General features: G+C 45.8%; 54 protein-coding genes (2 of these 54 running past the window's edge). 12 read left to right on the forward strand and 42 right to left on the reverse strand.

Annotation, left to right across the window (positions count from 1 at the left end):
• The 11 genes from TOI97_RS01080 to TOI97_RS01130 all read right to left on the reverse strand — a co-directional run.
• Nucleotides 1-485: the 5' end (the start) of a DNA polymerase III subunit delta' gene (locus tag TOI97_RS01080; protein WP_321552274.1), read on the reverse strand. The gene continues 502 nt to the left of window position 1, outside the view; the window shows 485 of its 987 coding nt (coding positions 1-485); the start codon lies at nt 483-485; its stop codon lies beyond the left edge, outside the window.
• Nucleotides 475-1,110 carry a dTMP kinase gene (tmk, locus tag TOI97_RS01085; protein ID WP_321552275.1) on the reverse strand — a complete coding sequence of 212 codons (636 nt, stop codon included), beginning with the start codon at nt 1,108-1,110 and terminating at the stop codon, nt 475-477. Before tmk ends, TOI97_RS01080 begins: the two co-directional genes overlap by 11 nt.
• Before the next feature lie 2 nt (nt 1,111-1,112).
• Complete coding sequence (gene mltG, locus TOI97_RS01090) at nt 1,113-2,156, reverse strand: endolytic transglycosylase MltG (RefSeq protein WP_321552424.1); 1,044 nt, start codon at nt 2,154-2,156, stop codon at nt 1,113-1,115.
• A gap of 5 nt (nt 2,157-2,161) precedes the next feature.
• Nucleotides 2,162-2,977 carry an aminodeoxychorismate lyase gene (gene pabC / locus TOI97_RS01095; protein WP_321552276.1) on the reverse strand — a complete coding sequence of 272 codons (816 nt, stop codon included), beginning with the start codon at nt 2,975-2,977 and terminating at the stop codon, nt 2,162-2,164.
• A 2-nt stretch (nt 2,978-2,979) separates the two neighbouring features.
• Nucleotides 2,980-4,221, reverse strand: a complete 1,242-nt coding sequence (gene fabF / locus TOI97_RS01100; protein WP_321552277.1) for a beta-ketoacyl-ACP synthase II — start codon at nt 4,219-4,221, stop codon at nt 2,980-2,982.
• 100 nt (nt 4,222-4,321) lie between these two features.
• On the reverse strand, nt 4,322-4,558 hold the full coding sequence (acpP, locus tag TOI97_RS01105; protein WP_151183787.1) for an acyl carrier protein: 237 nt from the start codon (nt 4,556-4,558) through the stop codon (nt 4,322-4,324).
• Between the two features lie 200 nt (nt 4,559-4,758).
• Nucleotides 4,759-5,502 (reverse strand): 3-oxoacyl-ACP reductase FabG, encoded by a 744-nt coding sequence (gene fabG / locus TOI97_RS01110; protein WP_321552278.1) that lies wholly within the window; start codon nt 5,500-5,502, stop codon nt 4,759-4,761.
• Nucleotides 5,503-5,515: 13 nt separating this feature from the next.
• Nucleotides 5,516-6,454, reverse strand: a complete 939-nt coding sequence (fabD, locus tag TOI97_RS01115; RefSeq protein WP_321552279.1) for an ACP S-malonyltransferase — start codon at nt 6,452-6,454, stop codon at nt 5,516-5,518.
• Between the two features lie 120 nt (nt 6,455-6,574).
• Entirely contained in the window at nt 6,575-7,588 is a 1,014-nt protein-coding gene (gene plsX / locus TOI97_RS01120) for a phosphate acyltransferase PlsX (protein WP_321552280.1), read from the reverse strand.
• A gap of 3 nt (nt 7,589-7,591) precedes the next feature.
• A complete protein-coding gene (gene rpmF, locus TOI97_RS01125) occupies nt 7,592-7,774 on the reverse strand; it encodes a 50S ribosomal protein L32 (RefSeq protein WP_321552281.1) in 183 nt (60 codons plus the stop codon).
• A gap of 12 nt (nt 7,775-7,786) precedes the next feature.
• Nucleotides 7,787-8,314 carry a YceD family protein gene (locus tag TOI97_RS01130; protein ID WP_321552282.1) on the reverse strand — a complete coding sequence of 176 codons (528 nt, stop codon included), beginning with the start codon at nt 8,312-8,314 and terminating at the stop codon, nt 7,787-7,789.
• Between the two features lie 188 nt (nt 8,315-8,502).
• Here TOI97_RS01130 and TOI97_RS01135 point away from each other — a divergent pair, with 188 nt between their 5' ends.
• Both TOI97_RS01135 and TOI97_RS01140 read left to right on the forward strand, forming a co-directional pair.
• On the forward strand, nt 8,503-9,303 hold the full coding sequence (locus tag TOI97_RS01135) for a cytochrome C assembly family protein (RefSeq protein WP_321552283.1): 801 nt from the start codon (nt 8,503-8,505) through the stop codon (nt 9,301-9,303).
• A gap of 12 nt (nt 9,304-9,315) precedes the next feature.
• Nucleotides 9,316-10,572 (forward strand): HlyC/CorC family transporter, encoded by a 1,257-nt coding sequence (locus TOI97_RS01140; RefSeq protein WP_321552284.1) that lies wholly within the window; start codon nt 9,316-9,318, stop codon nt 10,570-10,572.
• A 17-nt stretch (nt 10,573-10,589) separates the two neighbouring features.
• Here TOI97_RS01140 and purT read toward each other — a convergent pair whose 3' ends face one another.
• From purT to TOI97_RS01160, 4 genes are read right to left on the reverse strand one after another with little or no spacing between them, the layout of a single operon-like run.
• Nucleotides 10,590-11,771: a formate-dependent phosphoribosylglycinamide formyltransferase gene (gene purT / locus TOI97_RS01145; RefSeq protein WP_321552285.1), complete on the reverse strand. Its 1,182-nt coding sequence runs from the start codon at nt 11,769-11,771 to the stop codon at nt 10,590-10,592.
• Nucleotides 11,772-11,784: 13 nt separating this feature from the next.
• The gene (locus TOI97_RS01150; RefSeq protein ID WP_321552286.1) at nt 11,785-12,000 is read right to left on the reverse strand and encodes a DUF1289 domain-containing protein; all 216 of its coding nucleotides are present in this window, start codon (nt 11,998-12,000) and stop codon (nt 11,785-11,787) included.
• Nucleotides 11,984-12,517, reverse strand: a complete 534-nt coding sequence (locus TOI97_RS01155; RefSeq protein ID WP_321552287.1) for a gamma carbonic anhydrase family protein — start codon at nt 12,515-12,517, stop codon at nt 11,984-11,986. The genes TOI97_RS01150 and TOI97_RS01155 overlap by 17 nt, the downstream gene beginning before the upstream one ends.
• A gap of 23 nt (nt 12,518-12,540) precedes the next feature.
• Complete coding sequence (locus TOI97_RS01160; protein ID WP_321552425.1) at nt 12,541-13,143, reverse strand: CoA pyrophosphatase; 603 nt, start codon at nt 13,141-13,143, stop codon at nt 12,541-12,543.
• A 186-nt stretch (nt 13,144-13,329) separates the two neighbouring features.
• On the opposite strand from TOI97_RS01160, the gene TOI97_RS01165 reads away from it, so the two are divergent.
• The gene (locus TOI97_RS01165) at nt 13,330-13,830 is read left to right on the forward strand and encodes a L,D-transpeptidase family protein (RefSeq protein WP_321552288.1); all 501 of its coding nucleotides are present in this window, start codon (nt 13,330-13,332) and stop codon (nt 13,828-13,830) included.
• A gap of 77 nt (nt 13,831-13,907) precedes the next feature.
• On the opposite strand, the gene purL is transcribed toward TOI97_RS01165, so the two are convergent.
• Complete coding sequence (purL, locus tag TOI97_RS01170) at nt 13,908-17,804, reverse strand: phosphoribosylformylglycinamidine synthase (protein ID WP_321552426.1); 3,897 nt, start codon at nt 17,802-17,804, stop codon at nt 13,908-13,910.
• A 186-nt stretch (nt 17,805-17,990) separates the two neighbouring features.
• Between purL and mltF the strand changes: the two genes are divergently transcribed.
• Complete coding sequence (gene mltF, locus TOI97_RS01175; RefSeq protein ID WP_321552289.1) at nt 17,991-19,454, forward strand: membrane-bound lytic murein transglycosylase MltF; 1,464 nt, start codon at nt 17,991-17,993, stop codon at nt 19,452-19,454.
• Nucleotides 19,455-19,460: 6 nt separating this feature from the next.
• Here the strand turns inward: mltF and tadA are convergent, their stop codons facing one another.
• From tadA to cysK, 7 genes are all read right to left on the reverse strand, one after another.
• Nucleotides 19,461-19,931, reverse strand: a complete 471-nt coding sequence (gene tadA, locus TOI97_RS01180; protein WP_321552290.1) for a tRNA adenosine(34) deaminase TadA — start codon at nt 19,929-19,931, stop codon at nt 19,461-19,463.
• Between the two features lie 159 nt (nt 19,932-20,090).
• Nucleotides 20,091-20,426, reverse strand: a complete 336-nt coding sequence (locus TOI97_RS01185) for a YegP family protein (RefSeq protein WP_321552291.1) — start codon at nt 20,424-20,426, stop codon at nt 20,091-20,093.
• A 214-nt stretch (nt 20,427-20,640) separates the two neighbouring features.
• Nucleotides 20,641-22,242 (reverse strand): GMC family oxidoreductase, encoded by a 1,602-nt coding sequence (locus TOI97_RS01190; protein WP_321552292.1) that lies wholly within the window; start codon nt 22,240-22,242, stop codon nt 20,641-20,643.
• A gap of 344 nt (nt 22,243-22,586) precedes the next feature.
• The gene (guaA, locus tag TOI97_RS01195; protein ID WP_321552293.1) at nt 22,587-24,167 is read right to left on the reverse strand and encodes a glutamine-hydrolyzing GMP synthase; all 1,581 of its coding nucleotides are present in this window, start codon (nt 24,165-24,167) and stop codon (nt 22,587-22,589) included.
• 86 nt (nt 24,168-24,253) lie between these two features.
• Nucleotides 24,254-25,726, reverse strand: a complete 1,473-nt coding sequence (guaB, locus tag TOI97_RS01200) for an IMP dehydrogenase (protein WP_321552294.1) — start codon at nt 25,724-25,726, stop codon at nt 24,254-24,256.
• Between the two features lie 112 nt (nt 25,727-25,838).
• The gene (gene aceK / locus TOI97_RS01205) at nt 25,839-27,557 is read right to left on the reverse strand and encodes a bifunctional isocitrate dehydrogenase kinase/phosphatase (RefSeq protein WP_321552295.1); all 1,719 of its coding nucleotides are present in this window, start codon (nt 27,555-27,557) and stop codon (nt 25,839-25,841) included.
• A 74-nt stretch (nt 27,558-27,631) separates the two neighbouring features.
• On the reverse strand, nt 27,632-28,606 hold the full coding sequence (gene cysK / locus TOI97_RS01210) for a cysteine synthase A (RefSeq protein WP_321552296.1): 975 nt from the start codon (nt 28,604-28,606) through the stop codon (nt 27,632-27,634).
• A 213-nt stretch (nt 28,607-28,819) separates the two neighbouring features.
• Between cysK and TOI97_RS01215 the strand changes: the two genes are divergently transcribed.
• On the forward strand, nt 28,820-29,662 hold the full coding sequence (locus TOI97_RS01215; protein ID WP_321552297.1) for an AAA family ATPase: 843 nt from the start codon (nt 28,820-28,822) through the stop codon (nt 29,660-29,662).
• Nucleotides 29,663-29,727: 65 nt separating this feature from the next.
• A complete protein-coding gene (locus TOI97_RS01220) occupies nt 29,728-30,906 on the forward strand; it encodes a vWA domain-containing protein (RefSeq protein WP_321552298.1) in 1,179 nt (392 codons plus the stop codon).
• Between the two features lie 255 nt (nt 30,907-31,161).
• On the opposite strand, the gene TOI97_RS01225 is transcribed toward TOI97_RS01220, so the two are convergent.
• From TOI97_RS01225 to queG, 3 genes are all read right to left on the reverse strand, one after another.
• The gene (locus TOI97_RS01225) at nt 31,162-31,938 is read right to left on the reverse strand and encodes a class II glutamine amidotransferase (RefSeq protein WP_321552299.1); all 777 of its coding nucleotides are present in this window, start codon (nt 31,936-31,938) and stop codon (nt 31,162-31,164) included.
• A gap of 11 nt (nt 31,939-31,949) precedes the next feature.
• Nucleotides 31,950-32,381 (reverse strand): MFS transporter, encoded by a 432-nt coding sequence (locus tag TOI97_RS01230; RefSeq protein WP_321552300.1) that lies wholly within the window; start codon nt 32,379-32,381, stop codon nt 31,950-31,952.
• A gap of 84 nt (nt 32,382-32,465) precedes the next feature.
• Complete coding sequence (gene queG, locus TOI97_RS01235; RefSeq protein ID WP_321552301.1) at nt 32,466-33,563, reverse strand: tRNA epoxyqueuosine(34) reductase QueG; 1,098 nt, start codon at nt 33,561-33,563, stop codon at nt 32,466-32,468.
• A 60-nt stretch (nt 33,564-33,623) separates the two neighbouring features.
• Here queG and TOI97_RS01240 point away from each other — a divergent pair, with 60 nt between their 5' ends.
• The 4 genes from TOI97_RS01240 to mutL are packed head-to-tail and all read left to right on the forward strand — an operon-like array spanning nt 33,624 to nt 38,245.
• On the forward strand, nt 33,624-34,466 hold the full coding sequence (locus TOI97_RS01240; RefSeq protein WP_407651288.1) for an NAD(P)H-hydrate dehydratase: 843 nt from the start codon (nt 33,624-33,626) through the stop codon (nt 34,464-34,466).
• On the forward strand, nt 34,454-34,921 hold the full coding sequence (tsaE, locus tag TOI97_RS01245) for a tRNA (adenosine(37)-N6)-threonylcarbamoyltransferase complex ATPase subunit type 1 TsaE (protein ID WP_321552302.1): 468 nt from the start codon (nt 34,454-34,456) through the stop codon (nt 34,919-34,921). Before TOI97_RS01240 ends, tsaE begins: the two co-directional genes overlap by 13 nt.
• A 58-nt stretch (nt 34,922-34,979) precedes the next feature.
• Complete coding sequence (locus tag TOI97_RS01250; protein ID WP_407651293.1) at nt 34,980-36,341, forward strand: N-acetylmuramoyl-L-alanine amidase; 1,362 nt, start codon at nt 34,980-34,982, stop codon at nt 36,339-36,341.
• Complete coding sequence (gene mutL / locus TOI97_RS01255; RefSeq protein ID WP_321552304.1) at nt 36,341-38,245, forward strand: DNA mismatch repair endonuclease MutL; 1,905 nt, start codon at nt 36,341-36,343, stop codon at nt 38,243-38,245. Before TOI97_RS01250 ends, mutL begins: the two co-directional genes overlap by 1 nt.
• Before the next feature lie 104 nt (nt 38,246-38,349).
• On the opposite strand, the gene accC is transcribed toward mutL, so the two are convergent.
• From accC to murJ, 12 genes are all read right to left on the reverse strand, one after another.
• Nucleotides 38,350-39,699, reverse strand: coding sequence for an acetyl-CoA carboxylase biotin carboxylase subunit (gene accC, locus TOI97_RS01260; RefSeq protein ID WP_321552305.1), 1,350 nt, complete (start codon nt 39,697-39,699; stop codon nt 38,350-38,352).
• 18 nt (nt 39,700-39,717) lie between these two features.
• Entirely contained in the window at nt 39,718-40,182 is a 465-nt protein-coding gene (gene accB, locus TOI97_RS01265) for an acetyl-CoA carboxylase biotin carboxyl carrier protein (protein WP_321552306.1), read from the reverse strand.
• Nucleotides 40,183-40,205: 23 nt separating this feature from the next.
• Nucleotides 40,206-40,646 carry a type II 3-dehydroquinate dehydratase gene (aroQ, locus tag TOI97_RS01270; protein ID WP_321552307.1) on the reverse strand — a complete coding sequence of 147 codons (441 nt, stop codon included), beginning with the start codon at nt 40,644-40,646 and terminating at the stop codon, nt 40,206-40,208.
• A 160-nt stretch (nt 40,647-40,806) separates the two neighbouring features.
• Complete coding sequence (locus tag TOI97_RS01275) at nt 40,807-42,090, reverse strand: OprO/OprP family phosphate-selective porin (protein WP_321552308.1); 1,284 nt, start codon at nt 42,088-42,090, stop codon at nt 40,807-40,809.
• A 121-nt stretch (nt 42,091-42,211) separates the two neighbouring features.
• Nucleotides 42,212-42,523, reverse strand: coding sequence for an NGG1p interacting factor NIF3 (locus tag TOI97_RS01280; protein WP_321552309.1), 312 nt, complete (start codon nt 42,521-42,523; stop codon nt 42,212-42,214).
• A gap of 96 nt (nt 42,524-42,619) precedes the next feature.
• Complete coding sequence (locus TOI97_RS01285; protein WP_321552310.1) at nt 42,620-43,741, reverse strand: beta-ketoacyl-ACP synthase III; 1,122 nt, start codon at nt 43,739-43,741, stop codon at nt 42,620-42,622.
• 186 nt (nt 43,742-43,927) lie between these two features.
• The gene (gene ispH / locus TOI97_RS01290; protein ID WP_321552311.1) at nt 43,928-44,878 is read right to left on the reverse strand and encodes a 4-hydroxy-3-methylbut-2-enyl diphosphate reductase; all 951 of its coding nucleotides are present in this window, start codon (nt 44,876-44,878) and stop codon (nt 43,928-43,930) included.
• A 19-nt stretch (nt 44,879-44,897) separates the two neighbouring features.
• Nucleotides 44,898-45,341 carry an FKBP-type peptidyl-prolyl cis-trans isomerase gene (gene fkpB, locus TOI97_RS01295; protein ID WP_407651289.1) on the reverse strand — a complete coding sequence of 148 codons (444 nt, stop codon included), beginning with the start codon at nt 45,339-45,341 and terminating at the stop codon, nt 44,898-44,900.
• Nucleotides 45,334-45,855 carry a signal peptidase II gene (gene lspA, locus TOI97_RS01300; protein ID WP_321552429.1) on the reverse strand — a complete coding sequence of 174 codons (522 nt, stop codon included), beginning with the start codon at nt 45,853-45,855 and terminating at the stop codon, nt 45,334-45,336. The genes fkpB and lspA overlap by 8 nt, the downstream gene beginning before the upstream one ends.
• Before the next feature lie 158 nt (nt 45,856-46,013).
• On the reverse strand, nt 46,014-48,845 hold the full coding sequence (gene ileS, locus TOI97_RS01305; protein ID WP_321552312.1) for an isoleucine--tRNA ligase: 2,832 nt from the start codon (nt 48,843-48,845) through the stop codon (nt 46,014-46,016).
• Between the two features lie 19 nt (nt 48,846-48,864).
• Entirely contained in the window at nt 48,865-49,806 is a 942-nt protein-coding gene (ribF, locus tag TOI97_RS01310) for a bifunctional riboflavin kinase/FAD synthetase (RefSeq protein WP_321552313.1), read from the reverse strand.
• Between the two features lie 69 nt (nt 49,807-49,875).
• Entirely contained in the window at nt 49,876-51,441 is a 1,566-nt protein-coding gene (gene murJ, locus TOI97_RS01315; RefSeq protein WP_321552314.1) for a murein biosynthesis integral membrane protein MurJ, read from the reverse strand.
• 258 nt (nt 51,442-51,699) lie between these two features.
• Here murJ and rpsT point away from each other — a divergent pair, with 258 nt between their 5' ends.
• Complete coding sequence (rpsT, locus tag TOI97_RS01320; protein WP_321552315.1) at nt 51,700-51,975, forward strand: 30S ribosomal protein S20; 276 nt, start codon at nt 51,700-51,702, stop codon at nt 51,973-51,975.
• A 312-nt stretch (nt 51,976-52,287) separates the two neighbouring features.
• Here rpsT and thrC read toward each other — a convergent pair whose 3' ends face one another.
• Together thrC and TOI97_RS01330 are read right to left on the reverse strand one after the other, a co-directional pair.
• Complete coding sequence (gene thrC, locus TOI97_RS01325) at nt 52,288-53,697, reverse strand: threonine synthase (protein ID WP_321552316.1); 1,410 nt, start codon at nt 53,695-53,697, stop codon at nt 52,288-52,290.
• 36 nt (nt 53,698-53,733) lie between these two features.
• Entirely contained in the window at nt 53,734-55,038 is a 1,305-nt protein-coding gene (locus TOI97_RS01330; RefSeq protein WP_321552317.1) for a homoserine dehydrogenase, read from the reverse strand.
• Nucleotides 55,039-55,313: 275 nt separating this feature from the next.
• Here TOI97_RS01330 and TOI97_RS01335 point away from each other — a divergent pair, with 275 nt between their 5' ends.
• Entirely contained in the window at nt 55,314-55,967 is a 654-nt protein-coding gene (locus TOI97_RS01335) for a pseudouridine synthase (protein WP_321552318.1), read from the forward strand.
• A 588-nt stretch (nt 55,968-56,555) separates the two neighbouring features.
• Here the strand turns inward: TOI97_RS01335 and TOI97_RS01340 are convergent.
• Together TOI97_RS01340 and fabG (TOI97_RS01345) are read right to left on the reverse strand one after the other, a co-directional pair.
• A complete protein-coding gene (locus TOI97_RS01340; protein ID WP_321552319.1) occupies nt 56,556-57,131 on the reverse strand; it encodes a hypothetical protein in 576 nt (191 codons plus the stop codon).
• Nucleotides 57,132-57,401: 270 nt separating this feature from the next.
• A protein-coding gene (gene fabG, locus TOI97_RS01345) for a 3-oxoacyl-ACP reductase FabG (protein ID WP_321552320.1) crosses the window boundary here: on the reverse strand, nt 57,402-57,671 show its 3' portion. Its footprint extends 486 nt past the window's final position; only the last 270 of its 756 coding nucleotides appear in the window; its start codon lies beyond the right edge, outside the window; it ends in the stop codon at nt 57,402-57,404.

Consider the following 57,671-nt stretch of genomic DNA (forward strand, 5'->3'; position numbering starts at 1 on the left):
GCCTGCAACACACAACGACTTTTAATCGTCGGCAACAAAAAACTAAGCTGATGACTGATCAAAACAAAAATAGTAGAACCTGCTGGTTCTTCTAAACTTTTTAACAAAGCATTTGCGGATCCAGTGGTCATCGCCTCTGCCGGCTCAACAATCACTACTTTGCGACCACCTTGCTGCGAAGTTTGCAAAATCCGCTCAACCAGATCACGTACACTAGCAATTAAAATAGCTTTACCGGCTTCCTCTGGTTCTAAGCGTATCAAGTCTGGGTGTGTATCGGCTGCATACAATTTACATGCCGTACACCGCCTACAAGGCTGTTGCGCAACCGGTGCACGGCAAAGTAAAAATGCAGCGAAACATTCTGCCAATTCACGCTTACCGCTACCAGCCGGCCCATGTAACAAGTAAGCATGCGCTTGCTGATTACGTCCCGCTAACGACTGCCAAAGCTTTGCTTGCCAAGGCAGCAATTTACTGTTCATTAGCGCGTTCAATAATTTCGAGCACATAAGGCTCTAGGTTTTGCTGCACTTCAGCTAATGATTGCTGGGCATTCACCAAGCGGAAACGGTCAGGATCATCTTTAGCACGTTGTAAATAGCTTTGACGCACAGCCTCAAAGAAAGCATGTTGCTCTTGCTCAAATCGATCTAACTTACCGCGTGCCTCAGCACGCGCCATACCATCAACAACCGGTAAGTCAAATAACAATGTCATGTCAGGACGCAAATCACCTTGAACAAACTGCTCCAATAAAGCAATGCGAGAACAGTCCAGTCCTCGTCCCCCCCCCTGATAAGCATAAGTAGCATCAGTGAAACGATCACAAATAACAATCTTACCTGCCTCTAGGGCGGGTAAAATCACTTGTGCTAAATGTTGTGCTCGTGCGGCAAACATCAATAGCAGTTCGGTATCAACTGCCATAGGTTCATCATGTTGATCCAGCAAGATACCTCGGATTTTTTCGGCTAAAGCAGTACCGCCAGGTTCTCGCGTTAATGCAACCGAAAAACCCTGCGCTATTAAGCGCTCAGCTAAATAAGCACGGTTGGTAGTTTTACCTGCACCCTCAGGCCCTTCTAAAGTAATAAATAATCCACGCATGTTTAATCCTTACTCACTGGGGCTGGACTAGAACGGTAATCAGATCGTCGTTTAAGCTGATATTCACGTACAGCTTGATTATGCTCTCTTAAAGTATTTGAGAACACGTGACTGCCATCGCCCCGAGCAACAAAATATAAACTTTTACCAGGTTTTGGATGCAGTGCTGCATGAATGGCTTCACGCCCTACCATAGCAATGGGTGTTGGCGGTAAACCTGAAATCACGTAAGTATTGTATGGCGTCGGTCGACGTAAGTCCGCACGTGTAATTTTACCGGAATAACGCTCACCCATCCCATAAATGACTGTTGGATCAGTTTGCAATAACATACCAATATTCAAACGACGTACGAACACACCAGCAATTTCCTCTCGCTCATGTGCTACACCTGTTTCTTTTTCAATGATCGAGGCCATGATTAAGGCTTCATCAGGACTTTTGTACGGCAAGCCTTCTGCTCGGCCCGCCCATTCTTCAGCAAGAACCTTTTGCAAGCGCTCACTGGCCTGATGCAAAATATCTAAATCACTTTGCCCACGCACATACTGATAAGTATCTGGGAAAAAACGGCCTTCTGGATGCACATTGGCTAGCCCTAAAGTACGCATCAATTCACTATTACTAAGCTCACCAATACTTTGCTCAAGCTTTTCTTGTTGCGCCAAAGCTTGCCGTACTTGACGAAAACTCCAGCCTTCAACCAAGGTAATCCGATGCTGCACAACATCACCGATGCGCCACTTTTCTAAAAGTTGGGCCACAGTCATATTGGGCGCTAGCTCATACTCACCAGTACGTAATGGTTGCACTTGACCTTGCAAACGCCAACCTAAACGCAACCATAGGGCACCTTTCATCACCCCTCGCTGTTCTAATTGTGCTAATAAGGCATTTGGCGTACTGCCAGCGGGCACATTTAATAGCTGTTCTCCTTCTAGCTGGAGTGACTGCTCAAGCACTTGAGTATGCTTCCACAACGCTGCCGCAACTACTGCTACAGCCAGTAAGCTCACACCTAAAAAAATTATCAATAGCTTACGCAGCACGCTTATTCACCTGTTAGATCCTTGATCATTTGTTGCAATCTACGCGTCATCTTTCCTACCGCCCAACACCGTCCTGCGTAATTACGCACTGGCCAAATACCATACAAACTGTTTGCGGTAAAAATCTCATCAGCTTGTAACATTTCAGACCTTGGAATATCTTTAACTTGCACTTCAATACCTGCAGCTTGCGCACGTGCCAACAACTCTGCACGCATCACACCTGCCACGCCACAGCGACGTAAATCTGGAGTCAGCAAGCGTTGATTCTGCACTATAAATAGATTGCTAAAAACACCGTCTACCACCCGCTCTTGCTCATCTAGCAATGCACCTTCGGCGTAAGTGGAGTCTGACCACTCTGCGCGCGCAAGCACTTGCTCTAAGCGGTTAAGATGTTTTAAGCCCGCTAGCTTAGGCTGCTGTGATAAACGTAATTGACAAGAAAAAAGTGCAATACCTTGCTCAGCATAGGCTGCTGGCCATTGCGGGAAACTTGAGGCTTGTAAAATACGTTGCACTACCGATTGCTGCGGCAAAGCATACCCACGCTGCCCCATACCACGAGTGACTATCAGCTTACAAACGCCATTACCTATGAGTTGCATATAGTCATCTAACTCACGACGCAGTAACTGCATCTCACAAGGTATCATTAAACGCTGACACCCCTCTTGCAAGCGCTCCAAGTGTCGCCCCAATAAAGCTGCGCGCCCTTGGCTCACCTTTATTGTCTCAAACAGACCATCCCCATACGCTAGGCCACGGTCAGCCACATCAATCGATGTTGCTGGCTGACCGTTAATCCAAGCCTGCACCTTTAATGATACCGACGCAGCAATAACGAACCATTAGTACCACCAAAACCAAAGGAATTGGACAGTACGGCATCAATCTTCATAGGCTGCGCTTGATGTGGTACAAAGTTTAGATCACAACCTTCGCCAGGCTCATCTAAATTAATCGTCGGCGGAGCAACTTGATCACGAATAGCTAAAATACTAAAAATAGCTTCAACAGCGCCCGCTGCACCCAATAAGTGCCCAGTCATAGATTTGGTTGAGCTGACTGCAAGCTGCTGCGCGTGATCTTTAAACACACTCTTAATTGCATTCACCTCAGCCAAATCCCCTGCCAAAGTCGAAGTGCCGTGTGCGTTTACATACTGCACCTCCTCTGGGTTCATCCTAGCATCACGCAGTGCACTGGCCATGCAACGTGCGGCACCATCACCCTGCTCAGGCGGTGAAGTCATATGAAAAGCATCAGCGCCCATACCAAAACCAGCAACTTCAGCGTAAATTGTTGCACCACGGGCTTTTGCATGCTCCAACTCTTCCAAAATTACAGTTCCGGCGCCATCCGATAAAACAAAACCATCACGACCTGCATCCCACGGTCGGCTTGCACCTTGCGGGTCATCATTGCGTGTCGATAACGCACGTGATGCAGCAAATCCACCAAGCCCTAACCCACAAGCAGCCATTTCCGCACCGCCTGCTAGCATGACATCAGCTTCTCCGTAAGCAATATTACGAGCAGCCATACCAATGCAGTGTGTCCCCGTAGTACAAGCCGTAGCGATGGAGTAGTTCGGCCCTTGCAAACCCATTTGGATCGACAACACACCAGAAATCATATTAATAATAGAGCCTGGCACAAAGAAAGGTGAAATACGACGTGGGCCTTGCTCCAATAAAGTTTGGCAAGTGTTTTCAATATTTGTTAAACCACCGATCCCTGACCCCATCACCACACCAATGCGCTCGCGGTTCGCATCAGTTACTTCTAGACCGGCATCTCGAATAGCCTGATACCCTGCAGCTAAACCATACTGAATAAACAGGTCGAGACGACGTGCATCTTTGGCTGGCATATACTGTTCAACATCAAAATTTTTAACTGAACCACCGAAACGCGTTGAAAACGCCTCAACATTAAAGTGCTCAATCAAATTGATACCACTTTTGCCAGCTAGGATGCCTGACCAACTTTGCGCGACATCAACACCTAACGGGGACAGCATGCCTATCCCGGTAACTACGACACGTCTACGCGACATGGCGACAACCTCTTGTTTAATGCAAAATATGCTGTACAAAAAAAGCCGCACACTCGTAACAAGTCGCGCGGCTTTCGCTGTTCCAAAACAACCGGTTACATTACTGCGCGTGAGCGTTGATGTAGTCGATTGCTTCTTGAACAGTAGTGATTTTCTCGGCTTTCTCATCTGGAATTTCAGTTTCGAACTCTTCTTCAAGAGCCATTACCAACTCAACTGTATCCAGTGAATCCGCGCCTAAATCATCAACAAAAGATGCGCTGTTAGTTACGTCTTCTGCCTTAGCACCCAACTGCTCAGCAACGATTTTTTTAACGCGTTCTTCAATAGTGCTCATACCGTGTATAACTCCTAAATGGAAACTGGACAGCTCAAGCTGTCACTGATGTGTAAAAGGGTTTGCGCATTTTAAGCGAACTGCTTACCCTTTGCTAACCTCTTATTAGATTTGTTTGTATAAACACATAAACAAATCTGAATATTGCAAACCGTAATTATGACTGAAAGCATGACACTTCGGTCACAATTACAGTTATTTTAACTCATATACATGCCACCATTCACCGGAATCGTTGCTCCAGTGACATAAGCTGCTTGTTCTGATGCTAAGAAAGTGACCACATTAGCAATCTCTTCAGCTTGACCTAAACGCCCAGCTGGAATCTGAGTCAAAAGTGCTTCGCGCTGTGCCTCTGGTAGCTCACGAGTCATATCTGTATCAATAAAACCTGGTGCAACAGCGTTCACTGTAATTGAGCGAGATCCTACTTCACGCGCCAAAGCTCGACCAAAACCTTCCAACCCAGCTTTCGCTGCTGCATAGTTTACTTGACCTGCGTTCCCCATTGCACCTACCACAGAGCCGATGCTTATAATACGACCCCAGCGCGCCTTGGTCATGCCTCGCAAAACGGCTTTTGTCATGCGATATAAACTATTCAAGTTAGTATCAACTACATCAAACCACTCTTCATCCTTCATCCGCATCATCAGATTATCGCGTGTGATGCCAGCATTATTGACCAATATCAATGGCGCACCAAACTCATCTTGAATACGTTTCATTGTCTCATTCACAGATTCAGCATCACAGACATTGAGTACCATACCAGCACCCTTAATACCTTTGTCTTGCAAAGCTTGAGCAATATTTTGTGCCCCTTTTTCAGAGGTTGCAGTACCAATCACAGTGGCACCTTGCTCACCCAGCTGCAAAGCAATTGCTCGACCAATTCCGCGACTAGCGCCAGTAACAAGGGCTACTTTCCCTTCTAAGCTCATTTTAATCTCCATCTTAAAGCTGTGCAGCTACAGCTGCTGCAAATGCTTCTGGATTATCCAAGTTATAGGTGTTAACACCCTTAATGCAGCGCTTATTCAAACCAGATAGGACTTTACCTGGCCCGCACTCAACAACATCAGTGACACCTTGTGCAGCCAAGCACACCATCGACTCAACCCAACGCACAGGGCTATACAACTGAGCTAAAAGATTTTGCTCTAAAGCAGTCAAATCAGTGACCACTTCAGCATTCACATTTTGCACCAAAGCAATGCTCGGCTGCTGCCACTGAATAGCGGCTAAAGACTCAGCAAATTGCTCTGCCGCAGGTTGCATTAATGCACAATGTGACGGCACGCTTACTGGCAACGCCATCGCTCGCTTAGCGCCTCGCGCTTTGCACGCGTTAATCGCACGCTCAACGGCAGCTGCCGCACCAGCAATCACAACTTGCCCTGGCGCATTAAAATTTACCGCACTCACAACCTCACCTTCAGCTGCCTCAGCACAGGCAGACTGCACATCTGCATCATCCAAGCCTAAAATAGCAGCCATACCCCCCACGCCAGCAGGTACTGCTTCTTGCATCAACTGACCACGACGTTCAACCAAACGCACGGCATCTGCTAAAGAGATGCTATCGGCAGCAACTAGAGCTGAATACTCACCCAAACTGTGCCCTGCAACATACGCTGGACGTGCAGCCGAGTGCGCGCTCCATAAACGCCATAACGCCACAGATGCAGTCAAAATTGCTGGTTGGGTTTTATCTGTTTGATTTAATACTTCTGCAGGGCCCTGCTGAGTCAGCGCCCATAAGTCATAGCCCAAAGCTTCGGAAGCCTCAGCAAAGGTATCAACTACAACTGACTCCGCAGCACCAATGTCTGCCAACATACCAACAGCTTGAGAGCCTTGACCTGGGAATACAAACGCAAGAGAAGCCTTCATAAAAATAATTACCTGTCATTCAATAAGAGAAGTTTGCCACGCCTAAGACATGAATAACAAACCGACCATTGGATGATAAGCCTCATCCATCCGTCACACTTTTATTACACTATGCAGCTTTCAGACTTGGCTAAATGCTTGTAAGCGCTCTTGTAGACGCTGAGCCAACCCCTCTTTTGCTGCCGTATAAGCTACGCTAATCGCGGCCTGAAAGGCTTCTTCAGAAGCATTACCATGACTTTTCACTACAATGCCATCAACACCTAACAAACAAGCCCCATTGTAACGTTCTGGCGCGATTTCTGAACGCAAAACCTTAAGCAAAGGCGCTGCAAGCCAAGCTAATAACCAAGCACGCACGCCTCGCCCAAGACATTGTTTGGTGCGAGCAGTGATCAGTTGCGCCAAGCCTTCGCTAGACTTAAGTAGCACATTACCAACAAAACCATCACATACCACTACATCAGCATCACCACGAAAGACACCATCACCTTCAACATAACCAACGTAGTTAATCTGCGGCATTGCTTCTAATTCAGCTGCAGCCAACTTCACCTGCTGATTTCCTTTAATCGCCTCACGCCCGACATTAAGCAGTGCAACACGCGGCCGAATAAGCCCTCGCGATTGCACAGCTGCCGACCCCATGACAGCAAATTGCACCAACTGTTGCGCACTGACATCAACGTTAGCTCCCAAATCCAATAAATGGGTTTCACCCGTCAAAGTCGGCAGTGCAGTCATAATTGCCGGACGATCGATATAAGGCAAGGTATTCAAAACATGCTTAGCCAAAGCCATCAACGCACCTGTATTACCAGCGCTGACACAAGCATGCACTTGCTGATCACGAACCATCTGCAAAGCAATGCGCATTGAGGAGTCTAACTTATGTCGTAAAGCGTAGGCAGGATTTTCGGCCATCGATATGCTTTCACTAGCATGCTTGATGCTGATTCGCGCATGGTTGGCCTGAGGGGTTTGAGCCAAAATAGACTCAATGTTGGGTGCATCACCAACAAGCACTAAATGCAGTTCTGGATACTGTACTAAACTTTTCACACATGCAGATACAACAAGACGGGGACCATAGTCCCCGCCCATTGCATCAACTGCTATAACTAAACCGGTCAAGGTTTACTCAGCAGAATCCTTCGCGATCACTTGACGACCACGGTATACACCATCAGCGGAAACATGGTGGCGTAAACGTACGTCACCAGTGCTCTGCTCTACGGTTAACGCGCTTGATGTCAGTGCATCGTGTGAACGGCGCATACCACGCGCTGAACGGGATTTCTTGCTCTTCTGAACAGCCATAATTATAAACTCCTAAACGTTTGGGTCTCGCTTTAACTGCGCCAATACACTGAATGGGTTGGACCTTTTAACCGCATCCTCGTTCGACTCGGACTCTAGGAGTCCAGCCGGTTGCTGGCATTCTTCAGGTGGGTGCATGGGTATAATTGGTAAAGATAATAACAACTCATCTTCAATCAATGTATATAAATCCAGAGGCTCATCACCTACTTCAAGTACGTCATACCCTTGGGGGAAGTGTAACTCATCTGTACCAGGGTTAACGATGGCATATAGATACTCACCGCCAACAGGTATAACCGCTTCATCCAGGCAACGCTGGCAGATCATCCTAACCTCCGACTCAAGCTTTAATCGCATTACTGCAACTTTCTGTTGGTCGCGGCTAAACTCAAACGCTGCCTGAACATGTCCGGCAGTGTCTGTCAGCAGTTCGCAGACCCTAGAAAATTGCTGCAAAGGTAGCTCTCCACTTAAGGAGATACTACGATCTGCAAATTTTCGCGGATCAACGTGAGGAGGAATCGGTACATTTGTCATAGGCGCGGTATTTTATGGATAGACTCACCAACTGTCAAAGGATATCGTCCTATTTACTGATTAGCCCATTGCTTAGCGTGAAAAAGACTGGGAATATTGCCTAACTCAGATCAGTGGCGTAAATATTGTTTCTACGCTGCTGTATTATATGCCAAACTCAATCTATATCATTTATTGTACAAGGTATTATGTCCTCTCTGCTTTTTAGTCTGTTTGCTGCAGTTTTTTATGGTGCCACCTGCTTTTACTTGGTGAGCTGTCTTGGGCAACGGGTATCTTTTAATAGAGCCTTAGTGACGGGGCTGACTCTACTCGGGTTTATCGGTCATGGTGGCCATTTGTTTGCTACGCTACTACTTGAACAAGGCTTAGTGCTTAGCTTATTTAATTCAGCTAGCTTAATTGCCTTTTCAATCATTGGTTTTGTTTTACTGTGTTTAACACGCATTTCTGCCCACATACTGCTCTTACCTCTACTCAGTCTTGGTGCAGTCACAGCGCTCAGCGCGCAATTTTTGCCGCACGGTCATACCCAACCAATCAATGAAGCTCCAGGCATCTTAGCGCATATACTATTTTCTATTCTGGCTTACGGTATGATCACAATAGCCCTTTTTCAGTCTATTATTTTATTGGTACAAGAACGTCAATTACGCAAACGTCCCGTATCCACACTTATCAAAAACTTTCCACCACTGCAAAGCATGGAAAGCTTATTATTTGGTTTTTTATGGGCGGGATGGTTACTACTTTCTTTGTCTTTACTGAGCGGTTGGCTATTCCTCGACAACCTATTAGCTCAACACTTAGTGCATAAAACCCTACTGTCCTGCATCGCCTGGTTCGTCTTTGGCATTCTCCTCTGGGGACGCCACCAACTTGGTTGGCGCGGACATAAAGCTATTCGCTGGACTATTATGGGTTTTTTACTTTTAATGCTGGCCTACTTCGGTAGTAAATTAGTCCGTGAATTTATTTTAGTAATCTGAGGCCTTTTGCTTGTGGACGATATGCATCTCAGCTATCTCTTAGCCCTGCTAATTTTCTTAATTCTTTGTTCGGCTTTTTTCTCCAGTTCAGAAACGGGGTTGCTGAGCTTAAACCGCTATAGATTGCGCCATATGAGCCGCGAAGGAAATCGCAATGCACAGCGCGCACAGCGCCTACTCAATAAGCCTGACCGCCTCTTAGGCACAATTCTAGTGGGCAATAATGTAGTGAATATCTTAGCTGCATCCATCGCCACCGTTATCGCTGTGGATCTTTGGGGGGATGCTGGCGTTGCCATTGCTACCATCGCGCTCACGATCGTAGTCCTCATTTTTGGTGAAATCACCCCTAAAACACTGGCAGCTTTACGTCCTGAACTCATCGCCTTCCCCGCCAGCCGTGTTATTTTACTACTGATGACACCACTGAGCCCTGTTGTTTGGCTCACTGGCGCTATCAGCAACGGTCTATTGCGCCTCATGGGTATCGACACTCGCCACCATTCATCAGATAGCCTATCTACAGAGGAACTGCGTAGCGTGGTTCGCGAGGCTGGACAAGAGCTTCCTGGTAACCGCCAAGATATGCTACTAGGCATCCTAGACCTAGAAAATGTCACCGTAAATGACATTATGATTCCACGTAATGAGGTCTTTGGTATCGATTTAGATAGCAACCTTGATCAGATCATTTGGCAATTGCGCACCACCACACATACTCGCTTACCGCTTTATCGTGAAAATATTAACCAGATCATCGGCATCATTCATATGCGTCAAATTGCGCGCCTATTGACACTCAACAAGCTGACGCATGATGACCTCCAAGAAGCCTGCAGCGACCCTTACTTCATCCCTGAAAGCACCCCTCTTTCCACGCAATTGTTAAATTTTCAAAAGCATAAACGCCGCATTGGGATTGTTGTAGATGAATACGGTGATGTAGAAGGTGTTGTGACCTTAGAAGATATTCTCGAAGAAATTGTTGGTGAGTTTAGCGATCACGATCGCCGCGCAACTCCAGAAGTTCGTCAGCTCAGTGATGGCAGCTATACCATTGATGGTGCAGCTTATATTCGTGATATCAACAAAGCCCTTGAATGGGAACTGCCAAGTGATGGCCCTAAAACTCTTAATGGTTTAATCACCGAGATATTGGAATTTATTCCTGAAGGTGCAGTATGTATTGAAATTGGCCCTTACTATTTAGAAACATTAGAAATTCGAGACAACCGAGTCAGTCGAGCACGCCTCTGGCACGATGACTGACTCAAGTCTTAGCAGTATCAGAGCTCAACTCTGATACTGCTAATCACCTGCTGCGCCTTATGACGAGCCTCTTCTACTGTGCCTGCTTGTGCCAAAGCCACTCCCATACGGCGCTCACCTTCAACTACGGGCTTACCAAACAAACGTAACGCCGTGTCTGGCTGCAGTAAAGCACCTGCTAAACCAGCAAAAGCCGTCTGCACTGATTGACCCTGCACTAATAAAACAGCAGAAGCTGTAGGACCTTGCTGACGAATAACCGGAATGGGTAATCCAAGAATAGCACGAGCATGTAGGGCAAACTCAGACAGGTCTTGCGACATCAAAGTCACCAAACCAGTATCGTGCGGACGTGGTGAAACCTCACTGAACCACACTTGATCACCTTTAACAAAAAGCTCAACACCAAACACTCCGCGCCCACCTAAAGCCTCAGTAATTTTTTGCGCTATCTGTTGTGCAGCCTTAAGTGCCGCAGCACTCATCACTTGCGGTTGCCATGATTGCACATAATCACCGCGCTCCTGTAAGTGGCCAATAGGCTCACAAAAACTTGTACCATTAATATGTCGGACAGTCAGTAGCGTGATCTCATAATCAAAATCAATAAACCCTTCAACAATAACCCGTCCAGCCCCAGTACGACCACCTTCTTGAGCTGTTTGCCAAGATGACTCTAAATCTGCCTCACTACACAATACACTCTGCCCCTTCCCTGATGAACTCATAAGCGGCTTAACCACGCAAGGATAACCCACTTGCTGCACTGCACTGCGATACTCAGCATAATTATCAGCAAAGCAATAAGGGGATGTTGGTAGCTGTAACTCTTCAGCAGCCAAACGACGAATACCTTCACGATCCATAGTTAACTGTGCTGCACGCGCTGTAGGTATTACCGTATAACCTTCCGCCTCCAACTCAACCAAAGTTGCTGTGGCAATAGCTTCAATTTCCGGCACAATATAATGTGGCTGCTCTTGCTCAATTAACGCCCGCAATGCAGCACCATCTAGCATATTGATGACATGACTGCGCTGCGCAACTTGCATAGCTGGAGCATTGGCATAACGGTCAACAGCAATCACTTCTACCCCAAAACGCTGCAACTCGATAGCAACTTCTTTTCCTAACTCACCCGAACCGCAAAGCAATACACGCACAGCACTTGTTGATAATGGCGTTCCTATACGGGGCATTACATATCCTCACTTATTTACTCAGCAAACCTTGTTTGCGCGCTCTCTCATTAATTTTGGCTAATACTTCACGGCGCTCATCATTAGTCATTTTCCCCCAAGCGCTAATCTCCTCTCCGGTACGCTGACAACCCATACACACATCATTAATATCTAAAGCACATAAACTGACACAAGGTGATCGCACCGGCTTTTCCCGCGGCGCTGGTGGTTTAGAAACTATAGTCATCTTCTTCCTGTAGGTCTGCGGCATAACGTTGCGCATTATGCACATAATGTACAGCGTTAGCTTCTAGCATACTTTTTTGCTGCTCAGTCAATTGACGAATAACCTTCCCTGGCGAACCCACAACTAAACTGCCGTCTGGAATCTCTTTCCCCTCAGGAATTAAGCTGTTTGCCCCAATAATGCAATGTCTACCAATTTTTGCACCATTAAGAATCACCGCGCCAATACCAATCAAACTGTGATCCCCTACAGTACACCCATGCAGCATTGCATTATGTCCAACCGTAACACCCTGCCCTAAAGTCAAAGGCCACCCCATGTCCGTATGCATCACAGTACCATCTTGTACATTACTATTTGCACCAATATGAATAAGCTCATTATCACCACGCAGCACAGCATTAAACCACACACTAGCGCCGGCATCTAAGCGCACCTTACCAATCACTGCTGCAGTGGGAGCAATCCAGCTTTCTGGATGTGCATCAACTCGACTCTCGGCTAAGCGATACTTCATTGATGATTCCTTTTAATTATTATTTAAAGTTCTTTCTTACTGAGCTGGGGCGGCTCACTCAAAACAATTGAACGGTCATAAACCAAATTAACCAACTCCACCACCATAATGGCAGTCAGCCCCCAGATTTTATAACCCGAAAACTGATAACTTGGCACAAACCAAGTATGACCCAAATAATCAATTCGATGGGTGGTTTGACGCGGATCTTCAGCAAAAAACTCAAGCGGAACAGAAAAAATCGAAGCAATTTCCCCTGCATTCGCTCGGTATTCAACAGCATCTGGAATAAAGCCAACATAAGGCGTTACTTTAACTCCATGACGTGAAACCACCTCACTGAGCGAACCAACAACCTGCACCAACTCTGGCTCCAAGCCAACTTCTTCATGCGTTTCACGCAAAGCCGTATAAACCAAGTCCCGATCCTCAGGGTCTCGCCGCCCACCTGGGAAGGCCACCTCTCCCCCATGAGTGGATAAATTTTTCGCACGCAGCGTTAACAGTAACTCTGGGTTCTCTGTTCGCGTCAAAGGCATCAGCACTGCCGCTTCACGTGTATGTGGCGGTAATGCTAAAGCACGTGGAGAATAACACTGTATACGTTGTGCAAGCTTATCTAACATCGGCATACTCTATACCTCAAGATATAAGTATCATGCCAGAAGCCTGTACATCCCCCAAGTGACTTATTGCAGTACCAGTTAACTCACTATTCTTAATCACTTGATTTAGACGCTGTTATTAGGATACCGGCTCAACCGAATGGCTAAATCCAATTTTATGATGCCAGCTACATCCAGGGAGCTTTCATGCGCGCTATTTTTATTTTCATCACTTTACTCCTGCCACTGTTCTCTTATGCCAGCTCACCCCAGCTTCCAGCCCGTCATTTTATTGATAAAGTCCTAGTAGTGAAGTCTGAACGCTCTTTGCACTTAATGCATCGCGGCGACATTATAAAAACATACCGTGTTTCTCTCGGTAAAAAACCCGGAAAAAAGGAGTACGAAGGTGACCAGCGCACCCCTGAAGGCACCTATTGGATTAATTGGCGACGCCCTAGTAAGAATTACAATTTATCCATGCATATCTCTTACCCAAATGCTTCTGACCTTAAACGTGCACAAGAACTTGGACGCTCAGCAGGCAGCATGATTATGCTTCACGGCACCCCTATTGACGGCGAGTACCCTGAATGGTTTTTTCACAGCCTCAACTGGACAGATGGCTGCATCGCATTGAAAAATGATGATATGAAAGAAGTCTGGAATTTAGTCAAAGACGGCACTTTAATTGAAATTACACCCTAAGCACACAATCTAACCCTTCCAGAAAAATGCAAAACGCCGCTGATAAAACAGCGGCGTTCACAACAACTCAGATGGACTCAGTCTACCCAAACACGAGCATTTCGGAACATGCGTAACCATGCACCATCATCTTGCCAGTTATCAGGATACCAAGAGTTCTGTACTGCTCGGAATAAACGCTCAGGGTGCGGCATCATGATAGTCACGCGACCATCATGATTCGTTAAACCCGTGATACCGTTAGCAGAGCCGTTAGGGTTTGCTGGGTAACCTTCTGTAACCTTACCATAGTTATCCACATAACGAAGGCTGACACCGCCTGAAGTATTAGCAGCTAGCATAGCCTCGTGACTTGCAAACTCGGCACGTCCCTCCCCGTGCGCCACAGCAACCGGCATGCGTGAGCCAGCCATGCCCTGCAAGAAGATCGATGCTGACTCCTGCACTTCAACCATAGCAACACGAGCATCAAACTGCTCAGACTGGTTACGTACAAAACGCGGCCAGAATTCTGTCCCTGGAATCAGCTCTGTCAGATTCGATAGCATCTGACAACCATTACACACACCTAAGGTGAAATTATCGTTACGGTCAAAGTACTGAGCAAAGGCTTCACGTGCACGACTATTGAACAGGATCGACTTTGCCCAGCCCTCACCAGCACCTAAAACGTCACCATAAGAGAAACCACCACACGCCACAAGACCTTTGAAAGTCTCTAAATCAATACGGCCTTCGAGCACATCGCTCATATGTACATCCACGGCAGTAAACCCAGCACGATCAAAAGCTGCGGCCATTTCCACATGGCCGTTTACCCCCTGCTCTCGTAATACAGCAACGCGCGGACGCGCTCCAACATTAATATAAGGCGCCGTGATATCTTCATTAATATCAAAGGTTAAACTCGCAGATAAACCTGGATTGTTAGTATCTAACAGTGCTGCAAACTCCTGATCAGCACACTCCGCATTATCTCGTAAACGCTGAATCTGGTAACTGGTCTCGGTCCATGCACGTTGCAGCAAATGACGTTCAGCAGTGAAAATATTCGTATCAGCCAAACTAATCTGTATAGCCTCACCTGCAATAGGACGACCAATCACACTCACGCAATCAGCCAAACCTGCATCAGCAAAGGCTGCCAACACAACATCAAGATCGCTACTTAACACCTGCACTACCGCACCCAACTCTTCGTTGAGTAACGCAGCATTGACCTGTTCAGCACTCACCTGCAAAGCATCTAATTTAAGCTCTAAACCACAATGTCCAGCAAAAGCCATTTCTAGAACAGTGGTCAATAACCCACCATCTGAACGATCATGGTAAGCCAATAATTTCTGTTGTGCATTTAGATCTTGCACTGTACCAAAGAACGCTTTGAGATCTGCTGCGCTATCCACATCTGGTGTCGTTTGCCCTACCTGACTGTAAACCTGTGCAAAGATAGAGGCACCTAAACGGTTTTGCCCACGACCTAAGTCAATCAAAACAAGTTGAGTCTCACCTTTGTCTAAGCGCAGCTGTGGCGTTAAGGTCTGACGAATATCAATAACAGGTGCAAACCCCGTAATGACCAACGACAGTGGTGAAGTGACAGACTTTTCAATGCCCTCATCTTCCCAACTGGTTTTCATCGACATGGAGTCTTTACCCACAGGAATTGTAATGCCTAGTTCAGGGCACAACTCCATGCCCACCGCTTTTACCGTGTCATATAAACGTGCATCCTCACCTGGGTGCCCTGTTGCTGCCATCCAGTTTGCTGACAATCGAATATCAGAAATCTTATTGATGCGCGCAGAAGCCAAATTAGTTACAGCCTCTCCTACAGCCATACGACCCGATGCTGGTGCATCAAGGACAGCCAAAGGGGTACGCTCTCCCATCGCCATAGCTTCACCGTAGTAAGAGTCGAAACTGCTTGCAGTTACACCACAATCAGCCACAGGCACCTGCCACGGACCTACAAACTGGTCGCGAGCGACTAACCCAGTTACACTGCGGTCACCAATAGTGATCAAAAAACTCTTACTGCCAACAGCTGGGTGACGCAAAACACGATCAGCAACTTCTGTTAAGTCATAGCAGTCCGCTGCAAAATCATCAACATGCTCCGCTTCACGCTCAACACTGCGATGCATGCGTGGTGGTTTACCAAGCAATACATCCAATGGCATATCAACCGGTTTATTATCAAAATAACTATCGGCCACAGTCAGATGACGCTCTTCTGTAGCTTCACCAACCACAGCAAACGGGCAACGCTCACGCTCACAAATTGCAGCAAAACGCTCCAAGTTCTCAGGCTTAACCGCCATTACATAACGTTCTTGCGACTCATTACACCAAATCTCTAGCGGACTCATGCCTGGCTCATCGTTTGGAATATCACGCAAATTAAAGACACCACCACGACCGGCGTCATTAACTAACTCAGGAAAAGCATTGGATAAACCACCAGCACCCACGTCATGAATAAAGCTAATAGGGTTGTCTTCGCCTAGCTGCCAACAACGGTCGATCACTTCCTGACAGCGACGCTCCATCTCTGGGTTTTCACGCTGCACTGAAGCAAAATCTAAATCAGCAGAAGAAGCACCTGTCGCCATAGAAGATGCAGCGCCACCACCTAGGCCAATCAACATAGCTGGCCCACCCAAAACGATTAACTTACTGCCGACAGCAATCTCATCTTTTTGTACGTGCTCAGCGCGGATATTTCCTAGCCCACCAGCTAACATAATAGGCTTATGATAACCACGCACTTCCGTTCCACGAGGACTATCTACAGCCTGCTCAAACGAACGGAAGTAACCTGTGATTGCCGGACGACCAAACTCGTTATTAAAAGCAGCACCGCCTAATGGCCCCTCGATCATAATGTCCAACGCATCAACAATACGCTCGGGCTTACCATAAGGCACTTCCCACGGCTGAATGTAGCCAGGAATATTCAAGTTAGATACAGTAAAGCCGGTTAAGCCTGCTTTAGGTTTAGAACCACGACCAGTCGCACCTTCATCGCGAATCTCACCGCCCGAACCTGTAGAAGCCCCTGGAAAAGGTGCAATAGCTGTTGGGTGGTTGTGGGTTTCAACCTTCATCAAAATGTGGATTGGCTCCTGATGAGCTGCGTACTCACCCGTTTCAGGATCTGGAAAGAAACGTCCGGCAGTGAAGCCTTCAATCACTGAAGCATTATCTTTATAGGCTGACAAAACACCTTCACTGTTCATTTGGTAGGTGTTTTTGATCATGGCAAACAAAGATTTTTCTTGAGCCTCTCCATCTACATCCCAGCTTGCATTAAAAATCTTATGACGGCAGTGCTCAGAATTCGCCTGAGCAAACATCATCAACTCAACATCGTGCGGGTTACGACCGAGTTTTTTAAAGTTTTCCACCAAATATTCGATTTCATCCTCAGCCAAGGCTAAACCAAGCTCAAGATTCGCTTTTTCTAGGCTTTTAAATCCGCCCTCTAAGACATCCACCACCGCTAATGGGCGTGGTTGAGCATGACTAAAGAGTGCCGAGGCCTCTTCCATCGCACCTAATACAAGCTCAGTCATGCGATCATGCAACACAGCAGCAATCAGCTGTGCTTCAGTTTCACTGTATTCCCCAGCAATGTAATACGCCATACCGCGTTCAATACGCTGTACTTTATCAAGGCCACAGTTCTTAGCAATATCCGTTGCTTTACTGGACCAAGGTGAAATAGTGCCAAAACGGGGCACTACTAAAAATAAGCGTCCGCTTGGCTCTTGGCTCGGCACACTTGGGCCATATTTAAGCAAACGGCTTAGGACTTGGCCCTCATCACTGCTTAACGCAGATGAAACCTCAACAAAATGAGCAAACTCTGCGTAAACATTCGCAACAGAAGGAACCTTCTGGCGCAATTGTTCAAATAGTTTCTCGTGGCGAAAAGCAGAAAGGGCAGGAGCGCCGCGCAAGATCAGCATCGTCGTGACAGCCTCAGAAAAGTTGTAAGAAATAAGCGGATATTCTAGTGCCCACAGCAGTAAATGACCATCCATATCTGTCATTTAAGCGTTTGTTTGCTTAAGTCCACCTAAAAAAACATATATTCTCCCAACTTAAACTGCTTTTCTTTGCTGTGACAAGTCGCTTTTGCGTATACTGCAAACATGTATCTCCAGACGTTTACCCCAATTCGCAGCCTCCTAATAGGCTATGCGACCAGCTTACTCTTAATGCTCAACGGTTGTGGTAAGCCACCGACAACCCTTGAACGCATTCAGGAGCAGGGGGTTTTGCATGTCATTACACGCAACAGTCCTTCAACCTACTTCCAAGACCGCAACGGCGAAACAGGCTTTGAGTATGAATTGGTTAAACGCTTCGCTGAACAGTTGGGTGTCGAATTAAAAATTGAAACCGCAGACAATATTGAACAGCTCTTTGCTCGGCTTGATAACGCAAACGGCCCGCAACTAGCAGCTGCTGGACTGATTAGCAGCACTGCTCGCCTCGATAAGGCACGCTTTTCTGATCCTTATTTAAGCGTCTCATCTCAGTTTATTTACCACAGAAAAGATTCACGCCCGCGTAATATCCGACAACTAGCTGGCAAACATATACTGGCACTCCAGGGCAGCATTCACGAGGACAACCTTAAACGCATCAAACAAGACCTGCCTAAGCTCAACTATGACGTGTCCGATCAAGTTGAAACCATTGATTTACTGCGCATGGTTGATGAAAAGCAAATAGATTTAACCTTAGTGAATTCCAATGAAGTGGCCATGAATCAAGTGTATTTTCCAAATATACAAGTGGCTTTTACTTTAGAAGATAACCTGCAACAAAGCTGGGCAATCCCCACTACTAGCGACGTCACTCTCCTCAACGAGATCAATCGTTTCTTAGCCAACGCCAAACAATCAGGGCTGTTAAAACAATTGACCGAACGCTATTACGGCCACGTTGACACCTTAGGTTATGTCGGTGCTAATGCCTTTGCCCACCATTTACAACAACGCTTGCCCAATTATGAGGCAGCGTTTCGTAATGCTGCGAAAAAATACAATGTTGATTGGCGTCTACTGGCAGCGATGGGCTATCAAGAATCACACTGGCTACCAACCGCTACATCTAAGACGGGTGTCCGTGGATTAATGATGCTCACTAACCGCACAGCTAAGGCCATGGGTGTAACCAACCGTCTAGATCCAACTCAAAGTATCAACGGTGGAGCACGCTATATTGCGCAATTAATCAAACAGCTACCTGACAGCATTTACGAGTCCGACCGCATTTGGTTTGCGCTTGCCTCTTACAACGTTGGTATGGGTCACCTTGAAGATGCTCGCAAACTCACCGAAGCTGAAGGCCTAGACCCAAACAAGTGGCTAGACGTGAAAAGCATTCTGCCACGACTGGCGCAAAAACAATGGTATAGCAAAACTCGCTATGGCTATGCTCGCGGAGGTGAGCCTGTACACTTTGTCAATAATATTCGCCGTTATTACGATATTTTAACCTGGGTCACTCAACCACAAACTGAAGGCACTGGAGTTAGTGGCAGTCATACACCTGGTATCAAACCTAGCAGCAATCAGAATCAAGCCCCTGCACTTAATAGTCAATAATGCCACCTAGCGCCGAGCTCGAAAAAAAGCTCGTAGCATTTGTGCAGATTCTCGCGCTAAAACCCCGCCTTCAACAACAACACGATGATTTAAGAAAGACTGAGAAAAGAAACAGCCCCTACTTTCTACTGCACCTGCACGGGGTTCGCTTGCCGCAAATACCACCTTGGCAATACGTGCATGCACTATCAAGCCTGCACACATATGGCAAGGCTCGAGCGTGACATAAAGTGTTGTCTGCGGTAAACGATAATTTTTCAGTTGTGTCGCAGCATCACGAATAGCCTGTACTTCTGCATGAGCACTAGGGTCATTTAAGCTAATCGGACAATTAAAACCACGTCCAATGATCTCACCTTCTTGCACCAATACGGCACCAACCGGCACCTCACCTAGAGCAGCCCCCTGTTCGGCAAGCTGCAAAGCTTCCTGCATAAACAATATATCTTGTTCTGTAGCATTATTTTGATCAGGCATCTACTGTCTTCACTGCATAATAAATACAGTAGCCATTTTAAACAGTAATGCACACAAACACACTGCCCGAGCTAATTTTTACCTGCTCTCATATCCAAATGTTGGACATCCTCCCACCCTTTAGGGCGAGAAAGATGTCAATATAAAAGGAAGTTTAAATTATACAGTAAAGTCTTTAATGACGTCGGTAGAACCGTTGGCTTTGACACTTTTGATGCCATTATCACGTGCTGCTTCTGATGCATACATTTGACTATTTCCGATCACCTGATGATTTGTAGCTTTTAGATTGAAGTACGGCTTGCCGTTTTTTGCCTCTTTACGCTCATAACGTTCATCTAAATTGCTATTTTTTTGTACAGAAGCAATACCGTTCAAGGCAGACGCTTTTTGCTTGTATAACTCACTTGTCAAAATTATTTCAGCGTTACCGGCTTTTAAAACAAAACGAAACTGACCATCGCTGCTGTTGCTTAATTCAAACCAACCTGCCATATGCAACTCCTAGTTTTGACCACCTGAAAAGCGCGCGAACACTCACGCCAAACTCAATTTTTAAGTTACCTGATCGCCTCAAACTGCACAATGATTTTCTCATGCTTATAACTGCACAGTCTAATTGCTTTCAAGCAAGCCCTTCCAACCCACATACAAGCAATTAAAGAAACAACTATTACCCACGACGCCAACCTCATTCTGCGCACTTACACTATTGCACTGCCTCCAAAATCAAATCAGCAGCTTTTTCTGCAATCATAATAATTGACGCACTAGGATCTCCGGTAGTGATTCGTGGCATAACTGCCCCATCTACGACTCTCAATCCTTCAACACCATGAACCTGCAGCTTGTCATTAACCACAGCCATTGCATCATGGCCCATTTTACAGGTACCTACTGCCTCATAATTAACACTACAAGTGTTACGGAAGAATTCATCCAATGCTTCATCACTGGTACAGTCCGCACCAGGTAAATATTCTCGACCACGATAAGGGGTGTAGGCAGGCTGGGAAAATATCTCCCGTGCAATTCTCACCCCACGACGTAATACCTCACGGTCACGCTCATCCGCTAGGTAATTGGCATCGATGATCGGCTTATCCATAGGGTCCGCTGACTTCAAACGTAACTGCCCTCGACTCTCTGGCCGTGTTAAAATAATAAGATTGGTAACCCCATGTTCCTTCACCAACTCTCCATCCCCAGTCAGTACAGGAACAAGATAATACTTCAAATCCAGCTCATCATGCCCATACGCTCCGGAACGCAAATAGGCAATGGCTTCAATACTGTTACTCGCTAAAGGGCCGCGCCGCGTTAAAAGATAACGCAACCCAGCAGAAACCTTCGCTGCAGCACTACTGATTAACTTATAGTCTGTCACTGGCAAGGGGCATGTCATTTGCACAGCAGTCCCAATATGGTCATGCAGGTTCTGCCCTACACCTTTCAAGTCAACCACTGGTTTAATCCCGAACTCATTCAAATGCTCTGCATCACCAATGCCAGACAGCATCAGCAGCTGCGGAGACTGAAAAGTACCACAACTGGAAATAACTTCTCGTTGAGCAAAAACCTGCTTTGTATCAGTACCTTGCACATATTCAACACCCGTCACGCGCAAGCCTGTAAAGAGCAATCGAGTCACATACGCATGAGTTTCAATATGAAGATTCTGGCGATTTTTAACGGGGTTCAAATAAGCCACTGCCGTACTGATTCGTCGCCCATTTTTAATGGTGCTATCACAAGGGCCGAAGCCTTCAGGCTTTGCGCCATTATGGTCATTGCTATAAGGAAAACCCGCCTCCTGAGCCGCCTCCAACCAAGCTTTCTGTGTAGGATTCATATGTTTAGCTTGCGTGACTGCTAATGGACCATCGCCACCATGAAACTCAGATGCTCCATGCTCATAGTTTTCCGCTCGCTTAAAGTAAGGCAACACTTCAGCGTATGACCATCCTTTATTGCCCTGCTCAGCCCATAAGTCAAAAATTTCCGGTGCGCCACGGCTATAACACATGCCGTTAATGGAGCTGCTGCCACCTAACACCTTGCCACGCGCATCATGCAAGATACGATTATTCAGATGTTTTTGCGGTGCGGTTTGATAGCGCCAACTGAACTTGCCACTTTTGAGCATTAAAAAGAAACCAGCCGGCATATGAATTAGCGGACTTTTATCCGACCCACCTGCCTCTAACAGCAAAACTTTGTACGCAGGATTTGCTGATAAGCGATTAGCCAGTACACAACCAGCCGAACCAGCGCCTATAACGATAAAATCATATTCTTCATGGGTTGCCATTATTATTCTTATATGCCTCATTCAATTTGCTATCACCGCTAAAAAAGCAATGACTAACCTACAGCGCTTATAATAAGCAGCTGCCACTCAACTTTCTTTACTAAGCCCTAACAGCAGCTCTGAGCGCTCTATCAACACAAGATCACCTAAAGCTAATCAAGCCTCTACTGATACAATAGGCCCACGCTTACTCTTCTCACTATGCGACTTTGCTCTAGCTATTCCATCACCCATTTAAACTATATACAAGTTAATAATATTTTTTAAATCATAAAAAAAGGCCCATGAATAAATCATGAGCCTTTTTAAATTACTGGGCAGCACCATCAGCGCTTAGATTAAAATCATTCCCACTCAATGGTCGCCGGCGGCTTACTCGAAACATCGTAAACAACGCGAGAAATGCCTTCGATCTCATTGATAATACGGCCAGAAACGGTTTCTAACAGTTCGTAAGGCAAATGTGCCCAACGCGCTGTCATAAAATCGATCGTCTCCACTGCACGCAACGAAACAACCCATGCATAGCGACGTGCATCGCCTACAACACCAACAGACTTCACTGGCAAAAATACCGCAAACGCCTGACTGGTTTTATCGTACCAACCAGCCTTGCGCAACTCTTCAATAAAAATATGGTCCGCTTGGCGTAGAATGTCTGCGTACTCTTTAGTGACTTCACCCAGGATACGTACACCTAAACCTGGCCCAGGGAATGGGTGGCGATATACCATATCATGCGGTAAGCCTAGCTCTACACCTAACTTACGCACTTCATCTTTAAACAGTTCTCGGAGCGGCTCAACTAGCTCCATTTTCATATCTTCCGGCAAGCCCCCCACATTGTGGTGTGACTTAATCACGCTCGCTTTACCACCTTTAACCGCCGCTGACTCGATCACATCAGGATAAATCGTACCTTGAGCTAAAAAATCAATGCCTTCTAGTTTAGCCGACTCTTCATCAAAGACCTCAATGAACGTACGACCAATGATTTTACGCTTCGCCTCTGGGTCAGACTCGCCTTTGAGCAAATCTAAGAAACGCTGCTCGGCATCCACACGAATCACTTTTACGCCCATGTTCTCTGCAAACATACGCATCACTTGATCACCTTCGTGCAAACGCAACAAACCATGATCTACAAACACGCAAGTTAACTGATCACCAATGGCTTTATGCAATAAAGCTGCAACCACTGACGAATCTACACCGCCAGACAGACCTAGCAGCACCTTACGCTCACCAACCTGAGCACGCACTTTGGCAATCGCATCTTCAACGATATTCGCCGGAGTCCATAAGGCTTCACAACCACAGATCTCTAATACGAAACGCTGTAAAATTTCTAAACCTTGCGCAGTATGCGTCACTTCAGGATGAAACTGCACGCCATAGTAATTACGTGATGCATCTTCCATGGCTGCAATTGGACAACTTGCAGTGCTGGCCGTGATGGTAAAGCCTTCTGGCAATACAGTCACTTTATCACCATGGCTCATCCAAACGTCCAAACCTTCAGTTGAAGTAGCTGTTGGAGCATCACGCAAACCATTAAGTAGTAAGCTGTCTGCAATAACATCAACACGGGCAGCACCAAATTCACGAATACTTGAACCTTCAACTTGACCACCGAGCTGTTGCGCCAAAGTCTGCATACCATAGCAGACGCCTAGCACTGGAACACCCAAATCAAAGATCAACTGCGGCGCACGTGGGCTATTATCCGTATGTACTGACTCAGGACCACCGGATAAGATGACACCGCGCGGGTTAAACTCACGAATAGTTTCTTCGCTCACATCAAAAGGGTGGATTTCACAGAACACACCAATGCCACGAATGCGACGAGCAATCAATTGGGTGTACTGCGAACCGAAATCTAAAACTAAAATACGGTGGGCATGAATATCTTGGGCAGCCATGGGGTAGGTCTCAATAACGGTTTATAAACTTATAAAAGGACAAACCGCCTCAATACGGCGGTTTGTCTAACACATATGAGTGCAGCTTAGCTGACTCGATAGTTTGGTGCTTCTTTGGTGATCTGTACATCATGGACATGAGACTCAGCCATTCCCGCACCAGTAATACGTACAAACTGAGGCTTAGTACGCATCTCTTCAATGGTTGCGCAGCCGGTATACCCCATTGAGGCACGTAAGCCACCCATCAACTGATGGACAATTGCCGACATTGCGCCCTTATAAGGTACACGCCCCTCAATCCCTTCAGGTACTAACTTCTCAGCACCCGCACTAGTATCTTGGAAGTAACGATCAGAGGATCCCTGAGCTTGCGCCATCGCCCCCATCGAACCCATGCCACGGTATGACTTGTATGAACGTCCTTGGAAGAGTTCAATTTCACCCGGTGATTCTTCCGTACCTGCAAACATAGATCCCATCATGACAGCATTAGCGCCAGCAACGATGGCTTTGGATAAGTCACCAGAGAAACGAATACCACCATCAGCGATCATAGGTACGCCTGTACCCTCTAAAGCAGCAGAAACATTAGCAATCGCAGAGATTTGCGGCACTCCTACACCTGCAACAATACGCGTGGTACAAATAGAGCCCGGACCAATACCTACCTTAACGCCATCAGCACCCGCTTCAACAAGCGCTAATGCTGCTTCGCCAGTGGCAATGTTTCCACCAATCACTTGCAGATCAGGGAAGTTCTGCTTAACCCAACGAACACGCTCAATCACTCCTTTAGAGTGACCATGCGCTGTATCAACAACAACAACATCAACACCGGCCTCAGCCAAGGCAGCGATACGCTCTTCGGTATCGGCACCAGTACCAACTGCCGCGCCTACGCGCAAACGGCCTTGCTCATCTTTAGACGCAAAAGGATAGCTTTTTGCTTTTTCAATATCACGGAATGTGACCATGCCGCGTAACTGAAACAACTCATTGACCACCAACATTTTTTCAATACGGTGCTCATAAAGCTTGGTTTTAATTTCTTCTAAACCAGTACCTTCTTGCACAGTAATCAATTGATCTTTTGGTGTCATAATGGCTGCAACAGTATCGCCAGCATTTGGCGTATAACGTAGATCACGACCAGTCACAATACCAATTAACTGCTGATCTGAATCAAGCACTGGAAAACCTGAAAAACCAAGTTCATCCGCGCGCTTTAATAGATCAATTATTTTAGTATCTGGAGTGACAGTAACAGGATCATGCACGATTGCAGTTTCGTAACGCTTTACTTTGCGCACTTCTGCAGCCTGCTGTTCGACTGTCATGTTTTTATGAATGATACCGATGCCACCTTCTTGTGCCATCGCAATGGCAAGGCGCGATTCAGTAACGGTATCCATTGCAGCTGAAAGCAATGGAATATTAAGTTCAATACCCCGTGTAAGACGGGTTTTCAAACTGACTTCTTTGGGTAATACCTCGGAGTAACCGGGGATTAGTAATACATCATCAAAGGTCAGAGCTTCTTGGCTGATACGCAGCATAATTTTGCACGCTCCCGAACGGGAAAAATGGAAGCGCGGTATTATACCGCGCAATGTTAAGCTTCTCAACGACTAAAATATAATCACTTGAGCAGCATCTGAGTTCTATCACTCACTCGATTCCCTTACGCTTATATGGAAACACATCAATCACCTTACCCTCTCGAATTGCCGCTTGCAGCCCTTGCCAAAACTCTGCGGTAAATAAGTCAGCATGCAACTCTTTAAACTGCTTACGCAGTTGGTGATCAGTAAATAAAAAACGTGGGAATTCTTCAGGAAATACATCATTCGGTGCCACCGAATACCATGGCTCAGCGGACATTTCATCTTCTGGATAGCGTGGCTCAGGGATTCTCCGAAAATTTATTTCTGTCAAATAGGTAATCTCATCATAATCATAAAACACGACTCGACCATGTCGCGTCACACCAAAGTTTTTCAATAGCATATCACCAGGAAAAATATTCGCTGCAGCCAATTGTTTGATGGCTAAGCCATAATCATCTAAAGCATCGATAATCTGTTGTTCATTGGCCGTTTCCAGATAAATATTCAGCGGCGTCATTCGTCGCTCAGTCCAGCAGTGTCGAATTAGCACCTCATCACCTTGCACTTCAACTGTGGCCGGAGCAACCTCTAATAACTCTGCCAAACACTCTGGCTCAAACTTAGCCACCGGAAAGCGTAAATCCGCAAATTCTTGGGTATCTGCTAAGCGCCCAACACGATCCACATACTTCACCAACCGGTAACGATCAATAACGGTCGCTCGATCCACCATTTTGGACGGTGAAAAGCGGTCTTTAATCAACTTAAAAACAGTGTTAAAGCCTGGCAAAGTAAACACTGTCATGACCATCCCGCGCACCCCAGGTGCCATCATAAACTTATCTTCAGTAGTTTCTAAATGCTTCACCAAAGCGCGATAAAACTCAGTTTTTCCTTGCTTATAAAAACCGATAGAAGTGTACAGCTCAGAGACATGCTTACGCGGTAAAATACGGCGTAAAAAACTAATGAACTCCGCAGGGTAAGCAACGCGGACCATAAAGTAGGAGCGAGTAAACGAGAAAATAATGGACACTTCGGCCTCATCAGTGATCACTGTATCCATACAAATACCGAGCCCCTCGCGATTAAGCATCGGTATCACCAGTGGCCACTGCTCATCTTGAGTATAAATACGTCCCAAAATATAGGCGCCTTTATTACGATACAAGCGCGAACTATAGAGCTCAATACACAGCTCAGGATCTTTACAAACCCAGTCAGGCAAGTTTGCACGTAAACGCTTTTCTAAACGCTGCAAGTCACGAGATTGATCTTCATAATCAACTACAAAGCGATAGTCCTCACTGATTTGATGCAAAGTGGTCGCTAAATCACCTTCTGGACGATACGTACGAATTTGCATCGGTGCATCGTGAGCACTTAATGCCGCACGTGTACTGTGCACAAACATACAGCTGTCACTGATCAAGTCATGACTGAAAAGACTATTAAAAACCGAATTAAACCAGGTTTCAGACAACTCATCATCAAGACGTAAATCAATTTGCCCAATATAAGAGTTCTTTATCTGCGGCCAGCACTCAATATTCAGCAGTATGTCTTCTCCATATTGACGCAGCAAAGCATCACGTGCTTCAGTGACGCAAATCTTATATAGCTGGATACGCGCGGCTGAGGCTTCTTGAATCTCTTGCCACTGAGCTTTTTCAAAACGCTCGCGGCCTAAGTTAGTGATTTCACGAAACCGTTCTCGATAATCATCAAAACGATCTAGGATCTGTCGCGCAATCGCTACAGCCGGAAAATCAATCGCCATCAGTCACACTCCCTCAATAAAACCTCCAACCCCTGCGTCGACTTGCAGCGATACAGGGGCCCATTACCTCTAACTTATTGTGTAAGCTCTTGCTCCGTAAAGAGGTCATCAAACAACATACTGGACAAATAGCGCTCGCCTGAGTCAGGCAAAATCACCACTATAGTTTTACCCTGCATAGCAGGCTGTTCAGCCAAACGTACCGCAGCTGCCATCGCTGCACCACAAGAAATTCCACATAAAATACCTTCTTCACGCATTAAGCGCAGTGCCATCTGCTTGGCTTCATCATCAGTAACTTGCTCAACCTGATCAAGCATTGTCAGGTCGAGATTTTTTGGTACAAAACCCGCGCCAATACCTTGAATTTTATGCGGTGATGGTGCAGCCTCCTGTCCCGCCAATACTTGACTGATCACAGGCGAAGCACTCGGCTCCACACCAACTGACAATATAGGCTTTCCACAGGTGTTTTTAATATAACGTGAAACCCCTGTTAAAGTACCACCGGTACCAATGCCACTAACCAATACGTCAACCGCACCATCAGTATCACGCCAAATTTCTGGCCCTGTCGTCCTCTCATGGATATCAGGGTTCGCTGGATTATCGAACTGCTGTAAAACGAGATATTTCTCAGGGTTACTAGCGGCAATTTCATTGGCTTTGTCAATTGCACCTTTCATACCTTTAGCAGGCTCAGTCAAAACCAACTCTGCACCTAGCGCCTTGAGGATTTTACGGCGCTCTAAACTCATAGAAGACGGCATGGTTAAAATCAACTTATAACCACGTGCAGCTGCAACAAAAGCCAAACCGATACCCGTATTACCTGAGGTCGGCTCAACCATAGTGACACCTGGTTTTAATAACCCTGCCGCTTCTGCAGCTTGAACCATGCCTACACCAACGCGACACTTAACTGAACCGGCTGGATTGCGTGACTCAACCTTAGCTAGAATCGTAACGCCCTTTGGACCTAAACGATTCATCTGCACCAAAGGAGTATTACCTACACTTTGCGCATTATCAGCATAAAATCCACTCATGGAAAATTCCTCAATTGTTTGCTTTTTATTAATGAGAGCCTAAAGCTCTGTGCCCTAAGCGTCCAGTATCATTTATAACAATCAACGCACACAGAGTGACTAAAAAAGCTGTAACGTTCACAAATACAAGATGGGCAAGGTATAGTAGACCGCATTACAAGCATTAATCTATGAACTGATAACAATAATACGCAAGTCTTGCTGAGGTTATATATGAAGTTTTCAGGTACTCAATCCTACGTTGCCACCGATGATCTTAAACTAGCAGTTAACGCCGCTATTACCTTAGAAAGGCCTTTACTGGTTAAAGGTGAACCAGGTACAGGTAAAACGATGTTAGCAGAGCAACTAGCAGAGTCCTTTAGCGCCAAACTTATCACTTGGCACATTAAGTCAACCACTAAAGCTCACCAAGGCTTATATGAATACGATGCTGTGAGCCGCTTGCGCGACTCACAACTAAACTCAGACAAAGTGCACAATGTACGCAACTACATCAATAAAGGTAAGCTTTGGGAAGCCTTTGAATCCGAAGATCGCGTTATTCTACTGATTGATGAAATCGACAAAGCAGACATTGAGTTTCCCAACGACTTACTGCAAGAAATCGATAAAATGGAATTTTATGTCTACGAGACAGATGAAACCATTAAGGCTAAAAACCGCCCGATCATTATTATTACCTCCAATAATGAAAAAGAATTACCTGACGCATTCTTACGCCGCTGCTTTTTTCATTACATTGCTTTTCCTGATCGCAACACCTTGCAGAAGATTGTTGATGTACACTATCCAGACATCAGCCAATCCTTAGTAAGTCAAGCGTTGGATGTGTTTTTTGAAGTACGCCAAATCCCTGGCCTGAAGAAAAAGCCCTCAACGAGCGAACTCGTAGACTGGATTAAATTGTTAATGGCAGACAACATCGGCGAGGAAGTCTTGCGTGAACGCGATCCAACTAAAGCCATCCCACCGTTGGCAGGCGCACTCATTAAGAACGAACAAGATGTGATGCTTCTTGAACGTTTGGCTTTTATGAGCCGCCGTAAGCGCTAAATACATGTGCTGCGCGGGCAAGTACAACGAGCCCGCTGCACCTTTTACTTAAGAGGTCTGTAGCCATGCTGCTGAATTTATTTAATGAAATGCGCGCCGCTAAAGTGCCGGTTTCGGTGCGTGAACTTCTCGACTTGATTAATGCGCTAAAACACAATGTAGTGTTTGCAGATATGGATGAGTTCTATTATTTATCACGAGCTATCTTAGTCAAAGATGAGCGTCATTACGATAAGTTTGATCGCGCCTTTGCAGCCTACTTTGATGGCATCCAACACCTTGACCAACATATCGAAGCTTTAATTCCTGATGAATGGTTACGCCGTGAATTTGAACGCTCTTTAAGTGCAGAAGAGCGTGCTAAAATCGAGTCTTTGGGCGGCCTTGACAAACTCATCGAAGAATTTAAAAAGCGCCTCGAAGAACAAAAAGGCAAACACCAGGGTGGCAACAAGTGGATTGGTACCGGCGGTACCAGTCCTTTTGGCTCCGGCGGCTATAATCCTGAAGGGATTCGTATCGGCAATGAAGGCGAACGCCAAGGTCGTGCAGTAAAAGTTTGGGAGCAGCGTGACTATAAAGACCTAGACGATCAAGTTGAGATCGGCACTCGTAATATCAAGGTTGCTCTACGTCGATTACGCAAATTTGCTCGCCAAGGTGCAGAAAATGAATTTGATTTAGACGCGACTATTGATCATACAGCCCGCGACGGTGGGCTACTCAATATCCAAATGCGCCCCGAACGACGCAATACTGTCAAATTGCTCATCTTGTTTGATATTGGCGGTTCTATGGATGCACATATTAAAGCCAGCGAGGAGCTATTCTCTGCCTGCCGAACGGAGTTCAAACATCTGGAGTATTACTACTTCCATAACTTTATTTATGAAGGTCTATGGCAAAATAATGCTCGCCGTCATAATGAGCGCATCCCAACTCAAGATGTGCTCAACAAATACGGAGAAGATTATAAAGTGGTATTTGTCGGTGATGCATCGATGTCCCCTTATGAAATTTCTCATGCAGGTGGTAGTGTTGAACACTGGAATGAAGAACCAGGCTATATCTGGATACAACGTTTTAAACAGAAGTTTAAAAAAATCATTTGGCTCAACCCTTACCCTAGGGACACTTGGCACTATACTCACTCAATAGGCATGGTGCGCGAATTAGTTGATGACCAAATGTATCCCATGACTATAGAAGGGCTTGAAGCCGGTATGAGCTATTTAGCCAAATAAACATTAACCCCGTGCGCTACTGTTTTGTTACCCACCTGTTGCATACCTAGCTGCTGCATAAGTGGTTAACACCTAGCGCACTTACTTCACGGAAAGACTCGCTCTAGACAGCTTCGCCCCACCCTAGACTTGAACAACGGTTTGTAGAAAAGCTCAATACACAGAATCAATCACAGAGCGACTCATAATCAACTCACCCAACTTAATCTATGTAGATCTCAGCATACCGCAAGCCACTGATAACGAACACCGCCCTTAATCACCGTGGCTTTGAGCAACAATTTCACCGGCACGCCATAATATCCACTCTCCAGGCTGATAAAGATGCCATTTTTCATTATCTGTTAAGGGCTCTGTTGCCAGCACAGTTACAATGTCGTTGGGTGTGGTTTCAGCCTGAAAGTCCACACTGACATCGGCATCTTTCAAGGTTGCCGGACCAAAGGGCGCACGACGGGTAATATGTGCCAACTTGGTGGTGCAATAGCTAAAGAGCCAATCTCCATTACTCAACAGACAATTAAAGACGCCTTTACTGCGATACTCCTCACAGGCAGCAACAATCACCGGTAACAACTGAGCAACAGTACACGTTTGGGTACAGCTGCTACGCAAGCGATTTAACAAATCACAAAATGCCGCCTCACTATCGGTATCACCTACCGTTTGATAAACCCCATCTAAAGGAGTGAAGCCCGCAAGCTGACCATTGTGAGCAAAACACCAGTTACGGCCCCACATTTCACGCACAAATGGATGGGTATTAGCCAAACTTACAGCACCAACATTAGCCTGACGGATATGCCCAATCACAGTTTCGCTTTTAATCGGGTAACGCTGCACCAAACGAGCAATTTCTGACTCTGCACTGGCTTGCGGGTCTTGAAATAAACGCAAACCCTTACCCTCATAAAAACCAATCCCCCAACCATCACGGTGTGGTCCAGTGCGACCGCCACGCTGCATCAGGCCTGTGAAACTAAAAACCACATCGGTTGGTACATTAGCGCTCATCCCAAGCAATTCACACATATTTAACTTCCTTAACGCTGCGCAATCAAACCAGAAGCTGGAGTTGCATCTTGCTCTATAATTGATGATGGTTCCTGTTTCTGTGCAGCTTGGGCAGATTGCACTCTTCTTTTATACCGCGTCACCAGTAAACGGAACACAACGAATACGGCATACACTGCAAAAGCAATAGCCCCATAAGTCAACAAATCAGCCAATGAGCGTAAAGCATCATTTCCTAGCTTAAACAGTATATCCATGGCAGTAATAGCCAAAGCCGGCGCGTAAAGATGACGCTCTGGATCCACCATGGTCGGAGTAAAGAGCAATACTCCAATACAAACCCGCAACGGCTCACGCAAATAGCGCCACATCCAACCCGTAAAATAAAAACTCACCAATAAGCAACCTAAAGCCGCAGCGGCATAAATGCCCCAAGCCAGCTGATAATCATATTCTGTCATAATATTTAAAGCACTTAAGCAGGCCCAAAAAGGCTTACATGATAGCGATTTTTCAGCACTTTGGCTTGACTTACCCAAGATTAATCAAGAATGCGATAATTCTGTCGCATTGATAGAATCGAGCTGTTGGTGTTGTGCTAGCGCCCAACGTACATGCTCTTTTACCAATGCAGACGGATCATCTAAGCGCGCTTTTAACGCTTCTATCACAGGGATGGTACTTGGCGCGTTTCCAAGACCAACCGCTAAGTTACGTAACCAGCGCTCATACCCCGTACGCCGAATGGGTGACCCTTGACTACGTGCTAAAAACTGCTCTTCAGTCCACAAAAACAACTCAGCCAAAGTGCTGTTATCTAAACGGTGCCGCGGCCGAAAATCACCCTCTTGGGTAGGTTTAGCAAAACGATTCCATGGACAAACCAACTGACAGTCATCACAACCAAATACACGATTACCGATCAAAGGACGCAACTCTTCTGGAATAGCACCTTTGAGCTCAATAGTCAGATAAGAAATACAGCGCCGTGCATCCAACACCCGCTCCCCAACAAAAGCTTGGGTTGGACAAATATCCAAACAAGCGCTGCACCTCCCACAATGATCGCGATCATCAGGTTCATCGATTGGTAAGGGCAAATCAATAAACAACTCACCTAAAAAAAACCAACTCCCCGCTTTACGGTTCAGAATCAAAGTATTCTTACCCATCCAGCCTAACCCTGACTTACGAGCTAAAGGCTTCTCCAATACTGGAGCGCTATCGACAAAAGCACGATACCCAAAATGCCCGGTGACTTCAGTAATTTTTTCTGCCAGTTGCTGCAAACGCCTCCGAATTAACTTGTGATAATCACGACCCAAAGCATAACGCGATATATAAGCTCGCTCTGAATCAGCCAAAACTTGCATCATCTGGGTGTCTTCGGGCAGATAGTCCATGCGCACAGAAATCACTCGTACAGTCCCAGGCACTAGCTCAGCTGGACGTGAACGTTTCGTCCCATGAGTAGTCATATAATCCATCTCACCGTGATAACCCTCAGCTAAAAAAGCATCTAAGCGTTGTGCATCTTCGCTTAAATCCACATCGGTAATACCAAGCTGTTGAAAGCCTAACTGCTCTGCCCACTCTCGAATAGATGCAGTGAGCGCAATTAGATTAAGTTGCTCAGACACCATGTAAGATCACCTCTAAAAACGTTATACTATTTCTTATGATACGCACCGCTGGTAATAACCATGATGAAAAACATCCGCAGTATACATGCTGGCAACTTACCCCGCCTTACTCCTCGACTACCCGATACTCACAAAGGCCTGTTAGGCCATGTTTTAATCATTGCCGGTGACTTAGGCATGGGTGGTGCTGGCTTACTCAGCGCACAAGCAGCTTTACGCTGTGGGGCCGGCATGGTGAGTTTAGCCACCCGAGAACAGCATGTAAGCGCTGCCTTGAGTCGTTTACCAGAAGTCATGACCTTAGCCATCAACTCCAGCGCTCAGTTACGCCCCCCTTTGCAACGTGCTAGCGTCATTGTTGTAGGTCCTGGTCTCGGCCAAACAGCTTGGTCACGAGCCTTGCTAAGTACAGCTACACAACAATCAGTACCTCAGGTATGGGATGCAGATGCTTTAAACCTACTCGCTCAAGGTATCTGCAACCAACCTCAGCAGTGTATTTTAACCCCACACCCAGGTGAGGCTGCACGCTTACTCAATATCCGTACAGCACAGGTACAAGCCAACCGAAACAACGCTGCACTTCAGATCGCAGAACGTTATAATGCTGTCGTTGTGCTAAAAGGGCATCATTCTTTAATTGCGACCCCCGCTGGGGATTTATCTTGCGTAGAACGTGGCCATCCCGTAATGGCTGGCGCTGGTTTTGGCGATGTACTCAGCGGCGTTATTGCTGCTCTGCTCGCTCAAGGTCTACCCGCTTATTCTGCTAGCTGCTTAGCAGTTTGGCTGCATGCATGCGCCGGCGAACATCTTGCACGACAAGGGCGCGGCCTCGCAGCCAGTGATATGTGCCACACTATCAGCACTCTTCTTGAGGAACACAGCCCATGCCAAGCCTAGAATTATACATAGAAGGCGAAAACGCTATGACCGCATTGGGGTACGCTTTAGCCCAGCAAACGGATGGCCATGGCATCCTTTTTTTACAGGGTGACTTAGGTGCTGGAAAAACCACATTATCGCGCGGCATCGTGCGCGGTTTAGGCTATGATGGTCCCGTTAAAAGCCCCACCTTTACTTTAGTTGAACCTTATGAAATAAACGACAAACGGGTTTGGCACTTTGATTTATATCGCTTAAGCGACCCAGAAGAACTTGAATATCTCGGTATTCGCGATTATTTCGCGGATGATGACTTGTGCCTCATTGAGTGGCCACAACAAGGTCAAGGTTTTTTACCTCAACCAGACCTCGAAATCAGCATAAAAGCCCATAATACTGGACGAATTGTGCGATTATTACCGTTCAGCACACGCGGCAAAAGTTGGTGCGCTGCTTTAGCAAGCCATACTTAAATACATAGTGAGGATAACTGTGCGCTTTAAATCATTACTCGCTGCTTTTGTTGTATGCATAGTCTTACCTGTGCAAGCCTATGCATCAACACAAATCAATAGTGTACGCTTGTGGCGTGCACCCGATAACACACGCCTTGTATTTGACCTAACCGGCCCCGTGGAGCACAACGTTTTCACTTTAAGCGCTCCAGACCGTATTGTGATTGATATAAAAAAAACCAAACTTTCCACTGAACTGAAAGCCTTGACCGGTGGACAATCACCGATTAACAAAGTGCGCACTGGCAACCCAAAAGCCGGTGAGCTTCGTATTGTGCTCGATATGTCTGAACAGGTCACTCCTAAAAGTTTTACCCTAGCACCCAACCAAAAATATGGACATCGTTTAGTAGTCGACTTGTTTGACGAAGCACCGCGTAATACTGCCACTATTGGCCCAAGCAAATCCATCGGTACACCTGCTAAAGCAACAGTAGCGCCTAAACTTTCCAAATTACCCGCTTCCGGTAAGCGTGATATTGTCATTGCAATTGATGCTGGGCACGGCGGTGAAGACCCAGGTGCTATAGGACCAGGCAAACTCTATGAAAAAAATGTTGTACTGAGCATTGCCAAAGAACTACAACGTCAAATTAATGCAGAAAAAGGTTTCCGCGCAGAATTAGTACGTACCGGCGACTACTTTATTCCATTACGTCGCCGCACAGCCATTGCACGTCAAAAAGGCGCAGACTTATTTGTTTCCATCCACGCGGATGCAGCTCCACGAGCGTCAGCCTTTGGTGCTTCAGTCTTTGCTTTATCTGATAGTGGAGCCACCTCGGAAACGGCTCGTTGGTTAGCGGATAGTGAAAACCGTTCTGACCTAATTGGTGGCGCCGGCAACGTTAAGCTAGATGATAAAGACGCTATGCTTGCGGGCGTGCTGCTTGACCTATCAATGACAGCTTCACTATCTTCCAGTCTAGATGTCGGTCAGAAAGTATTAAGCAATATGGGGCGAATTACACCCCTACATAAAAAACGTGTCGAACAAGCAGGCTTTATGGTGCTCAAGTCGCCTGATATGCCATCTATTTTGGTTGAGACAGGCTTTATTACGAACCCTAGCGAATCACGCAAACTTAACAACCGTTCGCACCAGCAATCTTTGGCCCGCGCCATCCATTCAGGTATCCGTCAGTTCTTCCAACAAAACCCACCACCAGGCAGCTATGTTGCATGGCTACGGGATTCGGGAAAACTCGCCATTGGCCCACGCGAGCATGTGGTGCGCTCTGGCGAAAGCCTTTCCTTGATTGCACAACGCTATCAAGTCAGCCCATCACAATTGCGCAATGCGAATAAACTTAGAACAGACAACCTGAAGGTCGGTCAAATACTCACAGTGCCAGCCACTACCTTAGCAGGACAATAATGACTGAAAATCGTGCCATTCATCTACTCAGCCCACGCTTAGCAAACCAAATTGCCGCTGGTGAAGTGGTTGAAAGACCCTCTTCAGTTGCTAAAGAACTCCTAGAAAACTGCCTCGATGCTGGCGCTCAACGCATTGATATTGATGTTGAACAAGGGGGCGTCAAGCGCTTACAAATCCGCGACGATGGCCATGGTATTCCTGCTGATCAACTACCACTAGCTTTGGCACGTCACGCCACTAGTAAAATTGCAGCACTTGAAGATCTAGAAGGTGTTGCTAGCTTAGGCTTTCGTGGTGAAGCTCTAGCTTCTATCAGTTCAGTATCACGCTTAACCCTAACCTCGCGCACAGCTGACGCAGATCAAGCTTGGCAAGTAGAGGTTGAAGGTCGTGACATGGAACCCCGCGTGCAGCCAGCAGCCCACCCTATCGGCACCACCGTTGAGGTCTGTGATTTATTCTTCAACACACCTGCACGCCGCAAGTTTTTACGCACTGAGAAAACTGAATTTGATCACTTACAAGATGTGATCAAACGTATGGCTCTAGCTCGTTTCGATGTGGCCTTTCATTTACGCCACAACGGCAAGTCAGTCCTTGCCTTACACCCTGCTAACGATGAAGTCTCACAGGCGCGACGCATTGCTGCAGTTTGCGGCGATGCTTTTTTAGAGCAAGCGCTACCCATTAATATTGAGCGTAATGGTTTGCACTTATGGGGCTGGGTTGGTTTACCCACCTTTTCCCGCAGTCGCGCAGACATGCAACACTTTTTTGTTAATGGTCGTATTGTCAGTGACAGACTCGTTGCTCACGCAGTACGTCAAGCTTATCGTGACGTCATGTATGGTGGCCGCCACCCTGCTTTTGTATTATTTTTAGAATTGGATCCAAGTAGCGTTGATGTCAACGTTCACCCCACTAAACACGAAGTTCGTTTCCGTGAAAACCGCAGCGTACATGATTTTCTATATAGCACCTTACACCGAGCCATTGCCGATGTCCGCCCAGAAGATAAGTTGGAACCTGCCAGCTCTCTGAACTTACAGAGCCAGCCTATAGTGAGTGGCTTAGAAGCTGGTGAGTTTGGCCCGCAAGGCCACATTCCACTTAGCCATACAACCAGCAACAAGACTGAACCAACATTTCAAGAGAACGACCTAAACCTACAGCAACGCCCGCAATCAAACAATACGAACTCCAAAGGTTATAACCAACCACCGACACAAGCATCCCGCACCACGGCGCAGTACCAGGTTGCTTACCAAAAATTCACCCAGCCTCTAGACAATCTAGCAGAGTCTACACAAGAAGATATCCCTCCCCTAGGGTTTGCTATTGCGCAACTTAAGGGCATTTATATCCTTGCAGAAAACCAACAAGGTTTAATATTGGTGGATATGCATGCAGCCCACGAACGAGTGATGTATGAACGTTTGAAAGTCGCTATGGCCGAAGAAGGCTTACGCGGACAACCACTCTTGGTTCCAGAAACTCTCGCTCTCAGCGAACGCGAAGTGGATTGTGCTGAACAATATACCCAATGGTTTACTCAGCTCGGCTTTGAACTGCAAGGTTTAGGCCCAGAAAGCATTGCTATTCGCCAAATTCCTGCCTTACTCAAACAAGCTGATGCTGCCGAGCTAGTACGTGATGTCTTAGCAGACTTAATGGAATACGGCACCAGCGATAAAATCCAAGCCCACATTAACGAATTGTTAGCTACTATGTCCTGCCATGGTGCTGTACGTGCTAATCGCCGTTTAACTTTAGTGGAGATGAATGCTTTACTGCGCGATATGGAGATCACCGAACGCAGTGGTCAGTGCAATCACGGTCGCCCAACCTGGACACAGCTTGGAATGGATGAGCTCGATAAGCTTTTCTTACGTGGCCGCTAAACTCACCACAGCTGATTTTATATTTATTCCTAACACCAGTACTAAAAGCACATACAAATAAAAAAGCCGATCTATAGATCGGCTTTTTTAGGTCACCCCAACTATTATTTCGCTGACATACCCAGCTTCTTTTCAAGGTAGTGAATATTCACACCCCCTTCGCAGAAACCTTTGTCATTGATCAAGTCACGATGCAACGCCACGTTGCTCTTAATACCATCAATAATGATTTCATCAAGAGCATTACGCATACGTGCCATAGACTCCTCACGAGTCGCACCCCAAGTAATGACTTTACCAATCAGGGAGTCATAATTTGGTGGTACGGTGTAGCCACTATATAAGTGAGAATCGATACGTACACCGTTACCGCCTGGTGCGTGGAAATGCTTCACTAAGCCTGGGCTTGGCATGAAGTTGTCTGAATCTTCAGCGTTGATACGACACTCAATGGAGTGTCCCTTCATGACAACATCTTCCTGCTTAATAGAGAGTTTATTGCCACCTGCAATACTCAACATTTCTTTAACGATATCAATACCCGTAATCATCTCTGTAATCGGGTGTTCAACCTGAATACGGGTGTTCATCTCAATGAAATAGAAGTGGCCATCTTCATACAAAAACTCAAAAGTACCTGCACCACGGTAACCAATTTCATTACAAGCTTTGATACAGCGTGCATACACGCGCTGACGCGCTTCTTCATCAATGTAAGGAGCTGGCGCCTCTTCAATCACTTTCTGGTGACGACGCTGCAAAGAGCAATCTCGATCACCTAAGTGAATCGCATTACCTTGACCATCTGCTAAAACTTGAATTTCAACGTGGCGTGGGTTCACCAGGTACTTTTCTAAGTACACCATTGGGTTGCCAAAAATTTGTGCACCTTCATTGCGCGTTAATTCGGCGGCACGAATTAAGTCTTCTTCTTTGTACACAACGCGCATACCACGCCCGCCACCACCGCCTGAAGCTTTAATGATCACTGGATAACCAACTTCACGAGCAATAGCCAACGCTTGTTCTGGGTCTTCTGGTAGTGGACCATCCGACCCTGGCACTACAGGGACACCTGCAGCTATCATTGCTGCTTTAGCAGAAACTTTATCACCCATCAGGCGAATCGTCTCAGCTTTAGGACCAACAAAAATAAAGCCCGACTCTTCAACTTGCTCTGCAAAATCTGCATTCTCTGCTAAAAAACCATAACCTGGGTGAATAGCCGTAGCTCCAGTCACTTCAGCTGCAGCAATAATAGCAGGGATATTTAAATAAGATTGCGCACCTGGTGCAGGACCGATGCATACCGACTCATCCGCTAAGGATAAGTGCATTAACTCGCGGTCCACTGTGGAGTGCACCGCAACAGTTTTAATACCTAACTCTTTACATGCACGAATTACGCGCAAAGCAATCTCACCACGGTTAGCGATTAGGACTTTTTCCAACATTGTTAAACTCCTAAGTCGTTAGACAATGGTGAATAATGGCTGGTCATACTCAACCGGCTGGCCGTTTTCTACCAAAATAGAATCAATTACTCCACTCACTTCAGCTTCGATGTGGTTCATCATCTTCATTGCTTCTACGATGCACAAAACATCGCCTTTCTTAACTGTCTGGCCCACGCTTACAAAGTCCTGTGAAGTCGGTGAGGCAGCACTATAAAAAGTACCAACCATTGGTGAGCGTGCTACAGTACCTTTCAGCTGTGGAGCTGCGGCTGCGTCAGCAGCTGGAGCTGCAGCCGGAGCAGCTGTTGGCGCAGGTGCTGGCGCTGCTGCTTGTGGAGCGGGCGCATATACAGTTTGCTGTGCTGGCTGATTGCTATGTCGGCTAATACGAACCGACTCTTCGCCTTCATGAATTTCCAACTCATCAATACCAGACTCTTCTAGCAATTCAATGAGTTTTTTAACTTTACGAATATCCATAAACTGTGACTCCAAATTAGAGGTTATTTTTTAATGTGATCAAACGCGGCGTCCAAAGCGAAACGGTAACCGTTAGCACCTAAACCGCAAACCACTCCTACCGCGACATCTGAGAAATAGGAATGATGACGAAACTGTTCTCTTTTGTGCACATTAGAAAGGTGCACTTCAAAGAATGGGATGTTCACAGCAAGCAATGCGTCACGCAATGCGACGCTTGTATGAGTAAAAGCTGCTGGATTGATGATTATACAATCAATCTGCTCCTCACGAGCGGCATGAATTCGGTCAATTAGTTGATATTCAGCATTGCTTTGAAAGCAATATAACTCATGGCCTAAAGCCTGCGCGTGTTGCAGTAACCCCTGATTAATTTGTTCTAAAGTTGTCGCACCGTATACATCAGGCTCGCGTGTTCCTAATAAATTTAGATTAGGCCCATGCAAAACTAAAAAAGACGCCATTCGAAAACCTTGCCGATGAAAATGTCATACAGAATATGCCTAGTTTTACGCTAAAAGTCAGCATTGACGGAGAAAAAAGCTAATTTTGTTCTTATAAATAAAAAAACCCCGCCAAAGCGGGGTCAAAAACTACACTGCCGACCATGTAATGACTAAACACCTAAAAAACGTACTGAAAACGCAAACTGAAAGCGTCGCCATTATCATCACCTTTTGTATTCATCACTTTATCGGTTTTAGCTTTTAGATAGTTCGCTGAAACTTTAACCGCATCATTGGCATACCAGTTCACCCCTAAGGTATGCACCTTAGCTTCAGTGTCATAGAAGCTGCTTGTAAGGTCCCTATCGGCATCCGTGACAGTTAAATCATCGTAGCGATATACCAACTCCCAAGCGCCTAGCTGCTTATTACTCGGTTTGATCGCGTCAAACTTACCACCACTTAATTTATAACCACGTGCTTCACCAGTAAGGGTATAGGCCAACTGCACGTTATAACCATCCACTTGACGATCTTTCATTACTGAGCCGGATTTAGCATCAATGTTACGACGCAGGTATTCACTTTGTACTGAAAAAGGTCCACGCGCATAGGCTGCCTCTAAACCCCAAGCAGTATCACCATCAAACTGACCACCTTGCCCACTAGCCAATACAGGACGATTGCCATTCTTTTTATCTTCAGTTGTACCACGAACACCAAGGCGGGACCGAATACGCCCATCAAAGTCTTCAGTACTACGCTTGGCATAATTCAAACCAAAATGCAGCACATTACCTGCTTCAGCCATAGGTGCAATCACACCGCGCAGGTTATAGGTATTGTTATTGCTGCCATCACTGTCTTCGTTATCTTTGGCGCGGTTAATCCCTGCAGAGCCGTAAAATATTCCGCCAGTACCGCTCACTTGAATACCCATGCCGTCTTGCTTGTCATTAACCCAATCACCTGCGTCATAGATGACCGAGCGCTCAATGGTACTGATCCATTTGGAGCTGGTGGCTTTTTCTAAACCAAAATCTGGGTCAAAACGACCTACTTTGACTTTTACTGGCTTAAAGCCTGTGTATGCAATGGAGGCTTCATCCCATTTGCTACTGCCATCATCTGCAAAATTGAGCTTAAATGCATACTGCCAGTCGTGATAAGCATGCCCCGACACTTCTAAAATGGCACGTCGAAAGTACGCCTCATTGGCGCTTTTACCATTTTTAGTATAAATCCCATCAAACTGATCAAAGTCAGCTTGGATACGGCCACCTAACTTAAAAGAAAAGGCCTGATCCACGGTTGCTGCGGCAAAGCCACCTTTAGTTTTTATAGTGATATCAGGACCGTCAGTGATTACCGTTCCTGCCACTGCTTGTGCTGAAATCAGCACTGCTAAAGAGCTCACAGTAAAAACCTTATAAACGGCTGTCTTTGTACGCATGCGATTCATTCAATAATCCCCTTACTATTGGCAAAAACAGTAGGCTGTAAAGCACTGTTGCTGCAGAGAATACTGACAACATTGAATGACAGCTCAATGGCTAAAGCATGAACTTTAAATGACAGTAAAGCTAAAAATCTTCCAAGCGGTATACAGCATAAGCAGGCTCTTCGTAAGGGTGCACCGATCTAAACGCGGCCATTACAGCAGGCATTAGCACATCATCCACCACCATCTCCACCCGCCACTCAGCCACCTGCGATAATTGATCTTGCTGACCAGTAAATGGCTGACTTCCCGGCATTGGTTGGAACTGCCCCTGACCTAAAACTTGCCAACAGCAATGTTGATAATTCCCAATACTGCCAGCACCTGCAGCAAAAACTGCATGCTTCACTTCTGCCAAATGGGACTGCGGCACATAAAAAACAAATGTATACATCAGGCTCTCCTCTATAAACGCAAAAAGCCAAGTTAAAACTTGGCTTTTCTGACCATTCCACAAACTAAAGTAATGTAACCTTAGGCCTATTCATGGTTAGACCTTGCGCAAGACTACACTACCAATAGAATAACCTGCCCCGAAGGAGCTGAGCACACCAAGCGCACCACTGTCTAAATCATCTTGGTGCAAGTGCAAAGCAATGACTGAACCTGCAGAACTGGTATTCGCATAAGTATCAAGAATTACTGGTGCTTCCGCTGACGTTGCATCGCGCCCCAATAATTTACGTGTAATCAATAAATTCATATTCAAGTTCGCTTGATGCAACCAAAAGCGTTGCACATCTTGCACATCAATTTGCAGCGATTCTAAATGCTCTGCAATTAAGCTAGCAACTTTAGGGCACACCTCACGGAACACTTTACGCCCTTCTTGGACAAAAAGTTTATCCTCAGCACCTATGCCTTCTTCTGCACAACGGTTCAAATAACCAAAGTTATTACGAATACTGTTAGAAAACTGAGTAAAAAGCTTAGTGCCAAGCACTTCCCATTGATGCTTAGCACTCGCTTGGTCAGCATCTTCTAAAATAACCGCAGTACAAGCATCACCGAAAATGAAATGGCTGTCACGGTCACGGAAGTTTAAATGCCCTGTACAAATTTCAGGGTTAACCATCAAAATAGAACGCGCCTGACCAGTTTGAATGGCGCTTACTGCAGCTTGAATACCAAAAGTTGCTGATGAACAAGCCACATTCATATCATAGGCAAAGCCTTCAATGCCTAACGCAGTTTGCACCTCAATCGCTATTGCCGGATAGGCTCTTTGCAAATTGGAGCACGCAACAATTACACCATCAATATCAGCTGTTGTACGACAAGAACGCTCTAATGCTTCTTTAGCAGCAGCCACTGCCATTTCACACAAAACACCCCACTCGTCGTTAGAGCGCTCCGGAATATTTGGTTTCATTCGTTGAGGATCTAAAATACCCGCCTTGTCCATGACAAAACGGCTTTTAATACCCGAAGCCTTCTCAATAAAAGCTGAGCTCGATTCTAATTTAGCCTCAACTTCACCACGCTCAATTTCCTCAGCGTGTTCGGCATTGAACAGCTCAACCCACGCATTAAACGCAGCAACCAACTCGTCATTAGAAATACTTTGCGCGGGAGTAAATAGGCCTGTACCACTGATTACTACTTTTTTCACGGTCATTCCTCTTCATAAGCCGCGCGGCATGCGGCGCTGTTATTGCTGCCTAACAAGCTTTCTGGCAGCACTCAGATCAATTTTAAAAACAGCATCACAATATTCGCTGACTGAACAGCTTTGCAGTAAAACATCAGCAATGACGCCACAGCTTGCTTACATTCGATGCACTATACTTCACCACTGTCATGAGTCGACAGCTACAACACGTAACTCTTTGGGCATTGAGAAGGTTACATTTTCAGGGCGCCCATCGAGCTCTTCAGCCATTCGTGCACCCCACTCACGCAGCCGATCAATCACCCCTTGCACCAACACCTCAGGTGCTGAAGCTCCTGCTGTTACTCCAATAACTGAGTTCTGAGTGAACCATTCAGGCTTTAGATCTTCCGCCCCATCAATCAAATACGCAGGTGTATCCATGCGATCAGCCAACTCACGTAAGCGGTTGGAGTTTGAGCTATTAGGACTACCCACTACTAAAACCACATCACAAGCAGCAGCCAACTGCTTAACCGCATCTTGACGATTTTGTGTGGCATAGCAAATATCATCTTTGCGCGGACCACTGATTGCTGGAAAGCGTTGTTTTAACGCATCAATCACTCGACTAGTATCATCCATCGATAAAGTAGTTTGAGTCACAAAAGCCAAAGTTTCAGGGTTTTTGACGACTAAAGTTGCAACATCTTCCTCATTTTCTACGAGATAAATGTGCCCACCCTGACGATCATCATACTGCCCCATAGTACCTTCAACCTCAGGATGACCCGCATGCCCAATCAGCACACACTCGCGCCCCTGATTACTGTACCGTACGACCTCCAAGTGGACCTTAGTGACCAATGGACAGGTTGCGTCAAAAACTTTTAGACCACGTCGCTCAGCTTCATCTCGGACCGCTTTAGAGACACCATGCGCACTAAAAATAACAATATTGTCATCAGGAACTTGGTGTAGCTCTTCAACAAAAATCGCCCCCCGCTCACGTAAGTCTTCAACAACAAACTTATTGTGCACAACTTCATGACGCACATAGATCGGCGGCTGAAAAACCTCTAATGCACGGTTCACAATTTCAATTGCACGATCAACACCAGCACAGAAGCCTCGTGGATTTGCTAATTTAATGCGCATTCATACCGCCCTATCTATTTTATGATGTGCTGTTGTGCACAGTAATAATTTCAACATCAAAAGTAATCACTTTACCCGCTAATGGGTGATTAAAATCTACGGTAACCTGCTGATCATTAAATGCCTTCACCACCCCGGGCATTTCACCACCTGCTGCATCTTGAAAAATCACTAAAATACCGTAATCTAACTCCATACCATCAAATTGATTACGCGGCATCACCTGTACATTTTGTGGATTTGGTGTACCAAAACCTTCTTCGGGTTGTACAGCAAAACTGCGTTTGTCCCCTTTCTTAAGGCCAAAAAGCTTATTCTCAAAACCTGGAAGTAAACTACCATCACCGACTGTAAAGGTTGCAGGGTCTTTTTCAAAATTACTGTCAACAATGTCGCCGTTCTCAAACTTCAGAGCAAAATGCAAGGTTACCGTGCTATTTTGCCCAATACGCTGTTCACTCATTGCTTCGCGCTCCAGTTGTGCTGCTGTTGGCTGACTTATTGCCACGCAGCATATCTAACGCCAGCATTACCGCTCCGACCGTAATCGCGCTATCGGCAATGTTAAAGGCAGGGAAATACCACTGAGTTTTCCAGTGCACTAAAATAAAATCAACCACGTGGCCTAAAACTATGCGGTCATATAAATTGCCAATCGCCCCGCCTAATACTAGCACTAAGGCAATCGCTAACCAGGTTTCATTCTGCTTCAAACGTTTAATCCAAATGACTAGGACCACGCTGACCGCCAAAGCAATTATGGCAAAGAACCAACGCTGCCAACCCGACTCACTGGCTAAAAAGCTAAAAGCTGCACCTCGGTTATAAGCCAAAGTCCAACTGAACACATCAGGAATCACCACTATCTGTTGGTACAAGTCAACATTAGCGTCAACCCAATGCTTGGTAACTTGATCAGCTACAATCACCACGAGACTCAACCAAAGCCAAGCCAATTTGCCAAAACGCGCAGCCATCATCCGAGGCTCCTACACATGAAGAAAAAATGAGGATTCGTGGCAAACTATCTAGCACAGCAGTTAATAACTCGTCAGGCAGCACTAAATTAGGGTGCCTGACGAATCATGCTTGATGCAAGCGAGCTGCCGTCTAATGACCATCATACAATGGCGTTTTATGCATACTGGCGAACTTCGCCTTCACCGTCTAAGTTATCAGCACAACGGGCACAAGCATCTGGATGCTCCGCGATAGAACCAACATCCGCACGATGATGCCAGCAACGCGCGCACTTAGGCTCTTCTGACTTAGTAATCTGCAGCTTTAAGCCTTCGATATCCGTCGTCACTGCATCAGCCGGTGCTGCAGCCAAGTCCGCCACTTGAGCCGTGGACGTAATTAAAACAAAACGCAACTCATCACCTAGCAGACTCAACTGCTCAGCCAACTGGGCGTCAGCATACAGGGTAACCTGAGCCTGCAAGTTGCCGCCAATCACTTTGGCATTGCGCTGATTTTCCAACTCTTTATTCACGGCTACTTTCACAGCCATTAACTCTGTCCAGTATTCACTACTTAACGTACTGTCAGCCGGAAGACGTGATAAACCTTCATACCAAGTATTCAGAATGACTGACTCGTTACGCTCCCCGGGAATATGCTGCCAAATTTCATCGGCAGTAAAGACTAAGATCGGAGCAATCCAACGAACTAATGCTTCAATGATATGGTACAAGGCTGTCTGGCACGAACGACGCGGCAGGCTATCAGCGCCCGTGGTGTACTGACGGTCTTTAATAATATCCAGATAGAAACTACCTAACTCTTGTACACAAAAGTTATGTACTTTCTGATAAACGTTATGGAAACGATATTCACTGTACGCTTGGGTAATTTCATCTTGCAAACGAGCCGCCGCATCCACCGCCCAACGGTCCAGTTCAATCATCTGCTCAACTGGAACACAATCACTTGCAGGATCAAAACCTTCTAAATTCGAAAGTAAGAAACGTGCCGTATTACGAATGCGGCGATAAGCATCTGCGCTACGCTGCAAAATAGTATCTGAGACGGCCATTTCACCTGAATAGTCAGCAGAAGATGCCCAAAGGCGTAAAATATCAGCACCTAAACTATTATTCACGGTTTGTGGCGCAACCACATTGCCCAAAGACTTAGACATTTTTCGGCCTTTTTCATCCACGGTAAAACCATGAGTCAGTAAGCCACGATAAGGCGCATGACCATCAATAGCACAACCGGTAAGCAAGGATGAATGAAACCAACCCCGATGTTGATCCGAACCCTCTAAATACAAGTCAGCACGTGGACCCTGCTCGTGACCTAGTGGATGTGACCCACGCAGCACATGCCAGTGTGTTGTGCCTGAATCAAACCACACATCTAAGGTGTCAGTAACCTTATCATAGTCAGCAGCTTCATCACCGATCAACTCAGCAGGGTCCAACTTAAACCATGCTTCAATACCTTCCTTCTCGATCCGCTGTGCTACATTTTCCATTAATTCAACGGTGCGCGGGTGCAGTTCACCTGTTGCTTTATGTAAGAAAAATGGAATTGGTACACCCCAGCTACGTTGGCGAGAAATACACCAATCTGGACGACCTGCAATCATGTTATGCAAACGTGCTTTACCCCAAGCCGGTGTAAATTCAGTTTCCTCAATAGCTTGCAGTGCCCTTTCACGCAAAGCGACACCTTGCTCAGGCTTCTTATCCATACCTACAAACCACTGCGCTGTGGCGCGGTAAATCAGCGGTGTTTTATGACGCCAGCAATGCATATAACTATGCTCAATCGGCTCATACTTAAGTAACGCACCGACTTCTTTCAGCTTTTCTACAATATTGGCATTTGCTTTCCAAATGAATTGCCCACCAAAGAAAGGGAGGTCATCCACATAAACGCCATTGCTTTGCACTGGACTCAGAATGTCATCATTGCTCATGCCGTAGCGTTTACAGGTATAGAAGTCATCCTCACCATAAGCCGGCGCAGAGTGAACGATACCTGTACCAGCATCTAACTCAACATAATCAGCTAAATAAACAGGTGCAACTCGATCATAAAACGGATGTTGGAACTCTAACAACTCTAAGGCAGTACCCTCACAGCGAGCAATAACTTCACCTTCCAGCCCATAACGTACCAAGCAATCTTCAACTAAGGTTTCCGCTAGTAGCAAAATCTTATCGCCAACATCAACTAATGCATAAATTGCTTCGGGATGGATATTCAGCGCTTGGTTGCCAGGAATAGTCCAAGGTGTAGTTGTCCAAATTACGACCTGTACATTTTTGTCGATGACTGACAAAGAAAATGCTTTCGCAAGTCTGTCTAAATCAACACTGTTAAAGCCCACATCAATGGCTTCTGAACGTTTATCTTGATATTCAACTTCTGCCTCAGCTAAAGCAGAGCCGCAATCAAAACACCAGTTCACTGGTTTTAGGCCTTTAAAAACAAAACCGCCCTCAACCATTTTGGCTAAAGCACGTACTTCTCCTGCCTCATTGGCAAAATCCATAGTCTTATAGGGGTTCTCCCAGTCACCCACTACACCGAGGCGAATAAACTCTGCTTTCTGCCCCTCTACTTGCTCTTCAGCATAAGCACGACATAATTCACGCACCTTATCAGCCGGCAAGTTTTTGCCATGTTTCACTTCAACACGGTGCTCAATGGGTAAACCATGACAGTCCCAACCTGGCACATAAGGAGCATCGAAGCCAGCCAGTGTTTTACTGCGCACAATCATATCTTTAATGACCTTATTCACTGCATGACCAATGTGAATATTGCCATTTGCATAGGGTGGGCCATCATGCAAAATAAACCGAGGACGACCTTCGCCAATCTGACGCATTTTCTGATACAGGTTAATGCTGTTCCAGTACTCCAGCATTTGCGGCTCACGATTGGGTAGGCCTGCTCTCATCGGAAATGCCGTTTTCGGCAGGTTCAGCGTCATTTTATAGTCGGTCATGTCGATTCCAAGTCACTCATTAAAGGGTGTGATAATGCTGCCAAAGTGTATTTGCCTGCGCGATATCCGCAGCAATCGCCTCTTGTAGGTGAGGCAAAGATTCAAAACGTTTCTCGTCACGTATTTTCTGATGAAAAGTAACGTCAATGTGCTGGCCATATAAATCGCCAGAAAAATTCAATAAATGTACTTCTAGATGTGCTCGCTGCCCACTGTCTACCGTAGGGCGAGTGCCTATATTAGCAACACCTGGTACCTGCCGCCCACTGCGCAGCCGCACAGAAACCAAATAAACGCCATGCAAAGGAGCTCGATGGCGCTTTAACTGCACATTGGCCGTGGGCGCATTCAAAGTTCGGCCCAACTTTTGTCCGTGTAATACACGCCCATCAATATTATAAGGGCGACCTAGTAAGCGCTCGGCTAAAACAAAATCAGCCTCAGCTAAAGCGGCACGTACGCGGGTGCTGCTGACTCGCTGTCCATCAATTTCAACGGTTGCCGTAGGCTCTACGCTAAAACCACAACGTTGCCCTGCCCCTTGCAAGAACGCAAAGTCACCGGCTCGATCACAGCCAAAACGAAAGTCATCCCCTACTTGCAAATGTTTGATTCCTAAAGCATCAACCAAAACTCTTTGCACAAAATCTTCAGCACAAAGCTGACGGAAGCGCTTATTAAAAGCGATACATAAGACTTGATCAATCCCTGCTTCAGCAAACAATTGGAGTTTATCGCGCAAGCGTGTCAGACGTACCGGTGCTGTGTCAGGGTTAAAAAACTCCCGAGGCTGCGGCTCAAAAACAATCACACAACTGGGCAAATTGAGACGAGCAGCACTGTTGCGCAGACGCGTTAAAATCGCCCGATGCCCTAAATGAACACCATCAAAATTTCCTATCGTAGCAACGCATCCATGATGAGCTGGACGTACATTATGTAAACCGCGAACCAATTGCATAATTGTTATCTTGCCAGAAAAGACTCTGATTATAACCACAGCCAAGGTATTGACGCACCTTTGACCAGTTTAACGGCGTAAATGACGCATTCTTATACCACTGGCAAATAAAGCCACAGCGAATACCACCATACCACCACACACTAAGACTGCTACTTGCCATGCTCTTTGGTGCCAACCCCAAGCAAACCACTCATTACTGGGCTCATTCAACCAAAACACTAACGCTAACATAGCAACACAAGCGATTGTTAGGCGTAAAGCAAACAACAGCCATCCAGGGGCAGGCTTATAGACACCTGTACGGTATAACCCTAACAGCAACAAGCCCGCATTGAGCATACTTGCCAAGGATGTTGCTAAGGCAAGCCCAACATGCTGCAACGGCCAAATCAAAATAAGATTGAGCAACATGTTGATCACCATACAAATAATGGCAATTCTTACCGGTGTTTTTAAGTCTTGACGTGCAAAAAAGCCTGGCGCAAGGACTTTAATTAACATAAAGGTTAACACACCCAGCGCATAGGCTTGCAGCGCTGCAGCTGCTTGGCTGACGTCAGCCGCAGTCATAGCACCATAAAAGAACAAAGTGGCAATTAATGGCTCGGCCAAAACGGCTAAAGCCAAAGCTGCTGGCACGCCAACAAGCAACACCATCCGCAACGCCCAATCAATCGTATTGGAAAAGTCCTCCGGTTTCTCTGTGGCGTGATGACGCGACAAAGCCGGCAAAATCACTGTTCCAATGGCAATTCCGAAGGCCCCTAATGGCAATTCCGACAAGCGGTCAGCGTAATACAACCAAGACACACTACCTGTCTGCAAAAAGGATGCCAAGACCGTATCCAGTAATAGATTAATTTGACTGACCGACACTCCAAATAGCGCAGGTAGCATCAACAACATAATCCGCTTTACCCCTGGGTCTTTAGCAACCACCCGTGGACGTGGTAATAGTCGCATTTTCCATAGGAACGGCATTTGAAATAATAATTGCGCCACCCCGGCAATAAACACTCCCCAAGCCAACGCCATCACTGGCTCAGTAAAGTACGGAGTTAAGAAAAGTGTTGAACCTATCATCGAAAGATTCAACAAAACCGGAGTAAAAGCAGGTACAGCAAAGCGCCCATAACTATTCAAAATAGCGCCACAGAAAGCTGTTAATGAAATAAGCAACAAGTAAGGAAAGGTGATGCGCAGCAACTCCCCTGCTAGCTGCATTTTACTTGGTTCATCATGGAAGCCTGGGGCAAATAACATAATCAAATAAGGAGACATCACCACACCTAGTGCAGTGAGCGCAGTCAAAATCAAACCCAGCATACCTGCAGTACGATCCACCAACAGCTTTACATCAGCAAAGGATCGCTTCTCTCGATATTCGGACAACACCGGAATAAAAGCTTGTGCAAAGGCTCCTTCAGCAAACAGTCGGCGTAAAAAATTAGGGATCTTAAAGGCGACAAAAAATGCGTCAGCAGATGCGCTAGAGCCAAAATAACTAGCCATAACCATGTCCCGAATCATGCCTAGCACTCGAGAAATCATAGTCATCACACTCACAACTGCGCTTGATCGCAAAAGACTGGAGGCTTTAAGTTTTGTTGGTGTTTCAGCGGTGTTGCTCATGATGGCCCCTTCCAAATTCAACGCACAAGTTTAGTCACTTAAACCAAGGTATGCCATAAAGATTATAGAGAAAGCATGCAATCTCTCTTTCATGTGCGTATACTTTGCGCGACAATATTGAATTACTGCTTAACGATAAACACATATTCAGTGTTTCTCTGTTTTTTTAGTATCAATCACTTGACAAAACCTTCAATAGACCGCATTATTCGCGGCCTATTTTGATACATTCAACTTAAAGTTTTCGAGGAGTACGACGTGGCCAACAGCCCTTCTGCCATCAAACGCGCTAAACAGGCTGCGAAGCGTAGCAACCAAAACGCAAGTATGCGTTCTATGGTGCGTACCTACATCAAAAATGTAGTTAAAGCCATCGAAGCTAACGATTTAGAAAAAGCTAAAGCGGCTTACACAGCAGCTGTACCTGTTATCGACCGCATGGCCGATAAAGGCATCATCCATAAGAACAAAGCTGCTCGCAATAAGAGTCGCTTAAACCAACGCATCAAAGCGATGGCTCAAGCAGCTGCTTAATAGCAACAGCATGTTCAATAAAAAACCGGCTTAAGCCGGTTTTTTATTGCCTAGAGAATGATATCCCCACTGATATTAGCCATCCTACAGTTGAACACCCTGCCATCATTTCACTGCAACATAAATACCTTTACAAAACCCACACATAATAACTCACCCAATATTTCCCTAAACAACTTATTTTCACATCACAATACTAACGCCTACCCAACACAAGAAAACCGAACAACAAAAAACCCCGAAAAATCAATTTAACTTTTCGGGGTCTATTTGCGTAACCTACTTAAGCTATATACCTACCCTAGCTCAAATCTAAAGCGGCCTACCACGGTTACCATGCTGAGTGACAAAATCTTGTACCACCACCAAATCATTAGCCAACACAGTGCAACGCTCTTCACGCTCAAATAAGTCAGCCATATGTGCTGGCAAACGTGGAGCTGCACCAGGTACCGCTTTCTCTACAGCTTCTGGAAACTTAACTGGATGCGCAGTACCCAAAGTTACCATTGGTGTAGCCAAACTACGACGACACTCGCGAGCCGCGCGCACACCAATCGCTGTGTGCGGATCAAGCAATTCACCAGTCTGCGCATAAACTTCAGCAATAGTTGCACACGTCTGCTCATCATCCACTGCTAAGGAGTCAAACAGCTTTCGGGTTTCTGTCCAGCGCTCTTCAGCAACGCTCATTTCACCAGTAGCACGGAAATGATCCATTAATTCAGCAACCTTAGCACCGTCACGACCATGCATATCAAACAATAAACGTTCGAAGTTTGATGACACCATAATATCCATGGACGGTGACAATGTCGGATGCAACTCATCCTTATTGTAACGATTGCCACTCATAAAACGGTGTAAAATATCGTTACGGTTAGTCGCTACAATCAACTGATTAACAGGGAGCCCCATGTTACGCGCCAAATAACCGGCAAAAATATCACCAAAGTTACCTGTTGGTACCGAGAAGGATACCGAGCGCTGTGGGCCGCCGAGCTGAATTGCCGCATAAAAATAGTACACAATCTGCGCCATAATACGCGCCCAGTTAATCGAGTTAACCGCCACTAAACGCGTGCCCTTCAAGAATGATTGATCAGCAAAACTAGCCTTAACCATCTCCTGACAGTCGTCAAAGTTCCCTTCTACTGCAATATTATGAATATTATCGCTCAACGCACTCGTCATCTGGCGCCGCTGCACCTCAGATACGCGCTGATGCGGATGCAAAATAAAAATATCTACATTTTCACAATGACGACAGCCCTCAATCGCAGCAGAACCTGTATCACCGGATGTGGCACCCATAATCACCACACGCTCATTACGCTTAGTGAGCACATGATCCAACAAACGACCGAGCAACTGCAAAGCAAAGTCTTTAAAGGCCAAAGTTGGACCATGGAACAATTCCATCACCCACTCATTACCATCCAACTGGCGCAAAGGAGCCACAGCACTGTGCTCAAACACACTATATGTGTCTTTCAGAATCGCTTTAAAGTCAGCATCTTCAATACAACCTGCTACAAAGGGACGCATTACTCGAAAAGCTAACTCGTAGTAAGGCAAGTCAGCCCAAGAAGCAATTTCCTCAACTGTAAAGCGTGGCAAATTTTCTGGCACATACAAACCGCCATCACTGGCTAAACCAGTTAACAGTACATCTTCAAAATTTAACGCAGGAGCCTGGCCCCGCGTGCTTATATAACGCATAGGTAACAACCTTTCTCAGAGTCGCTTAACTTTAAATTAATTTAACTGCTCAACACGAATCCGTACCACTGGCTCTTGCACTGTATCCAATGCCTCTAAAGCCAGAATTGCATCATTAATACGTTGTTCTTCCACTCGATGAGTTAACAGGATCATTGGGATTGCTCCATCAACTTCATCTGCTTCCTTTTGCATAATGGACTCAATATTGATCCCACGCACCGACATAATACTCGCCACTTGCGCCAAAACACCGGGATGATCTTTAGCCTGAATACGTAAGTAATAAGCACTCTCACACTCATCAATTGCTAAAATCGGGTGTTCAGACAACTGATCGGCTTGAAACCCCAACGCTGGCACTTGATCTGCAGGCAAGACCGTCATAGAACGCATGACATCAATAATATCAGCAATAACAGCCGAAGCTGTTGGCTCCATACCTGCGCCCGCACCATAATAAAGCGTGCTACCTACTGCATCCCCATTCACCATAACGGCGTTCATCACACCATTGACATTAGCTAATAATCGATCTTCAGGAATCAAGGTAGGGTGTACACGTAACTCAATTCCTAAATCAGTGCGACGCGCAATACCTAAATGTTTAATACGATAACCTAGAGCTTCCGCATAATTCACATCGGCTGTCGTCAGCTGAGTAATACCTTCGGTATAAGCTTTTTCAAATTGTAAAGGAATGCCAAAAGCAATAGACGCTAAAATTGTGAGCTTATGCGCCGCATCAATTCCTTCAACATCAAATGTCGGATCCGCTTCTGCATAACCAAGCTCTTGTGCTTCCTGCAGAACGTCTTCGAAGGTGCGTCCTTTTTCCCGCATCTCACTGAGAATAAAATTACCGGTACCGTTAATAATCCCCGTCAACCAGTTAATACGGTTGCCAGCCAAACCTTCACGAATAGCTTTAATTACAGGAATACCGCCAGCAACAGCAGCTTCAAAACCAACCATTACACCACGCGCCCGAGCCCGAGCAAAAATTTCATTCCCGTGCACTGCCAATAGCGCTTTGTTTGCAGTAACAACGTGTTTACCATTTTCAATGGCACGCAAGACAATCTCTTTAGCTAAGGTTTCACCACCAATTAGCTCAACAACGATCTCAATTTCAGGGTTATCAACGATAGCGAAAACATCATCTACCACTTCGGTAGTACTGGTGTCACAGTCAGGGTTAATAGTGCGGGAAGCGACTTGCACTACCTCAATTTGACGGCCTGCACGCCGTGAAATTTCTTCAGCATTACGCTTAAGAACATTAAAAGTACCACCGCCAACGGTGCCTAAACCACAGATTCCTACCTTTACTGGTTTCACGCTGCATCGTCCCCATCATCAAAGAAAATAAAACCACATCATGTCATCAAAAAAACATAAGCGGCAACATACTGCACAGAAACTTAACAGTTTGTTTTACGCACAAAGTGCGTGAAAATAAAGCCCCGAGTTTAACACACTAGGGAATAAAGCACCGCTGAAAAAATAGCCATACCATATCTACTACAACCAGGTACGTTATAATACCCACCATATACATTTGAGAAGGCTAAAGACCTATGCGGCTTGATCGATTTTTATCTGAAACAACCGGGATGAGCCGGAAAGATGCGACCCGAATACTACAAAAAGAAACAGTAACAGTTAACGGTGTACAACAAAAAAAATCAGCCTTTAAAGTCCCCTCTGGCGCCGAAGTTATTTGGAATGAAACTCGCTTAGAACTTAGCGGTCCTACTTATCTTATGATGAATAAGCCTCTGGACTGTGTATGTGCTAACGATGATGGACTACACCGCACAGTATTCTCTTACTTAGACGTGCCCAATCCAAGTAAATTGCACACTGTAGGCCGCCTTGACCTAGACACATCTGGTTTATTACTGATCACAGATGACGGTAAGTGGTCACACCGCATCACATCACCTAAATACCAATGCACCAAAGTATATCGCGCTTGGTTAGCCGACCCCATTACTGAGGACGATGCCGAAGCATTTGCAACAGGCCTGCAGTTACGCGGTGAAGAAACACTGACTGCACCTGCTGTATTAGATATCGTCAATGAGTACGAAGCCTTAGTTCATGTACATGAGGGCCGCTATCACCAAGTACGACGCATGTTCGCAGCAATAGGCAATAAAGTAGAGCAACTACACCGCGAGCAAGTAGGCCAGTTAAAGCTTGATGAAAACCTTGCTCCTGGTGAATATCGCTCCTTAGACAAAGCAGAAATTGCTTTATTCTAGCCACTAAAAAATAATAGGCTCGTCACTGCAAACTCAAAAGAGACTCTCTGCACGGTCGGACCACACTGCCAACACAGGTCTTCTCGTTACTCCAGTACCAGAAGACCTAAACAGGCATAAAGCTATACTTTCCGAACCTTCACTTACCAGCAACTTGTTGCGCAAATTCTTTCAGCCGCAGTCGAGTGGCCCACTCGGCCTCATAGCGCTCGCTGATATCTCATGCCTGCACCACGGTACCTTGCCCAAGCGCTTGCTCAACAGAATAACCAAACATTTTTCTGCTGCTACGCTCCATAAGCGAATGCTGCCTTCTGTATCAGCATAAATCGTTGCATCTGGTGACTGTTCAACCAACCAATAAATGAATTCAGGTGTATTTTTTCAACTATGCATTTAATTGAAAACAACCAACAACCTGTATCAGATTATTATGTAAATCCACCTAGCACGCTGAAATTGAAATCACGCATACTTCTGGACTATAAAATAAGAACCGAGGACAACCTACTTCGTTGACCTCGGCCTCATACACCCTCTTTGCAGCCTACCTATCTATATTTTAAATACCGACTAACGGTGTTTCACTTAACGTTGACTAATCGCTTCTATATCAAGAGCCTCAGCATAAGCCAACAGTTCTGTTTCGCTAACACCTCTACCATTAAGCTGAATAAGAATCGTATTATTCACCATCATTTGGAGCTCTTGGTTTCGTTCTTCCAACTTCACTACAGCAGTATGACCATTAATTCGTTTTTGCTTGTAACCACTCATACTTGCCATGCTAGGATTGCTAAATAGCATTCCTACTGCTTGTAGTAAGGGTGAGTCTTTCGTGATGCTGATTTTTAAACTAGCATCACCTTTATGATACTCACGACTGGCATTAACCCCACCACCAAAAAATGCTGCAGAACCAGCTTGGCTATCGGCTTCCTTGGCTGTCCAACCTACTAGAGGCTCTGGAAATAATGCTCCCAATTCGCCCGCTTGCTGCTGGCGAATTAAAGTAGCTGCATAGTCAAACTGAGCAGCAGCGTGGGATAACTGACCACTCTCATAAGCTTGTGCTGCTTCGCTTATAACTTCTTTAATGTCAGCATCACTAGCCCAAAGCATGCATGGAGTGAGTAATCCTACCCATAACCAGTTTTTATTCATTGGTTAACTCCTTTTATTCTTACTCATTATATGCGCAACACACTTGAACTATCAAAAGGCATAATCGTTAAAATAAAGTATAACCTGATATATTCCCAGTGTTAAATAACCATCAAGCTGTATTTTATATAAAAATCAATATTCAGAATAAAATACACTTAATTTATAAAACCAGAAACTAAAAAAATTAAAATCACATTCCATATAACTAGCCTTTAGCATATGAAATGAACTCAGCGGATACAGCATATTTAATATATGCTATCTAGGTTACAGTATCGCCTCAAAAGACTCTGGCAAAATCTGCCCACCATCGACAATAATCGTTTGACCAGTAATAAAACGTGCTTCTGACGAAGCTAAAAAACACGCTGCGTGACCAATATCTTCCGGCTCCCCCAAGCTTTTGACTGGAATAGAGTCAGCCATTTCTTTTAAATAAGCCTCACCTTGAGCCTCCAGCCCTGCAGTACGAATATTACCCGGCATCACTGCGTTAATAGTGATTCCTTCACGAGCACATTCTAAAGCTGCTGAACG

Source organism: Denitrificimonas halotolerans (assembly GCF_034259425.1).
Classification (GTDB): Bacteria; Pseudomonadota; Gammaproteobacteria; order Pseudomonadales; family Pseudomonadaceae; genus Denitrificimonas; species Denitrificimonas halotolerans.

What these genes read in the sequence shown, in the direction of transcription:
- tadA (WP_321552290.1), bottom strand. Translation starts at nt 19,931, where the DNA reads ATGCCTGATCAAAATAATGCTACAGAACAAGATATATTGTTTATGCAG.
- thrC (WP_321552316.1), bottom strand. Translation starts at nt 53,697, where the DNA reads ATGCGTTATATAAGCACGCGGGGCCAGGCTCCTGCGTTAAATTTTGAA.
- lspA (WP_321552429.1), bottom strand. Translation starts at nt 45,855, where the DNA reads ATGGCTGCGCGTTTTGGCAAATTGGCTTGGCTTTGGTTGAGTCTCGTG.
- mutL (WP_321552304.1), top strand. Translation starts at nt 36,341, where the DNA reads ATGACTGAAAATCGTGCCATTCATCTACTCAGCCCACGCTTAGCAAAC.
- ispH (WP_321552311.1), bottom strand. Translation starts at nt 44,878, where the DNA reads ATGCGCATTAAATTAGCAAATCCACGAGGCTTCTGTGCTGGTGTTGAT.
- TOI97_RS01215 (WP_321552297.1), top strand. Translation starts at nt 28,820, where the DNA reads ATGAAGTTTTCAGGTACTCAATCCTACGTTGCCACCGATGATCTTAAA.
- TOI97_RS01335 (WP_321552318.1), top strand. Translation starts at nt 55,314, where the DNA reads ATGAGCCGGAAAGATGCGACCCGAATACTACAAAAAGAAACAGTAACA.
- TOI97_RS01275 (WP_321552308.1), bottom strand. Translation starts at nt 42,090, where the DNA reads ATGAATCGCATGCGTACAAAGACAGCCGTTTATAAGGTTTTTACTGTG.
- TOI97_RS01185 (WP_321552291.1), bottom strand. Translation starts at nt 20,426, where the DNA reads ATGGCAGGTTGGTTTGAATTAAGCAACAGCAGCGATGGTCAGTTTCGT.
- TOI97_RS01225 (WP_321552299.1), bottom strand. Translation starts at nt 31,938, where the DNA reads ATGTGTGAATTGCTTGGGATGAGCGCTAATGTACCAACCGATGTGGTT.
- aceK (WP_321552295.1), bottom strand. Translation starts at nt 27,557, where the DNA reads ATGGCGATTGATTTTCCGGCTGTAGCGATTGCGCGACAGATCCTAGAT.
- ribF (WP_321552313.1), bottom strand. Translation starts at nt 49,806, where the DNA reads ATGCAATTGGTTCGCGGTTTACATAATGTACGTCCAGCTCATCATGGA.
- fabF (WP_321552277.1), bottom strand. Translation starts at nt 4,221, where the DNA reads ATGTCGCGTAGACGTGTCGTAGTTACCGGGATAGGCATGCTGTCCCCG.
- rpmF (WP_321552281.1), bottom strand. Translation starts at nt 7,774, where the DNA reads ATGGCTGTTCAGAAGAGCAAGAAATCCCGTTCAGCGCGTGGTATGCGC.
- TOI97_RS01135 (WP_321552283.1), top strand. Translation starts at nt 8,503, where the DNA reads ATGTCCTCTCTGCTTTTTAGTCTGTTTGCTGCAGTTTTTTATGGTGCC.
- tsaE (WP_321552302.1), top strand. Translation starts at nt 34,454, where the DNA reads ATGCCAAGCCTAGAATTATACATAGAAGGCGAAAACGCTATGACCGCA.
- fkpB (WP_407651289.1), bottom strand. Translation starts at nt 45,341, where the DNA reads ATGAGTGAACAGCGTATTGGGCAAAATAGCACGGTAACCTTGCATTTT.
- acpP (WP_151183787.1), bottom strand. Translation starts at nt 4,558, where the DNA reads ATGAGCACTATTGAAGAACGCGTTAAAAAAATCGTTGCTGAGCAGTTG.
- TOI97_RS01240 (WP_407651288.1), top strand. Translation starts at nt 33,624, where the DNA reads ATGATGAAAAACATCCGCAGTATACATGCTGGCAACTTACCCCGCCTT.
- TOI97_RS01230 (WP_321552300.1), bottom strand. Translation starts at nt 32,381, where the DNA reads ATGACAGAATATGATTATCAGCTGGCTTGGGGCATTTATGCCGCTGCG.
- guaA (WP_321552293.1), bottom strand. Translation starts at nt 24,167, where the DNA reads ATGGCTGCCCAAGATATTCATGCCCACCGTATTTTAGTTTTAGATTTC.
- TOI97_RS01130 (WP_321552282.1), bottom strand. Translation starts at nt 8,314, where the DNA reads ATGACAAATGTACCGATTCCTCCTCACGTTGATCCGCGAAAATTTGCA.
- TOI97_RS01280 (WP_321552309.1), bottom strand. Translation starts at nt 42,523, where the DNA reads ATGTATACATTTGTTTTTTATGTGCCGCAGTCCCATTTGGCAGAAGTG.
- mltF (WP_321552289.1), top strand. Translation starts at nt 17,991, where the DNA reads ATGTATCTCCAGACGTTTACCCCAATTCGCAGCCTCCTAATAGGCTAT.
- guaB (WP_321552294.1), bottom strand. Translation starts at nt 25,726, where the DNA reads ATGCTGCGTATCAGCCAAGAAGCTCTGACCTTTGATGATGTATTACTA.
- TOI97_RS01220 (WP_321552298.1), top strand. Translation starts at nt 29,728, where the DNA reads ATGCTGCTGAATTTATTTAATGAAATGCGCGCCGCTAAAGTGCCGGTT.
- purT (WP_321552285.1), bottom strand. Translation starts at nt 11,771, where the DNA reads ATGCCCCGTATAGGAACGCCATTATCAACAAGTGCTGTGCGTGTATTG.
- TOI97_RS01150 (WP_321552286.1), bottom strand. Translation starts at nt 12,000, where the DNA reads ATGACTATAGTTTCTAAACCACCAGCGCCGCGGGAAAAGCCGGTGCGA.
- accC (WP_321552305.1), bottom strand. Translation starts at nt 39,699, where the DNA reads ATGTTGGAAAAAGTCCTAATCGCTAACCGTGGTGAGATTGCTTTGCGC.
- ileS (WP_321552312.1), bottom strand. Translation starts at nt 48,845, where the DNA reads ATGACCGACTATAAAATGACGCTGAACCTGCCGAAAACGGCATTTCCG.
- TOI97_RS01340 (WP_321552319.1), bottom strand. Translation starts at nt 57,131, where the DNA reads ATGAATAAAAACTGGTTATGGGTAGGATTACTCACTCCATGCATGCTT.
- aroQ (WP_321552307.1), bottom strand. Translation starts at nt 40,646, where the DNA reads ATGGCGTCTTTTTTAGTTTTGCATGGGCCTAATCTAAATTTATTAGGA.
- murJ (WP_321552314.1), bottom strand. Translation starts at nt 51,441, where the DNA reads ATGAGCAACACCGCTGAAACACCAACAAAACTTAAAGCCTCCAGTCTT.
- TOI97_RS01165 (WP_321552288.1), top strand. Translation starts at nt 13,330, where the DNA reads ATGCGCGCTATTTTTATTTTCATCACTTTACTCCTGCCACTGTTCTCT.
- fabG (WP_321552278.1), bottom strand. Translation starts at nt 5,502, where the DNA reads ATGAGCTTAGAAGGGAAAGTAGCCCTTGTTACTGGCGCTAGTCGCGGA.
- purL (WP_321552426.1), bottom strand. Translation starts at nt 17,804, where the DNA reads ATGCTGATCTTGCGCGGCGCTCCTGCCCTTTCTGCTTTTCGCCACGAG.
- accB (WP_321552306.1), bottom strand. Translation starts at nt 40,182, where the DNA reads ATGGATATTCGTAAAGTTAAAAAACTCATTGAATTGCTAGAAGAGTCT.
- queG (WP_321552301.1), bottom strand. Translation starts at nt 33,563, where the DNA reads ATGGTGTCTGAGCAACTTAATCTAATTGCGCTCACTGCATCTATTCGA.
- fabD (WP_321552279.1), bottom strand. Translation starts at nt 6,454, where the DNA reads ATGAAGGCTTCTCTTGCGTTTGTATTCCCAGGTCAAGGCTCTCAAGCT.
- TOI97_RS01160 (WP_321552425.1), bottom strand. Translation starts at nt 13,143, where the DNA reads ATGTTAGATAAGCTTGCACAACGTATACAGTGTTATTCTCCACGTGCT.
- cysK (WP_321552296.1), bottom strand. Translation starts at nt 28,606, where the DNA reads ATGAGTGGATTTTATGCTGATAATGCGCAAAGTGTAGGTAATACTCCT.
- TOI97_RS01190 (WP_321552292.1), bottom strand. Translation starts at nt 22,242, where the DNA reads ATGGCAACCCATGAAGAATATGATTTTATCGTTATAGGCGCTGGTTCG.
- TOI97_RS01155 (WP_321552287.1), bottom strand. Translation starts at nt 12,517, where the DNA reads ATGAAGTATCGCTTAGCCGAGAGTCGAGTTGATGCACATCCAGAAAGC.
- tmk (WP_321552275.1), bottom strand. Translation starts at nt 1,110, where the DNA reads ATGCGTGGATTATTTATTACTTTAGAAGGGCCTGAGGGTGCAGGTAAA.